Source organism: Acidovorax sp. FW305-C-20-28 (genome assembly GCF_058783375.1).
This window is the reverse complement of record NZ_JBYSYM010000008.1, coordinates 1-54,707: the sequence shown is the minus strand read 5'-3', so window position 1 is coordinate 54,707 and position 54,707 is coordinate 1. Positions and strand designations below refer to the sequence as shown.

Genomic DNA, 54,707 nt, shown 5'->3' with positions numbered 1-54,707 from the left:
TCCTGCGGCACCTTGGAATAGGGGCTAAAGATGCGTGCCGTCTCGTTGGGGTTGTCGGCCACGAAGTCCGAGGCCTCAATGATGGCGCGCGTGAGCGCGGCTGCCGTACCCTTGTCATTGCGCACCAGCGCGCCGCTCACGCCCAGCACGCAGCAGGTCTTGGCCGCGTACTCGCCCGAGAGGTTGGAGGCCAGGTCCACCAGGCCCTTGGTGCGGCGCTGGATCAACAGCAGGTTGGGGTCGCCGTCGGCAATGGCCTGGGCCTCGCCCTTTTCCACCGCCAGGCCCAGCATGTCGCCGGGGAACTGGCGCCAGGTGATGTCCTTCTCGGGGTTCAGGCCAGCCTTGGTCAGCAGCACCGAGAAGAAGTTCTTGCCCGGGCTGTTGAGGTCCGACACCGCGATGGTCTTGCCCTTGAGTTTTTGCAGGCTGGTCACGCCCGCGGCCTCGTAGCCCACCAGGCGCGAGCAGCCGCCGTGCGAGCTGCCCACCAGCTTCACATCGAAGCCCGACTCCAGCGGCTTGATCCAGCGGTGCACCATGCCCAGGCCGGCATCGGCCTTGGAGGTGGCGATGGTTTCGAGCAACTGGTCGGTGGAGCCCGCGAAGTTGACCAGCTCGACCTTGAGGCCGTGCTTTTCGAAGATGCCGCGCTCAATGGCCACTGGGGCGGCCGACAGGCAGATGGCATTGGCGTTCCAGGCCAGCTTGACCTCGCGCAGTTTGCCGGCGGCCAACACCTGGCTGCCCACCACGCCCGATGCGCCCACCACCGTGGCCGCGCCGGTGGCGCGCAGCAACTGCCGGCGCGACCAACGCGCTTCTCCCCCACCCAGAATCTGGCCCTTGTTGTTCATGCCCGGCACCTCGTGTGTAATGAAAAAGAAAGAGACAGCGGTGGCAAGCACCGCACCAGCCGCATTGCACAGGGCAGCCCCCCAAAAGAGAACGAAGAAAAACGGAGATGGATATGCAAAACTTTCCACACACCCCAGCGCCCAAGGCTGGTGCAATGCAGGGCATGCATGCCCTCGCCCCCGACGTTCTCGAACAAGCATCCCCTTCATCACCCTCATCCCCCAATACCGCCCGCCTGCGCAGCTTTGTGCAGCAACTGGCCGCCCTGGTGGAAAGCGCCCCGCCCGAGCCCGAACTGCTCACGCGCGGCGGCGCCCTGCTCGGCGCCCTGGTGGCCCATGACGACTGGCTGCCCGCCGCCTATGCCCAGGAGAGCTCCGAGCGCTACCAGCAGTACCTGCTGCATGCCGACGCGCTGGGCCGCTTCTCGGTGGTGAGCTTTGTCTGGGGGCCGGGCCAGGCCACGCCCATCCACGACCACACGGTGTGGGGGCTGATAGGCATGCTGCGCGGCGCCGAAGACTCGCAGGCCTATGCCCGCACGGCGGATGGCCGTTGGGCCCCCCAGGGCGCGCCGCACCGACTGCAGCCAGGCCAGGTGGAGGCTGTTTCCCCCACCATCGGCGACGTGCATCGCGTGAGCAATGCGGTGCCTGGCCAGACTTCCATCAGCGTCCACGTCTACGGTGCCAACATCGGCGCCGTGCAGCGCAGCGTGTACCTGGAAGACGGCACGCGCAAACCTTTCATCTCGGGCTACAGCAACAGCACCCTGCCCAACATCTGGGACCTCTCGAAGAACCCGGCGCCTTCGGCCTGACCCCCTTTATCCAAAGACCCGTACCATTCCCCCAATGACCGCTCCTGCCATTCCCCACACTTCTGTTCTCCAGGTCCGTGAGGCCCTGCTCGCCCGCGAGGAAATCGCCCTGCTCGACGTGCGCGAGGAAGACCCTTACGCCCAGGGCCACCCGCTGTTCGCCGCCAACCTGCCCGCGGGCAAGATCGAGCTCGATGCATGGACGCGCATCCCCCGCCGCGACACCTTGATCGTGGTCTACGACGCTGGCGAGGGCCTGGCCGAGCCCGCAGCGCGCACCCTGCAGCGCCTGGGCTACACCCAGGTGACTCTGCTCGCAGGCGGCCTGCAAGGCTGGCGCGATGCGGGGGGCGAGCTGTTCATCGACGTGAACGTGCCCAGCAAATCGTTTGGCGAACTGGTGGAGGCCGAGCGCCACACCCCTTCGCTCGCGGCCGAGGAGGTGCAGGCCCTGATCGACGCCAAGGCCGACCTGGTGGTGCTGGACGCACGCCGCTACGACGAATACCACACCATGAACATCCCCACCGGCGTGAGCGTGCCCGGCGCCGAGCTGGTGCTGCGCGCCCAGGCGCTGGCGCCCAACCCGGCCACACAGATCATCGTGAACTGCGCGGGGCGCACGCGCAGCATCATCGGCACGCAGTCGCTGGTCAATGCGGGCATCCCCAACCCCGTGGCCGCGCTGCGCAACGGCACCATCGGCTGGCTGCTGGCCGGGCAGACGCTGGAGCGCGGCGCCAGCCGCCGCTTCGACCCCGCCGTGCACATCGACCGCGCCCAGGCACCAGCGCAGGCACGCAACGTGGCCGACCGCGCCCGGGTGCAGCGTGCCCAGGACGGCGACCTGGCCCGCTTTGCGGCCGAGACCACCCGCACCACCTATTTGCTGGACGTGCGCACGCCCGAGGAGTTCGCGGCCGGCCACCTGCCCGGCTTTCGCAACACGCCGGGCGGGCAATTGGTGCAGGAGACCGACCACACGGCGGCCGTGCGCGGCGCGCGCCTGGTGCTGGTGGACGACGACGGCGTGCGCGCCAACATGAGCGCATCCTGGCTGGCCCAGATGGGCTGGGAGGCCTGGGTGCTCGATGGCGCGCAGGCTTCGGACTTCAGCGAGACCGGCGCCGTGGCCAACACCGTGCCCGAACCCGAAGGCCCCATCGCCTGGACCACGCCTGCGCAGCTGGCCGCCTGGCTGAAAGAGGATGCGCCCGGCCACACCGCCGTGCTGGACCTGACCACCAGCGCCAACTACACCCAGCGCCACATCCCCGGCGCCTGGTTCGTGATCCGCGCACAGCTGGCGCAGGCCGTGGCGGCCATTCCACGCGCCGAGCGCTATGTGCTCACCTGCGGCAGCAGCCTGCTCGCCCGCTACGCCGCGCAAGACCTGGCGCGCCTCACAGGCGCCGAGGTGCATGTGCTCGAAGGCGGCACCCTGGCCTGGATCGCCGCCAGCCTGCCGCTGGAGCATGGCGAGACGCGCCTGGCCTCGCCGCGCACCGACCGCTACCGCCGCCCCTACGAGGGCACCGAGAGCCCGCGCGAAGCGATGCAGGCCTACCTGGACTGGGAGTTCGGGCTGGTGGAGCAGCTCGGGCGCGACGGCACACACGGCTTTCGGGTCATCTGAAGCGGGGGGCGCGCGGGCCTGGCGCCCGGCCAGGCCGTCAACAATTGTCAAAACGGGCCGATTGCCCCCACAACGGCAGGCAAGTCCGGCCATTTCCACAAGGCGTCCCGGCATAGTCGCTGCATCTGCTCCTGCAACTGCCCGCAGGAGCGCGCCAGCGAGAGCCCTTGATGATGCCCAGATCCCTGGCGGGGTTGCCCTGTGCAACCTTCGCACTGTTTGCCCTGTTGAGCCTGTGGCTGTCCCGGCCCGCCCACGCCAGCCCAGTGTGCCCGCCGTCCGGCGAGCGCACGGTGCTGCGGCTGCAGCTCGCGACCCAGACGGTGCTGCCCTGCGCCATGCAGGCGCTGGAGAAGCTGCCTAGCCGCGAGATCGTCACCAGCTTGCCGCAGGCCCTGGGCATGCCGGGCCAGTCCCGGTGGCGCGGCGTGTCCCTGCGCCACCTCGTGGAGCTGCTGGGAGGCAACGAACCCCAGCAGATCGAGCTGACGGCCCTGAACGACTACGCTGTTCGCATCCCCTGGAGCGATCTGGTCCAGTACGACCCCATCCTGGCCTACCGCCGCAACAACCAGCCGATCAGCATCCGGGACAAGGGCCCTCTGATCCTGATCTACCCCTTTGACCAGAACCCCCGGCTGCACCGGCAGGACTACATCAACCGCACCATCTGGCAGGTCCATGTCATCTCCGTCCGATAAGCCCTTGCCGGCTGCGGCCGGGGCCGGCCGGCTGCTGCGCCACCGCAGCGGCACCTACTGGCTGCTGGTGCTGGTGGTGGCCATGGTGCTGGCCACGTCCATGGCCCTGTGGTGGACGCTGCGCCAGGTGCGCTCGCTGGCGCAGCCGTTCCAGCAAAGCGAGCTCTGGCATGTGTCCAGCGTGCACAGTGAACTGGCGCGCGTGGCTCTGCTGGCGCGCAAGCTCAAGGCGCAGGAGGCACCCGATGCCGATCTGCAGGAGCGCCTGGAGGTGCTCCTGAGCACGCTCGACATGTCCGGCGCCAACCCGCGCGCCGGCATGCGCCTGCGCCAGGCCCTGCCGCAGACGGCGCTCGACCTGGAGGACCTGGCCAGGCATGCCGAGCGGTGGGCCGGCCGGTTTGCATCGGCCCCCTTCGAGCGAGCCTATGTGGCCGACGACATCCTCCTGCACTCCGATGAACTGCTGCAGCGCATCCGCAAGGCCGTTGTGGCGGTGCACCTGTTTTCCACGCAGGAGGCCGATGGCGTCCGCCAGGAACTGCACAACCAGTTCATGCTGCTCAGCGCCGTGCTCGGAGGCCTGCTGGTGGGCACGGCCCTGCTGATCCACAGGCTGCTGCACGAGGCCCGGGCGGCGCAGGCCCTGTCGCTTCAACTGGCGCAGGCCAACCGCCAGCTGGAGATGCGCGTGGCCAGCCGCACACGCGAGATCGAGGAAAGCCGCGCGCTGCTGGGCTTCATTCTGGACTCCAGCCCGAGCGATGTGGTGCTGGTGGATGTCGAAAGCGGCTTCGTGCACTTCATCAACAACCAGATGGTGGAACGCCTGGGCCTGCAGTGGCCGCCGATCAAGCTGTTCCTGCCCGAACTGCTGCACGAGCCCGGCGCCAGCCGGCAACTGATGGAGGCGCTCGACACCTACGGCCAGGTGGACGGCATGGAAGCCCTCATCGGCGCGAAGAACAATCCGCGCTGGAGTTCGCTGTCCGCGCGCCTGATCGAGGTCGACGGCAAGCTGGCCCATCTGCTCTGGGGTTTCGACATCAGCACGCACAAGCAGCTGGAGTCGCAGCTGCGCGAGCTGGCCACGCGCGACTCGCTGACCGGCATGCTCAACCGGCGTGCCTTCCTGGAGCGCGGCACGGCCCTCATCGACCATTGCCGCCGCCATGCCAAGCCCTGCACGGTGCTGATGATCGACATCGACCACTTCAAGCGCATCAACGACCGGCATGGGCACCAGACCGGCGACGACTCGCTGCGCGCCTGCGCCACGGCCATTGCCGGCGCGCTGCGCGAGGCCGATATCCTGGGGCGGCTGGGGGGCGAGGAATTCGCGGCCTTGCTGCCCCATTCGTCGACCGAGAGTGCCTGGTCCGTGGCCGAGCGCATCCGCGAGGCCATCTCGCGGCTCGAGATCGTCTCCCTCGCGAGCGATCCCTTGAAGATCACCGTGTCCATCGGCATGGCCGAGATGGCGCACCGTGATGCCTGGATCGAGACCATCCTGGCCTGGGCCGACCAGGCGCTGTACCGCGCCAAGGCCACCGGCCGCAACAAGGTACTGGCCTATGACGGCGCCGCCCCCACCCCATGACGCACCAGAAAGCACGCCCCAGCCATGAGCCTCCAACTATTGATCGTTGACGACAGCCGCATGTCCCGCCTCATCCTGCAAGGCCTGGTCCTGCAGGCCTATCCCCAATGGAGCATCCTGCATGCGAGCAGTGGCGAAGAAGCCCTGGCCATGGCCGAGCAGCACCCCGTGGACCTGGTGTCCATGGACTTCAACATGCACGGCATGAACGGCCTGGAGGCAGCCCTTGCCCTGCGCAAGATGCGACCCCAGTTGCCCATCGCCATCGTCACGGCCAATGTCCAGGGCGCAGTGCAGGAGCGCATCGAGGAGGCAGGGCTGGCGTTCATTGCCAAGCCCATCACGGCTGAAGCGGTAAAGAAGCTCGCCACACTGACAGGAGCAAAGGAATGAAGCACCCCCTGAGTCGCTTCGCGCCTCCACCCCTCTCTCATATTGCTTCGCAGTCTGGGAGGGGGACACCCCCGGCGCAAGCGCTGGATATGCCGCCTTCGCGGCGGAGCGGCCCTTGCGCGGGGGCACTGACCTTGGCCGCGCCGGTTTCATGCGTCGCAGGTGGCGCGCAACGCGATGGAGAGTGGACATGACTTCCAAGCTTGATGCGGAACAGATAGACGCACTCAGCGAGATCTTCAACATCGGCGTCGGCAAAGCCGCTGCGGCCATGGGCCGGCTGATGCATGACGAGGTGCTGCTCTCGGTGCCGCACGTGAGCATCTTCACGGTGAGCGAGGCGGCCCAGCAGCTGGGCGCGGCCGGCAGCACCATGCACGGTATTCGCCAGCCCTTTCGCGGGGTCTTCAATGGCGATGCGCTGCTGATCTTTCCGGGTGACAAGAGCCTGGAGATCGTGCGCATCGTTGCGGGCCAGAGCGTGCCGGGCGAAGACCTGAGCGCCATCGAGCAGGACGCAATGAGCGAGTTGGGCAATGTGATGCTCAGCGCCTGCCTGGCGGCCCTGGCCGACCTGCTGGGCAACGAGTTCGAGCTGAGCCCGCCGCGCGTCGATGTGGGTGACAGCCGCACCATCCTGGGCACGCGCATCCAGAACCACCTGGTGGTGTTCCTGCATATCCGCTTCGAACTGCTGAGCAGCCAGATCGAGGGCTTCGTGGTCTTCGTGCTCAACACCACCTCCCTCGCAGCCCTGCGCGCGGCCGTGGACCGCTTGCTGGGCCGCCCGGTGGCCGCGGACTGATCCCAGTGCCCCGATTTGGAAATTCGTTGAATCAATCTACCGACAATCCCCGCCATGCGGCGCAAGCAAATGCTCGCCATGCCACCCGGCATGGCGGTGCTTTGCGCCTAGCCTGGCAGCGATTTCGGCAGATTGCTTTCTTCAACGAACTTCCAACTCAGGCCACTAGGCGCTGGGGCCGAAGCGCCACTGCACGTGCAGTGCCATCGTCTCGCCCTGGGCGAGCACGCGCAGCCCCGGCTGTCCCGGCAGATGAAAGGCGTCGATGGGCTGGGTGATGGGCTCGAAGCAGAAGGCCGGGCCCTGCGGCGGGCGGTAGACCAGGCAGAAGTGCTGCGCCGCACCGCCGTCCTGCGCAAAGTCGGGCATGGCGGCCGTAAGTGCGAGGCCGCGTTCGGGCCATTCGATGCGTGCCGAGCCACCCCAGCCGGTGTAGCCGTTGTCGATCAGGCCCCCGTGGGCCGAAATGCCCTCGCCGAGGTTCCAGCCCGCGGGGAACTGGGTGGTGTGCCCGGTCGGCAGCGGGTCATCGCCGCACAGCCAGACGCCATCGACCGGCGCGCTGATGCGCGTGGCCGGCGTGCGCGGAAACCACGGGTGCACGCCGATGCCATAAGGCAGCGGCTCGGCCCCAAGGTGGCGCACCAGCACGTGCTGGTCCAGCCCGCCCGCCACCAGGCGGAAGGTCTGCACCGATTCGTAGTCGTACGGGTTGCCCTGGAAACGCTCCGAGCGCAGGCGCATTTCCAGCGTGTCGGGCGCGGGCTGTGCCAGGGTCCAGGGCTGCAGCCAACCGTCGCCATGGATGGGATACGGCTCGCCGGCCCGGTTGGGCTGCATGGGATGGAACTGGCCCGCGTGCGTGAAGCCGCCGCCGCTGATGCGGTTGGACCAGGGCACCATGGCAAAGGACGCCATCTGGTACAGGTCGGGCGTGGCGCCGTCCCAGGGGCGCCAGAGATCGAGCCGGCCACCGGGCTGCTGCGGGTCGTCGATCTGCCAGGCCGCCACGCTGCCGCCCAGAGAGGGGACCAGGCCCAGGTGCTGGCCAGCGTGGCGCAGCCAGGTGACGGGGTGGGTGGTATCGCTCATGCGCATGCTTTCCTGTGAAGAGGCTCAGCCACCAAAAAGATGGGCCGGTACGCCCGGGCTGTCGACCTGCACGGCAAACACGCTGCCGGCCAGCGGCTGCTGCGCCAGTTGCTGCGCGGTCAGGCCGACCCGTGCGGTGGTGATGAAGAGGGTGCGGAAATCGGCGCCGCCGAAGGCGCAGGTGGTCACCTGGCTCGCGGGCAGCACCACCCGGCCCAGCTCCTCGGCCGTCTCGGGGTCGTGGCAGGTCACGCAGTGGCCGCCCCAGTGGGCGATCCAGAGGCGGCCCTGGGCATCGGTGGTCATGCCGTCGGGCAGGCCGTCCTCGGCACTGAAGCGCGTCCACATCTGCTTGTTGGACACGGTGCCTGCGGCGGCATCGAAGTCGTAGCGCCAGGTGATGGAACTGAGCGTATCGTTGAAGTACAGGCGCTGGCGGCCATCCGCCATCGCCCAGGTGGGCCCGTTGGTCACCACAAAGCCTTCGTCGTGGCGCGTGCAGCGGCCATCGGGGTCGTAGCGGTAGAGCGCCCCCGTGGGCAGCTTGCAGTCGAAGTCCATGCTGCCGCCCCAGAAGCGCCCATGCTCGTCGCACTTGCCGTCGTTGAAGCGGTTGCCGGGCAGTTCGGCCACGGGTTGGTGCAGGTAGCGTGGTGCGCTGTCGGTGGCCGGGTCGAACAGGGCAAAACCGCGCCGCAATGTGATGATCAGGCCGGGCGCATCCCGGCGCTCGGCCAGGGCCGAGATCTCCTCATCAAAGCCCCACTGTGTCTGCACGCCCGTGGCCGGGTCCAGCCGGAACAGGCGGCAACCCAGGATGTCCAGCCAGTACAGCGCCTGCTCGCGCACCGACCAGACAAGCCCCTCCCCGAGCTGCGCGTCGGCTTCGACCACGCAGCGCAGGGGCCCCGTGAGGGCGGGAATGGGAAATCGCGACGCAGCGGGCGCCGCCATGGGACTCTGGTTGCTCAAAGCGTGTCTCCTGTTTGTTGTTTACCTGCCTGCCTCTTGACGCCGGGCATCTTATCAACGTCAATTGATGCATGGAATGATTATTTTTGGAATTTTTCTATATACAAATTGCAATGACAACAGAATTTCAATCCCTCTCCCAGCCCGCCACGCTCGCCCGCTTCCCCAGCCTGCAGGGCCGACCGGTCTTCGTCACCGGTGGCGGCAGCGGCATCGGTGCGGCCATCGTCACGGCGTTCGCCGAACAGGGTGCGCGTGTGGCATTCGTGGACGTGGCGCGCGAAGCCAGCGAGGCCCTGGCCCAGCAGATCGCCGACGCGGGCCATGCCCGACCCTGGTGGCAGGCGTGCGACGTGCGCAACGTCGCCGCGCTGCAAGACTCCATAGCCCGCGCAGCGGCAGCGTTGGGCGATTTCTCGGTACTGGTGAACAACGTGGCCAGCGACGACCGCCACACACTGGAATCCGTGACCCCCGACTACTACGACGAGCGCATGGCCATCAATGAGCGCCCGGCCTTCTTCGCCATCCAGGCCGTGGTGCCCGGCATGCGCCGCCTGGGCGCGGGTTCGGTGGTCAACCTCGGATCCACGGGCTGGCAGGGCAAGGGCGCAGGCTACCCCTGCTACGCCATTGCCAAATCCTCGGTCAACGGGCTCACGCGGGGCCTGGCGCGCACCCTGGGCCAGGACCGCATCCGCATCAACACCGTCTCGCCGGGCTGGGTGATGACCGAGCGCCAGATCAAGCTCTGGCTCGACGCCGAGGGTGAGAAGGAGCTGGCGCGCAACCAGTGCCTGCCCGACAAGCTGCGCCCGCACGACATCGCGCGCATGGTGCTGTTCCTGGCGTCCGACGACGCGGCGATGTGCACCGCTCAGGAATTCAAGGTGGACGCCGGCTGGGTATAGCCCTCTCCGAAGCTCAATCCCCGGCTTCCAGCCGGCGCCCATACTGCACCAGGCTGGTCTGCTTGAGCGCCTTCATCATCACCTTGGCCGCGGGCGAGAGCAGGCGGTCCGTGCGGGTGATGATGCCGAAGGCGTCCATATGGCAGGGCACGGCCAGCGGCAGGATGGCGACCATGCCGTGCGATGCGTAGTAGTGCGCCACATCGGCGCCCACCACGGCGATCATGTCGCTCTGCTGCAGCATGCGCGTCATGAACAGCAGGGCCGCGGTCTCCACCACGTTGACCGGCGGCGACAGGCCCTCCTGCTGGAACATCAGGTCGAAGCGGTGGCGCAGCACGCTGCCCGCAGGCGGCACGATCCAGCCCGCGGCCAGCACGTCGCGCAGGGCAAGGCCCGGCACGCTCAGCAAGGGGTGGCCAGGCCGGGTCATGGCGCAGACCAGTTCCTCGCTCAGCGGCTCGTAGCGCAGGTTGGTCTTGTCGTGCTCTTCGAACAGGCGCCCCACCAGGATGTCGAGCTTGCCCTGCTCCAGCCGGTCCATCAGCACCGGGCTGGTCTCGATGTCGAGCGAGATGCGCAGGCTCGGGTGCTCCTGCTTGACCATGGCCACGGCAGCCGGCAGCAGGCTCAGGCCCGGCGAGGTGATGGCGCCGATGCCCACCTGGCCGAAGTGCCCGGTCTTGAGGGCCGCCATCTCCACATGCGCCTGGTTCAGGCTGGCCAATGCCATGCGCGCGTGGCGGATCATGGTCTCGCCATACCAGGTCGGGCGCATGCCGCGCGGCAGGCGCTCGAACAGCGAGACCTCCAGCACATCCTCCAGGTCCTTGAGCAGCTTGGAGGCTGCGGGCTGCGTCATGCTCAGCACCTGGGCCGCGCGGTGGATATTGCCCTCCTCGGCCAGGGCCACCAGCAGCAGCAACTGGCGCGTCTTGAGCCGTGCGCGGATGAACCAGTGGTTGTAGGTGCTCATGGGGTTTTCCAGAATGCGTGGATGTATATCTATTTTGTCAAAAAAACTATTAGATTGATATCTAAATCGATCTTAGACTTCGCCGCAGTTCTGCACCAAGGGCTCTTCCAAGGTTTCCATGAAACTCGGCGATACACAGCAACTCACCCCCCGGCACCTCATCAATGGGCGTTGGGAGATCGGTACCACCACCGGGGTGAGCACCAATCCGTCCGACACCCGTGAGGTGGTGGCCGAGTACGCCCGGGCCGACCGCAACCAGACCGAGCGCGCCATCCGCGCCGCCGCCGACGCCCTGCCCCACTGGAGCCAGAGCAGCCCGCAGCGCCGCGCCGATGTGCTCGACCTGGTCGGCAGCGAGCTGCTGGCACGCAAGGACGCTTTGGGCACCCTGCTGGCCCGCGAGGAAGGCAAGACCCTGCCCGAGGCCGTGGCCGAGGTGGCCCGTGCGGGCCAGATCTTCAAGTTCTTTGCTGGCGAGGCGCTGCGCATTCCGGGGGAGCTCATGGCCTCGGTGCGCCAGGGCGTGCAGGTGGACGTGACCCGCGAGCCCGTGGGCGTGGTCGGCATCATCGCGCCCTGGAACTTCCCCTTCGCCATACCGGCCTGGAAGATCGCCCCCGCCCTGGCCTATGGCAACACCGTGGTGTTCAAGCCGGCCGAACTGGTGGCCGCCTGCGGCTGGGCCCTGGCCGAGATCATCAGCCGCTGCGGCCTGCCGGCCGGCGTGTTCAACCTGCTCATGGGCAGTGGCCGCGAGGTCGGCCAGACCCTGGTGGAGCACCCGCTGGTCAACGCCATCAGCTTCACGGGATCGGTCGATACCGGAGACCGCATCCTCAAGTCCGCGACTGCACGGCGCGCCAAGGTGCAACTGGAGATGGGCGGCAAGAACCCGCTGGTGGTACTGGCCGACGCCGACATGGACCAGGCCATCGACTGCGCGCTGCAGGGCTCGTATTTTTCCACTGGCCAGCGCTGCACGGCATCGAGCCGGCTGATCGTCGAATCGCGCGTGCACGATGCCTTCGTGGACCGGCTGCGCCAGCGGCTCACGGCCCTCAAGGTCGGCCATGCGCTGGAGCGCGGCACCGAGATGGGCCCGGTGGCCGACGCCGGCCAGCTGGAGCAGAACCTTGCCCACCTGGAGACGGCCCGCAGCGAGGGCGTCCAGCATGTCTGGGGCGGCGAGCGCCTGGAACGCGCCACGCCCGGCCACTACATGGCGCCGGCCCTGTACCTGGCCCGGCCCGAGCACCGCATCGCGCGCGAGGAGATCTTCGGCCCCGTGGCCTGCGTGCTGCGCGCCGACGACTACGAGCATGCGCTGGCCCTGGCCAACGACACGCCCTACGGCCTGTGCGCAGGCATCTGCACCACCTCGCTCAAGCACGCCATGCATTTCAAGCGCAATGCCGTGGTCGGCATGACCATGGTCAACCTGCCCACGGCGGGGGTGGACTTCCACGTGCCCTTTGGCGGGCGCAAGGATTCGAGCCACGGCCCGCGCGAGCAGGGCCGCTACGCCGCCGAGTTCTACACCACCGTCAAGACCGGCTACATGCTCGCCTGAAGCACCCGTTTCCTTTCCCGCAGTGCATTTCTTTCTTCCACAACAGCGTCAACAACCGACAGACAGGAGACAAATGATGAAACTGAACCGCCGGACCCTCGTATCCGCCCTCGCCTGCGCCCCCGTGGCCGGGCTGCTCCCGGGCGCCGCCTGGGCCCAGAAACCCATCGTGCTGGGCTTCAGCCAGGTGGGCGCCGAGAGCGAGTGGCGCACGGCCAACACCGAATCGATCAAGTCGGCCGCCAAGGAGGCGGGCATCGAGCTCAAGTTCTCCGATGCCCAGCAAAAGCAGGAGAACCAGATCAAGGCCATCCGCTCCTTCATCGCCCAGAAGGTGGACGTGATCGCCTTCTCGCCCGTGGTCGAGTCGGGCTGGGAAAACGTGCTGCGTGAAGCCAAGGCCGCCAAGATCCCCGTGGTGTTGACCGACCGCTCGGTCAACGTCAAGGACCAGTCGCTGTACGTGACCTTCATGGGCTCGGACTTCGTGGAAGAAGGCCGCAAGGCCGGCCGCTGGCTGGTCGACAAGATGAAGGACCAGAAGGGCGACATCAACATCGTCGAACTGCAGGGCACCGTGGGCTCGGCCCCGGCCATCGACCGAAAGAAGGGCTTCGAGGAAATCATCAAGGCCGACCCCAAGTTCAAGATCCTGCGCTCGCAGACCGGCGACTTCACCCGCGCCAAGGGCAAGGAGGTGATGGAGGCCTTCCTCAAGGCCGAGGGCAAGAAGATCAATGTGCTGTATGCGCACAACGACGACATGGCCATCGGCGCCATCCAGGCCATCGAGGAAGCCGGCATGAAGCCCGCCAAGGACATCACCATCATCTCCATCGACGCGGTCAAGGGCGCCTTCGAGGCCATGATCGCCGGCAAGCTCAACGTGAGCGTGGAATGCAGCCCCCTGCTGGGCCCGCAGCTGATGACGGCCGTCAAGGACATCAAGGCCGGCAAGGCGGTGCAAAAGCGCATCGTGACCGAGGAAGGCATCTTCCCGATGGAAGTGGCCGCCGCCGAGTTCCCGAAGCGCAAATATTGATGCCCCCTGAGCCGCTGCGCGCCTTCCCCCTCAGGGGGGCGCCGCCAGCGCGGCGGGGCGGCCCTTGCGCGGCGGCACTGGCCTGGGGCGCGCCCGTTTCATAGGCAGCGGAAATGGCACAGGCCAACACCAAAAACACAAAACTTGGAGACAGACAAATGAAGCGAGAAATTTTCAAGGCCGTTCTGGCCACCGCGGCCCTGGCTGCCATCGGCGCGGCCCCGCTGGCCCAGGCACAGGACAAGGGCCTGATCGGCATCTCCATGCCCACCAAGTCCTCGTCGCGCTGGATCGCCGACGGCGACAACATGGTCAAGGTGCTCAAGGAGCGCGGCTACCGCACCGACCTGCAGTACGCCGAGGACGACATCCCCAACCAGCTTGCCCAGATCGAGAACATGGTCACCAAGGGCGCCAAGGTGCTGGTGATCGCTTCCATCGACGGCACCACGCTCTCGCGCGTGCTGCAGAGCGCGGCGGACAAGGGCGTCAAGGTCATCGCCTACGACCGGCTGATCAAGGGCTCGAAGAACGTGGACTACTACGCCACCTTCGACAACTTCCAGGTCGGCGTGCTGCAGGCCAACTCCATCGTCGACAAGCTGGGCTTGAAGCAGGGCAAGGGTCCATTCAACATCGAGCTGTTCGGCGGTTCGCCCGACGACAACAACGCCTTCTTCTTCTACGACGGCGCCATGAGCGTGCTCAAGCCCTACATCGACAGCGGCAAGCTGGTGGTGCGCAGCAAGCAGGTGGGCATGAACAAGGTGGGCACCTTGCGCTGGGACGGCGCGGTGGCCCAGGCGCGCATGGACAATCTGCTCTCGGCCTACTACGGAAAGGACAAGGTGCATGCCGTGCTCTCGCCCTACGACGGCCTGTCCATCGGGATCCTGTCGTCGCTCAAGGGCGTGGGCTACTGCACGGCGCAACAGCCCTGCCCCGTGGTGAGCGGGCAGGACGCCGAGATCCCCTCGGTCAAGTCCATCCTCAAGGGCGAGCAGTTCTCCACCGTGTTCAAGGACACGCGCGAGCTGGCCAAGGTGGCTGCCGGCATGGTGGACGCCACGCTCTCGGGCAAACAGCCCGAGGTCAACGACACCAAGACCTACAACAATGGCGAGAAGGTCGTCCCCTCCTACCTGCTCAAGCCGGTGTCGGTCGATGCCGCCAACTGGAATGCGGTGCTGGTGGGCAGTGGCTACTACAAGGAATCGCAGGTGAAGTAAGAAAGCCAGGCCTGGCCCCGGGGAGGCAGCGCATCTCCCCGGTGCCAGGGCAGCGTGAGACAACAGAGGACGCCCCGGCGGCGCCTCCTGTACGGGCCCAGTCCATGATTCTTGAAATGCGGAACATCCGCAAGACCTTTCCCGGCGTGGTCGCACTCAACCAGGTGAACCTGAACGTGCGCGCCGGCGAGATCCACGCCATCGTCGGCGAGAACGGCGCGGGCAAGTCCACGCTGATGAAAGTGCTCTCGGGCGTCTACCCGCACGGCAGCTACAGCGGCGATATCGTCTTCGAAGGCCAGGAACGCCAGTTCGCGGGCATCCGCGACAGCGAGCACCTGGGCGTGATCATCATCCACCAGGAGCTGGCGCTGGTGCCTTTGCTCTCCATTGCCGAGAACATCTTCCTGGGCAACGAAACCGCACGCCACGGCGTGATCAACTGGATGGAGGCGCACAGCAAGGCCCAGGCCCTGCTCAAGAAGGTAGGGCTCAAGGAATCTCCCGAGACGCAGGTCACCCACCTGGGCGTGGGCAAGCAGCAGCTGGTGGAGATTGCCAAGGCGCTGTCGCGCCAGGTGCGCCTCTTGATCCTGGACGAACCCACGGCCAGCCTCAACGAGAACGACAGCCAGGCCCTGCTGGACCTGCTGCTGGAACTCAAGAAGCAGGGCATCACCTGCATCCTGATCTCGCACAAGCTCAATGAAATCTCGCGCGTGGCCGACGCCATCACCGTGCTGCGCGACGGCAGCACGGTCGAGTCGCTGGACTGCCGCACCGGCCTGGTCAGCGAAGACCGCGTGATCCGTGCCATGGTGGGCCGCGAGATGGCCGACCGCTACCCACCGCGCCAGCCCGACATCGGCGCGACCGTTTTCGAAGTGCGCAACTGGCGTGCCCACCACCCGCAACACAGTGAGCGCGAGGTGCTCAAGGGCATCGACCTCACGGTGCGGCGCGGCGAGATCGTCGGCATCGCCGGCCTGATGGGTGCGGGCCGCACGGAGCTGGCGATGAGCCTCTTCGGCCGATCCTGGGGCCAGCGCATCAGCGGCCAGGTGCTGCTGCACGGCCAGGAGATCGACGTGAGCACGGTGGAAAAGGCCGTGCGCCACGGCCTGGCCTATGTGACCGAGGACCGCAAGGGCAACGGACTGGTCCTGGGCGAAGACATCCAGTTCAACGTCTCGCTGGCCAACCTCGCTGGCATCTCCACCGCCACGGTGATGGACCCAGGCCGCGAGCACCAGGTCGCGCAGGACTACCGGCGCCAGTTGCGCATCCGCTGCTCGGGCGTGGACCAGAAGACGGTGAACCTCTCGGGCGGCAACCAGCAGAAGGTGGTGCTGGGCAAGTGGCTGTTCACCAACCCCGAGGTGCTCATCCTCGACGAGCCCACGCGCGGCATCGACGTGGGCGCCAAGTACGAGATCTACACCCTGGTCGCCCAGATGGCGGCCGAGGGCAAGTGCGTGATCGTGATCTCCTCGGAAATGCCCGAGCTGCTGGGCATCACGGACCGCATCTACGTGATGAATGAAGGCCGCTTCGTGGCCGAGATGCCCACCGCAGAAGCCTCGCAAGAACGAATCATGCGGGCCATCGTGAAAGCCAGTTGATATGAAGCACCCCCTGAGTCGCTTCGCGCCTTCCCCCTCTCTCGACTCGCTGCGCAAGTCGGGAGGGGGACGCCCCCAGCGCGGCGGGGCGGCCCTTGCGCGGGGGCACTGGCCTAGAGCGTGCCAGCTCCAACGCCTTCGGACAGTGCGCAGCGCTATGGAAAACTGAAATGAGCCAGATGACCAACTCCTCTACCGCCACGATGGCCAGCGCCCCTGCCGATTCGCCAGCCGGCAATGACAAGCCGCTGCTCGAACACCTCAAGCACAACTTCCGTGAGTACGGCATGTTCATCACGCTGGTCGCCATCATGGGCTTCTTCCAGTACATGACAGAGGGCACGCTGCTGCAGCCGCTCAACCTTACCAACCTGCTGCTGCAGAACAGCTACATCGTCATCATGGCGCTGGGCATGCTGCTGGTGATCGTGGCCGGGCACATCGATCTGTCGGTAGGTTCGGTCTGCGGCTTCATCGGCGCGCTGGCAGCGGTGCTGATGGTCGAGTACCGCTGGCACTTCCTGCCGGCCTCGCTGGTGTGCCTGCTGTGCGGCGGCCTCATCGGTGCGCTGCAGGGCTGGTTCGTGGCGTTCTCGCGCATTCCATCGTTCATCGTCACGCTGGCGGGCATGCTGGTGTTCAAGGGCCTGGCGCTGGCGCTGCTGGCGGGGCAGTCGGTGGGGCCTTTCCCGCCAGAATTCCAGATGCTGAGCTCGGGCTTCATCCCCGACCTGTTCAGCGTGGAGGGCCTCAAGCTCACCTCGCTGCTGCTGGGCGTGGCCGTGGCGGTCGCGCTGGCCGTGGCGGGCGTGCGGGCGCGCGCCAACCGCCTGCGCCATGGCGTGCAGGCCGAGCCGCTGGCCTTCTTCCTGGCACGAACGGCGGTGTTCGCAGGGCTGCTGGTGTACTTTTCCTACCTGCTCGCCTCGTACAAGGGCCTGCCCAATGTGCTGGTGGTGATGGCGCTGCTGATCGTGCTGTTCGACTTCGTCACCAGCCGCACCACCATCGGCCGGCGCATCTATGCCATGGGCGGCAACGAAAAGGCGGCCAAGCTCTCGGGCATCAAGACCGAGCGGCTGTCGTTCTACGCCTTCATCAACATGGGCGTGTTGGCCGCCCTGGCCGGCCTGGTCTTCGCCGCGCGGCTGAACACGGCCACGCCCAAGGCGGGCCTGGGCTTCGAGCTCGACGTGATCGCCGCCTGCTTCATCGGCGGGGCCTCGGCCTCGGGCGGCGTCGGCAAGGTGATGGGTGCGGTGATCGGCGCCTTCGTGATGGGGGTGATGAACAACGGCATGTCCATCCTGGGCATCGGTATCGACTACCAGCAGGTCATCAAGGGCGTGGTGCTGCTCGCCGCCGTGCTGGTCGACGTCTACAACAAAAACAAGGCCTGAAATGAAGCACCTCCTGAGTCGCTTCGCGCCTTCCCCCTCTCTCATATTGCTTCGCAATCTGGGAGGGGGACGCCCTCAGTGCGGCGGGGCGGCCCTTGCACGGGGGCACTGGCCTTGGCAGCGCCAGTTTTGCGGACTGTGCGGACAGCAACGATTGCTTCGAGCACCATGAGCAGCCCATCCCAAACTCCGGTGCTGCAGCTCACCGGCATTCACAAGCAGTTTGCCGGCATCCCGGTGCTGCGCGACGTGCAGCTGAACCTGTACCCCGGCGAGATCCATGCCCTCATGGGGCAGAACGGCGCGGGCAAGTCCACGCTGATCAAGGTGCTCACCGGTGTGCTGCCGGCCAGCAGCGGCCAGATGCGGCTGGCCGGCCAGGCCGTGTGGCCCGATTCGCCGCTGGCCGCCCAGCGCCTGGGCATCAGCACCGTGTACCAGGAGGTCAACCTCTGCCCCAACCTGTCGGTGGCCGAGAACATCTTTGCCGGCCGCTACCCGCGCTGCGGCATCGCCCAGGGCTTTCGCATCGACTGGGCCACGCTGCACCAGCGCGCACGCGCGCTGGTGGCGCGCATCGGCCTGTCCATCGACGTCACGCGCCTGCTGTCGGACTACCCGGTGGCCGTGCAGCAGCTGGTGGCCATCGCGCGGGCACTGAGCATCGAAGCCAAGGTGCTGATCCTGGACGAGCCCACCTCCAGCCTGGACGACGACGAGGTGCAAAAGCTCTTCGAGGTGCTGCGCCGCCTGCGCGGCGAAGGCCTGGCCATCGTCTTCGTGACCCACTTCCTGAACCAGGTGTATGCGGTGTCGGACCGCATCACCGTGCTGCGCAACGGCGCCTGGGTGGACGAATGGGCGGCGGCCGACCTGCCGCCCCAGGCGCTGATCAACGCCATGCTGGGGCGCGAGCTGGCCGCCCAGTCCACCGAACCGCCCGTGGCGCCCAATTTCGACGATGCTGTCCCCGCCCTGCTGCAGGCCGAGGGCCTGGGCCAGAGCGGCCAGCTGCAGCCCCTGGACCTCAAGGTGCGGGCCGGCGAGGTGGTGGGCCTGGCGGGCCTGCTGGGCTCGGGCCGCACCGAGCTGGCGCGCCTGCTCTTCGGTCTGCAGGCGCCTGACAAGGGCGTGCTGCGCGTCGATGGACGCACCGTGAGCTTCGCCAACCCCATGGATGCCATCCGCGAGGGCCTGGCCCTGTGCCCCGAGGAGCGCAAGACCGATGGCATCGTGGCCGAGCTGTCGGTGCGCGAGAACATCGCCCTGGCGCTGCAGGCGCGCATGGGCATGGGCCGCTTTCTCTCGCGCGCCGAGCAGACGGCCATTGCCGAGCGCTACGTGCAGCTGCTGGGCATCAAGACCGCCAGCGTGGACACGCCCATCGCGCTGCTCTCGGGCGGCAACCAGCAAAAGGCCATCCTGGCGCGCTGGATGGCCATCGAGCCGCGCCTCTTGATCCTGGACGAACCCACGCGCGGCATCGATGTGGCCGCCAAGCAGGAAATCATGGAACAGATCCTGCGCCTGGCCCAGGCCGGCATGGCCGTGGTCTTCATCTCCTCCGAAATGAGCGAGGTGGTGCGCGTGGCGCACCGCATCGTGGTGCTGCGCGATCGCCGCAAGGTCGGCGAACTGCCCGCCGGCAGCAGCGAAGACGCCGTGTACGAACTGATTGCTGCCGAACATGCCTGACGCCCCCTCCCCTTCCCTTCTCGCCGCCACGCTGCGCCACCGGCTCACCTGGCCGCTGGTCACGCTGGCCCTGCTGCTGGCGGTGAACACCGCGTTCAACGCCAGCTTTTTGCACATCGAGTGGCGCGATGGCCACCTCTATGGCAGCCTGATCGACATCCTCAACCGCGCGGCACCGCTGGCCCTGGTGTCGCTGGGCATGACCCTGGTGATCGCCACGCGCGGCATCGACATCTCGGTGGGCGCGGTGGTGGCCATCGCCGCCGCCGTGGGCGCCTGGATGATCGGCGGCGCGGTCTCGGGCACCGAGAGCCGCTTTCCGATGCCGCTGGCCATCCTGGGCGCCATCGCTGTGGCCCTGGCCTGCGGGCTGTGGAACGGCCTGCTGGTCGCCAAGGTGGGCATGCAGCCCATCATCGCCACGCTGATCCTCATGGTGGCGGGCCGCGGCATCGCCCAGCTGATCACCGACGGGCAGATCATCACCATCTACTACACGCCCTTCTTCTTCCTGGGCGGGGGCTACCTGCTGGGCCTGCCGTTCTCGCTGTTCGTGCTGGCCGCCGTGTTTGCCGGGCTGTACCTGGCGGTCACGCGCACGGCGCTCGGCCTGTTCATCCAGGCCGTGGGCATCAACCCGACGGCAGCGCGCGTGGCCGGCGTGCAGTCGCGCCGCCTGGTGGTCGCGGCCTACACCTTCTGCGGCGCCTGCGCCGGCATCGCGGGCCTGCTCATCAGCTCCAACGTGAAGAGTGCCGATGCCAACAACGCCGGCCAGATGCTGGAGCTCGACGCCATCCTGGCCGTCACGCTGGGCGGCACGGCACTCACCGGCGGGCGCTTCAGCCTGGTGGGCAGCGTGATCGGCGCGCTCATCATCCAGACGCTGACCTACGCCATCTATTCCATGGGCGTGCCGCCCGAGATCAACCTGGTGGTCAAGGCCGTGGTGGTGTTCATCGTGATGCTGCTGCAATCGCCCGACTTCCGCGCCCAGGTCGGCGCGCTGGTGCGCCGGCCCGCCGCCGGGGGAGCCCTGTCATGAGCCAAGGACACAGCCCGGCCCTGGGCGCTGCCCCGCCCGCCCCCCTGCCCGCCCAACGCCCTGCCACCGCCCGCATGCGCCTGAACCCCAAGTACCTGCCCCTGGCCGCCACCATCGCGCTGTTCCTGGCCATGGCCACGGCCGGCTCGGTGCTCTACACCGGCTTCTTCTCGGCCCAGGTCTTCCTCAACCTGTTGATCGACAACGCCTTCCTGATCATCGTCGCGGTGGGCATGACCTTCGTGATCCTCTCGGGCGGCATCGACCTGTCGGTGGGCTCCGTGGTGGCGCTGACCACCATGGTGCTGGCCAGCCTGGTCGAGCACCACCACTGGAGCCCCTTCACCGCCATTCCGCTGGTGCTGCTCATGGGCACGGTGTTCGGGGCCTTCATGGGCTTTCTGATCGAGCGCTTTCGGCTGCAGCCCTTCATCGTGACGCTGGCCGGCATGTTCCTGGCGCGCGGCTTGTGCTACCTCATCAGCATCGATTCGATCAGCATGGCCGACGAGGCGTACTCCGAGATGGCGCAGTGGCGCCTGGAATTGTGGGAAGGCGCGTCGCTCTCGCTGGGCGCATTGATCGCCATGGCGGCGCTGCTGGCCGCCATCTTCGTCGCGCACTGCACGCCCTTCGGCCGCAATGTGTATGCCGTGGGCGGCAACGAGCATTCGGCCGTGCTCATGGGCCTGCCGGTGCGCGCCACGGTGATCGGCGTGTACACGCTCTCGGGCCTGTGCTCGGCGCTGGCCGGCGTGGTGTTCACCTTCTACATGCTCTCGGGCTACGGGCTGCACGCCACGGGCATGGAGCTCGATGCCATTGCCGCCGTGGTCATCGGCGGCACCCTGCTCACGGGCGGCGTCGGCTATGTGGCGGGCACGCTGTTCGGTGTGCTGATGCTCGGAATCATCCAGACCCTGATCTCCTTCGACGGCACGCTCAGCTCGTGGTGGACGCGCATCGTCGTCGGCGTGCTGCTCTTCGTCTTCTGCCTGCTGCAGCGCCTGCTGACCCACCGCAGCGGCAAGCCCTCCTGACCCAACGAATCACCTCTCTCTCACAAAAGCATGACATCCTCCCCGCGCAAGCTCCGCTCCGCCGCATGGTTCGGCACCGCCGACAAGAACGGCTTCATGTACCGCAGCTGGATGAAGAACCAGGGCATCCCGGACCATGAATTCGATGGCCGCCCCATCATCGGCATCTGCAACACCTGGTCCGAACTCACGCCGTGCAACGCCCACTTCCGCAAGATCGCCGAGCATGTCAAGCGCGGCATCTACGAGGCGGGCGGCTTTCCGGTCGAGTTTCCGGTGTTCTCCAATGGCGAATCCAACCTGCGCCCCACGGCCATGCTCACGCGCAACCTGGCCAGCATGGACGTGGAGGAAGCCATCCGCGGCAACCCCATCGATGCGGTGGTGCTGCTGGTCGGCTGCGACAAGACCACCCCGGCCCTGCTGATGGGCGCGGCCAGCTGCGACGTGCCGGCCATCGTGGTCACGGGCGGGCCCATGCTCAACGGCAAGCTCGACGGCAAGGACATCGGCTCGGGCACGGCCGTGTGGCGGCTGCATGAGTCGCTGAAGGCGGGCGAGATCAACGAGCACCAGTTCTTCGCGGCCGAAGCCGGCATGTCGCGCTCGGCCGGCACCTGCAACACCATGGGCACGGCCAGCACCATGGCCTGCATGGCCGAGTCGCTGGGCACCTCGCTGCCGCACAACGCCGCCATCCCGGCCGTGGATGCGCGCCGCTATGTGCTGGCCCACATGTCGGGCCGGCGCATCGTGGAGATGGCGCACGAAGGGCTCACGCTGTCCAAGATCCTCACGCGCGAGGCCTTCGAGAACGCCATCCGCACCAATGCCGCCATCGGCGGGTCGACCAACGCGGTGATCCACCTGAAGGCCATCGCGGGCCGCATCGGCGTGCAACTGGACCTGGAGGACTGGACGCGCATCGGCCGCGGCACGCCCACGCTGGTGGATCTGCAGCCCTCGGGCCGCTTCCTGATGGAAGAGTTCTACTACGCCGGTGGCCTGCCGGCCGTGTTGCGCCGCCTGGGCGAAAACGGGCTGCTGCCCCACCCCGATGCGCTCACCGTCAACGGCAAGAGCCTGTGGGACAACGTGCGCGAAGCCCCGCAGTACAACGACGAGGTGATCCGCCCCATCGACAAGCCACTGATCGCCGACGGTGGCATCTGCATCCTGCGCGGCAACCTGTCACCGCGCGGCGCGGTGCTCAAGCCCTCGGCCGCCTCGCCCGAGCTGCTCAAGCACCGCGGCCGGGCCGTGGTGTTCGAGAACCTGGAACACTACAAGGAACGCATCGTCGACGAAGACCTGGACATCGACGCCAGCTGCGTGATGGTGATGAAGAACTGCGGACCCAAGGGCTACCCCGGCATGGCCGAGGTGGGCAACATGGGCCTGCCGCCCAAGCTGCTGCGCCAGGGCGTGAAGGACATGGTGCGCATTTCCGACGCCCGTATGAGCGGCACGGCCTACGGCACCGTGGTGCTGCACGTGGCGCCCGAGGCCGCCGCAGGCGGCCCGCTGGCCGCCGTGCGCGACGGCGACTACATCGAGCTCGACTGCGAGCAGGGTCGCCTGCACCTCGACATCAGCGACGAGGAACTGGCCGCGCGCCTGGCCGCGCTGGCAGGCACCGACAACGGCGGGCGCGGCGGCTACCAGCGCCTGTACGTGGACCATGTGCTGCAGGCCGACGATGGCTGCGACTTCGACTTCCTGGTGGGCTGCCGCGGGGCTGCCGTGCCGCGCCACTCGCACTGACCGACACCCCTCACCGCAACAACATGCCAACCACCTCTTCCTCCCCCCGTTACCGCGGCATCTTCCCCGTGGTGCCCACCACCTTCCACGAAGACGGCACCCTCGACCTGGCCAGCCAGAAGCGCTGCCTCGACTTCATGATCGATGCCGGCGTGGACGGCCTGTGCATCCTGGCCAATTTTTCCGAGCAGTTCTCGCTGTCCGACGCCGAGCGCGAAACGCTGACCCGCGTGTCGCTGGAGCATGTGGCCGGCCGCGTGCCCGTGATCGTGACCACCACCCACTACGGCACGCGTGTGTGCGCCGAGCGCAGCCGCGCCGCGCAGGACATGGGCGCCGCCATGGTGATGGTCATGCCGCCCTACCACGGCGCCACTTTCCGCGTGCCCGAGGCGCAGATCTACGAGTTCTACGCCCGCGTGTCGGATGCCATCGGCATTCCCATCATGGTGCAGGACGCGCCGGCCAGTGGCACGGTGCTGTCGGCCCCGTTTCTGGCGCGCATGGCGCAGGAGATCGAGCACCTGGCCTACTTCAAGATCGAAGTGCCGGGCGCGGCCAGCAAGCTGCGCGAGCTGATCCGCCTGGGCGGCGCGGCCATCGAGGGGCCCTGGGATGGCGAGGAAGCCATCACCCTGCTGGCCGACCTCGATGCCGGCGCCACCGGTGCCATGACGGGCGGCGGCTTCCCCGACGGCATACGCCCCATCCTCGAGGCGCACCGCCAGGGCGACGCGGACCAGGCCTTCGCGCTGTACCAGCGCTGGCTGCCGCTCATCAACCACGAGAACCGCCAGGGTGGCATCCTCACCGCCAAGGCGCTGATGAAGGAAGGCGGCGTGATCGCCTGCGAGGCCGGGCGCCACCCCTTCCCGGCCATGCACCCCGAGGTGCGCCGGGGCCTGGTCGCCATCGCGCGCCGGCTGGACCCGCTGGTGCTGCGCTGGGCACGGTGAGGACGGCCATGGCACACGATACCTCTGAAGTCGCCGCCCTGATCGGCCTGGACTGGGGCACCAGTTCGCTGCGCGCCTTCCGCTTCGACGCCACCGGCCAGGTGCAACAGATGCGCCACCGGCCCTGGGGCATCATGAACCTGCCGGCCACAGCGGAAGGCCAGCCCCACGCCACGCACGCTGCCGCCTTCGAGCATGCCTTCGACGACGTCTGCGGCGACTGGCTGCGTGCAGAGCCGCAGCTGCCCGTGCTGGCCTGCGGCATGGTGGGCAGCGCCCAGGGCTGGCGCGAGGCCGTCTACCTCGAATCGCCCGCCTCGCTGGACCACCTGGCGCGCGGGCTCACGGTGGTGGCGCACAGCGCCGGCCCGCGCGTGCACATCGTGCCCGGCCTGCTCCAGCGCGGCGAGCTGCCCAATGTGATGCGTGGCGAAGAGACCCAGGTGCTGGGCGTGATGGCGGCCTCGGCCCTGCCCGACGATGCCACCGTGCTGATCGGCCTGCCGGGCACGCACAGCAAGTGGGTGCTGGCGCGCCGGCGCTCCATCGCGCAGTTCCACACCTTCATGACCGGCGAGGTGTTCGCCGCGCTGCGCGGCCACACCATCCTGGGCCGCACCATGCTGCCGGCAGACACGCCCGACGACGCTGCGTTCGCACGCGGCCTGCAGGTGGCGCGCTCGGCCGAAGCCTCGCTGGGCCTGCTCTCGCACATCTTCAGCACGCGCACGCTGGGCCTCACGGGCACCCTGCCCGGCACGGCCCAGGCGGACTACCTGTCGGGCCTGCTCATCGGCCACGAGGTGGCCGCCCTGGCGGCCCAGCAGGCAGGCGGCAACGCCCCCACTCACATCGTGCTGTGCGGCGAGCCCGACCTGTGCCGGCGCTATGCACTGGCGCTGGCAGCCTACGGGCTGCCCGCCCCCGAACTGGCCGAAAACGCCACCGCCCTGGGGCTTTGGCAGATCGCCACGGCCGCCGGTCTGGCCGCCCCTTCCGATACCCGCAGCACGGAGGCTGCACGATGACCTCTTCCTCTTCTTCAGAACTTCTGGCCAGCGCCATGCGCCACTGCGGCCTGGTCGCCATCCTGCGCGGCGTGCAGCCCGGCGAGGTGGTGGCCATCGGCCAGGCGCTGTACGAGGCCGGCTTTCGAATCATTGAAGTGCCGCTCAACTCACCCGAGCCGTTGGCCAGCATCCGCGCACTGCGCGATGCGCTGCCGGCCGACACGCTGATCGGCGCCGGCACGGTGATCCGCCCCGAGGACTGCGCCGCCGTGGCGGGTGCTGGCGGGCAGATCGTGGTCATGCCGCACAGCGATGCGGCAGTGATCCGCGCCGCCAAGGCGGCCGGCATGGCCTGCGCACCGGGCGTGGCCACGCTGACCGAGGCCTATGCCGCGCTGGCGGCCGGGGCCGATGCGCTCAAGCTCTTTCCGGCCGAGGCGCTGGCGCCCGCCGTGCTCAAGGCCTGGCGCGCCGTGCTGCGCCCGCCGGTGGCGCTGCTGCCCGTGGGCGGCATCACGCCCGAGGGCATCGCCGCCTATGCCCGGGCCGGGGCCAGCGGCTTCGGCCTGGGCTCGGCCCTGTACAAGCCCGGCGACAGCGCTGCCGACGTGGCGCGCCATGCGGCTGCGTTCATGCAGGCCTGGCGTGCGTCCTACCCCGCCCCCTGACCCATTCGATTGCCCTCTCTCCCTTTTCCGACGAGCCGCTTCCCATGAAGATCACCCGACTGACCACATTCATCGTGCCACCGCGCTGGTGCTTTCTGAAGATCGAGACCGACGAGGGCATCGTCGGCTGGGGCGAGCCCGTGCTCGAAGGCCGGGCCCACACGGTGGCCGCCGCCATCGAGGAGCTGGGCGACTACCTCATCGGCAAAGACCCGCGCCACATCGAGGACCACTGGACGGTGCTGTACCGCGGCGGCTTCTACCGCGGCGGCGGCATCCACATGAGCGCGCTGGCCGGCATCGACCAGGCGCTGTGGGACATCAAGGGCAAGGCGCTGGGCGTGCCCGTCTCGGAACTGCTGGGCGGCTGCGTGCGCGACCGCATCAAGGTCTACAGCTGGATCGGCGGCGACCGGCCCAGCGAGACCGCCGCAGCGGCCAAGGCCGCCGTGGACCGCGGCTTCACGGCCGTGAAGATGAACGGCACCGAGGAGCTGCAGTATGTGGACAGCTTCGACAAGGTGGAGCGCTGCCTGAACAATGTCGCCGCCGTGCGCGAGGCCGTAGGGCCCAATGTGGGCATCGGCGTGGACTTCCACGGCCGGGTGCACAAGCCCATGGCCAAGGTGCTGTTCAAGGAGCTCGAGCCCTACCGGCTGATGTTCATCGAGGAGCCGGTGCTCAGCGAGCATTACGAGGCCCTGAAAGAACTGGCGCACCTGTCGTCCACCCCCATCGCGCTGGGCGAGCGGCTGTACTCGCGCTGGGACTTCAAGCGCGTGCTGTCCGAGGGCTATGTGGACATCATCCAGCCCGACCCCTCGCATTCCGGCGGCATCACCGAAACCCGCAAGATCGCCGCCATGGCCGAGGCCTACGACGTGGCCCTGGCCCTGCACTGCCCGCTGGGCCCGATCGCGCTGGCGGCCAACCTGCAGCTCGATGGTGTCTGCTACAACGCCTTCATCCAGGAGCAGAGCCTGGGCATCCACTACAACGCCAGCAACGACCTGCTGGACTACGTGTCCAACGGCGAGGTGTTTGCGTACCAGGACGGCATGGTCGCCATCCCCCAGGGCCCAGGTCTGGGCATCGAGGTCAACGAGGCGTATGTGCGCGAGCGTGCCGCCGAGGGCCACCGCTGGCGCAACCCGGTATGGCGCCACAAGGACGGGAGCTTCGCCGAGTGGTGAAACCCCGGGGATGACCGCGCCGTGCGCAGGGTGGAAAATACTGTATTTACAATCAGTATTTCAACCACCCCACGGCTTCCATGACGGCGCTGACCATCACCCGCTTCCACCGCACCCGCCTGATGCAGATCTGGCGCTCGGCCGGCTGGCCCTGCAAGGATGCGCTGGAGATCGATCTGCTGGCCGCCGAGCTCGTGGCCCTGCACACCTCGGCCGAGGGTTTCGAGACCCTGAGGCTCACCGAGGGCGGCATCCGCCTGCTGGCCGAGGCGCGCCAGCGTGGCGTGCGGGCCCTGAGCCCGCATGACCGCATGGGCCAGCGCTTCGCAGCGCAACTGCTGGCCTCGGGCCGCATCGTCTGGCGCGAGCTGTCGCTGCGCGCAGTGATCGAGGGCGCGGCCCCGGAAACGGTGCTACAGCCCCCTGCGGCCAGCAACCCGCTGTGGAGCGAAGACACGCCCGCCAGCCGCAAGGCCGCCAATGTCTGGCGCATGGCGCGGCCGGACCTGTTCTCGGTGCGCAACACCACCGTGCCGGCCTACCTGCAGCCCATGGTGCACGAGATCAAGCACAGCCGTGCCGACCTGCTGTCGGACCTGCGCCACGACGCCAAGCGCCAGGCCTACCAGTGGCTGTGCGAGGAGTGCTATTACGTGTTCCCGGCGGGCATCGCCGAGCCCGAAGAAATCCCCGAGCATTTCGGCATCTGGGTGCTGCATGGCGGGGTGGACGATGGCCGCTTCGAACTGCTGCGCCCGGCGCGCCATGCAAGCTGTGCCCTGCCCTTTGCGGTGTGGATGGCCCTGTGCAAGGCCACGCCGCTGCGCAGCGAAGACGAACTGGCACAAGCCCACCTCGGTGAGCCCGTCGGTGGCGACGCCCCATGAGCTACACCGTGGCGGTGCGCGAGCTTTGCGAGTTCACCGCCAAGCAGGGTGACCTGGACCTGCGCTTCACGCCCGCCCCCACGGCCCTGGAGGGCATGGCAGGCCATGCCGTGGCTGCCGCGCGCCGGGGCGAGGGCTACCGCGCCGAGGTGGCCCTGGCGGGCGACTACAAGACCTTGCGCGTGCGCGGCCGGGCCGACGGCTTCGACCCCGAGCATGCGCGCCTCGACGAGGTCAAGACCTTCAAGGGCCGGCTCGACCGCCAGCCCGCATCGCACCGCGCGCTGCACTGGGCCCAGGCACGCATCTACGGCTGGCTGCTGTGCGCACAGGAGGGCCTGGACCAGATCGACCTGGCCCTGGTGTACTTCGACATAGCCAGCCAGAAGGAGACCGTGTTCACCGAACGCCGCACGGCCGAGGAGCTGCGGCAGCATTTCGAGGCGCAGTGCGAGCGCTTTCTCGCCTGGGCCGAGGCGCAGGTGGCGCACCGCGCGGCGCGCGATGCGGCGCTCGGCACGCTGGCCTTTCCCTTCGGCGGCTTTCGCACCGGGCAGCGTCCGCTGGCCGAGGCCGTTTACAAGGCCGCCAGCGCCGGCCGCTGCCTCATGGCCCAGGCACCCACGGGCATCGGCAAGACCATGGGCACGCTGTTCCCGCTGCTCAAGGCCGCGCCCACGCAGCGGCTGGACAAGGTGTTCTTCCTCGCGGCCAAGACCTCGGGCCGGCAGATGGCGCTGGACGCCCTCACTCGCCTGGCCGACAGCGCGCCCGCGCTGCCGCTGCGTGTGCTGGAGATGGTGGCACGCGACAAGTCCTGCGAGCACCCTGACAAGGCCTGCCACGGCGAATCCTGCCCGCTGGCCCAGGGCTTCTACGACCGCCTGCCCGCCGCGCGCACGGACGCGCTGCAGCCCCAGGCCGGCAGCGCGCGCATCACCCTGCACCAGGCCCAGGTGCGCAGCGCCGCGCTGGCGCACCAGGTCTGCCCCTACTACCTGAGCCAGGAGCTGGCGCGCTGGGCCGACGTGGTGGTGGGCGACTACAACTACTACTTCGACATGGGTGGCCTGCTGCACGGCCTGGCCCAGGCCAACGGCTGGCGCACGGCGCTGCTGGTGGACGAGGCGCACAACCTCGTGGACCGGGGGCGCAAGATGTACACCGCCGAGCTGCGTCCCGACGGCCTGGCCCAGGCGCGCCAGTCCGCCAGCGCCAGCCGCTACCCCACAGTGAAGAAAGCGCTGGACAAGGTGCGCCGCGCCTGGGTGGCGCTGGACAAGCAGCAGACCAGCGCCTACGCCGTGCACGAGGTCTTCCCCGAAGACCTGCTGGCCGCCCTGCAGCTGTGCGGCAACACCCTCACCGACCACCTGGCCGAGCACCCGGCCGAGCCCGATGCGGCCCTGCAGGCCTTCTACTTCGACGCCCTGCACCTGGTGCGCATGGCCGGGCTGCTCGATGCGCATTCACTGGTGGACGTGACCCAGCCCACGGCCCCGGGCCTGCCCCGGGCGGCGCGCGCGCCCGGCAGCTCCACCCTGTGCATCCGCAACCTGGTGCCCGCCCCCTTCCTCGCACCGCGCTGGGAGGCAGCGCACACCAGCACCCTGTTCTCGGCCACGCTGCAGCCGCAGCGCTACTACACCGACCTATTGGGCCTGCCCGAGGACCACCTGGCCATCGAGGTGGAATCGCCCTTCCAGGCGGCGCAGCTCAGCGTGCAGGTGGCGCGCCACATCTCCACCCGCTACCCGGACCGCAAGGCCTCGCTCGCGCCCATCGTGGCGCTGATGGCGCGGCAGTTCGGGGAGCGGCCGGGCAACTACCTGGCCTTCTTCAGCAGCTACGAATACCTGCAGCAGGCCGCCGCCCTGCTGGCCGAACAGCACCCCGCACTGCCGCACTGGAGCCAGTCACGCCGCATGCTCGAATCGGAGCAGCGCCAGTTCCTCGACCGTTTCACCGAGACCAGCGCGGGCATCGGCTTCGCGGTGCTGGGCGGCGCCTTTGCCGAAGGCATCGACCTGCCGGGCCGGCGCCTGATCGGCGCCTTCCTGGCTACCCTGGGCCTGCCGCAGGTCAACCCCGTCAACGAGCAGGTCAAGGAGCGCATGCAGGCGCTGTTCGGCGAGGGCTATGACTACACCTACCTCTACCCCGGCCTGCAGAAGGTGGTGCAGGCCGCGGGCCGCGTGATCCGCACACCGAGCGACGAAGGCGTGGTGCACCTCATGGACGACCGTTTCGGCCGCCCTGAGGTGCGCGCGCTGCTGCCCACCTGGTGGGCGCATTCACACCGCTGACCAGCGGGCCACCTGCTCTGCGACCCGCTCGGCAACCCAGGTCGGATCGTCCAGCGGCAGGTCATGTCCGGCCCAGGGGTGCAGCACCAGTGGGCAGGCCCAGGCGCTGGCGATGGACTGCGAGCAACGGCTGCTCACCAGGCCGTCCTGGGCGCTGGACAGCAGCAGCATGCGGCCCAGGGGGGGGGTGCGCGGTGCCCGGTAGCGCGCGGCCGCCACCAATTGGCGCAGGGCGTTCGACGGGGACACCGGCCGCTCTGCGCGCGCGCCCACCCAGCCGGCCACCAAGCCGGCATGCTCCGGCGCCCGGTTGCTGGTGAGCCGCAGCACCGTCGACTCGGCCTCGCGCGGGCCGCGGGCCAGCAGCACTCCGCGCACCAGGGCGTCCCAGTTGCGCGGCCGCAGCCGCCGGTAGAAGGGGCTGAAATTGCCGAAGCTGGTGTTGATGAGCACGCAGCCCTGCACCTCGGCCGGGGCGCTGCGCGCCCATTCGGTGGCCACCATGGCCCCCAGCGACATGGCCAGCAGGTGGTACGGCCCGGTGATGCCGCGCTGCGCCAGTTCTGCCCGGCACTGCGTCACCATGGCCGCAACCGACCACGGACTCTGGCGCGCATGCCCCTGGCCATTGCCCGGCAGGTCCAGCATCAGCACCCGGGCACCTGGCAGGGCGGCCTGGAACACCTCGCCAAAACCTCCCCAGTGCACGGCCTCGCGCGTCAGGCCGCGCAGGAAGATCCAGCGGGCAGGTACCTTCGTCATCGTACTGGCCCCCCAGTGGACGCAGGCACCGCCCCCAGCGGCTGATACCGGCAGACCCCAAGCCAGTGCTCCCGTGCAAGGGCCGCCAAGCCGCGTAGGCGGCGCTTTGCTTGCGTGCACTGGGAGCGTCCCCCTCCCGACTTGCGCAGCAAGTCGAGAGAGGGGCTGAGGGCCGCGGCTCCAAGCCTGCCAGCGCAGGCTTGGACGTGCCCGAAGAGCCACTGCCTCTGGTAGGGGCACCGAGGCGCGAAGCGACTCAGGGGGTGCTTCATTTCAGTACCAGAATGAGAGCGCGTCGGCCCGGCGCTGCACACGCGCCTCGGGTGCGGGCACCCAGCGCTCGTGGCTTTCGGCGGCGCGCGACAGGAAATCGAGCAGCGGCATGTGCCGGCGCAGAACGCGCTGCAGGCGGTGGTTGATCAGCGGGTTGAAGATGCCCTTGCGCGAGAACAGCTGGCGCGGGTTCTTCTTGATCCAGCGCCAGGAGCCCATCTCCAGCGTCAGCGGCAAAAAGGTGCGCGTGGGCTCATTGCATGCCTGCATGTACAAATGGTCCCACAGGTCGCCGTGCGTGAGGTACTGCGCGCTCTGCGGCTCGATGATGTAGGGGTGGTAGGCATGGGCCTGCAGAAAGATCTCGTGCAGCGCATGCAGCTCGGGCAGGTGGGCGATGGGCTTCCTCGTGTGCGCAAACGGAAACCACAGCCGGTCGCTGATGCCAAAGCCCGAGTGGCAGTCCAGCGCAATGCTGAAGGGGCGCGACAGCAGCTCCTGGTGCACCACCTCGCACAGGGCCCGGCTCTCGGCCTCCATGGGCGCACCCGGCTTGCCACGGTACCAGGGCAGGCCCGCGCTGAGGCGCTGGCCGCCGATGAGAAAGGGCACGCGGTCCAGCGCATCCACCGGGGCATTGCGCATCAGGTCCACCCCGTTCGGGTTGGCGCGCGTGGCCGCCCACATGCCGCCCGGGTTCACGATGGGCATGAACACCAGGCGCACCTGTTCGAGCTGCTGGTTCAGCGCCAGGTCCCAGGGCAGGCGCATCACCACGTTCTGCAGGTAGGCGATCACCACCTCGGCACCAATGCCTTCGAGCCCGTGGATGCCGCCGAAGAACCCCATGGCGGGCACGCCCGGGTCCGGGTTGCCCAGGCTGATGGCATGGATGGGAAAACGCTCGCCCGACAGCATCTCCACCGTGCGCACCACGCGCGCATCCAGGCGCTGGCCACCCTGGTCGATGATCTTTTCCAGTGCCGCAAGCTCGGGCAGGACGGTGTCGGGCACGGTGGTGGCTTCAGGCGGTGGTGACAAGGCGATACAGATGCAACGCCAGCATAGCGCCCCACCCGGTGCACGCGAAAGCCCTTGCTTCAGGCCCGTTGCAATTTGCGCATCTGACGCAAAACCGTCACACGGCCAGGCTATCTTGGCGGGGCACCACAACCACCAAAGGGGGGCCCATGCTCTGGAAACTACTCGGCCTGCAACGGCTGATCGACGAGCTGCTGGACGAAAGCTGGTTCTCGTTCGACCTTCCCGACAACGACCACTTCTTCCATGAAGAACTGCTCCCGCTCCCGGCGCAGGATTGAGCCGCTGCGCACCGTCGCGCTGTTCGGGCTCATGGGCTGCGCCGTGGCCTTTGGCCTGGTGGAGCTGTTTGCGCTGCAGCGCTCGCGCTACCAGGCCTGGCGCGGGCGCCACAACCACCACCCCGCCCTGCCCCGCTGACGGCTGGCCGCACCGCCCGCGCCATGGCCTGCCGTGACCAGAGCCCGGGTGAAGAACTCGCCAACAGCGCGAGCCACGGCGTGGCGCTGCTGGCCGCCGTGATGGCTGCTCCCTTCATCGTGGCGTCGGCCCGGCCCCAGGGAGCTGCCAGCGTGGCGGGCGCCCTGGTCTTTGCCGCCACCATGGTGCTGCTGTACCTGGCCTCCACCGTGTACCACGCGCTGCCCGAGGGGCGCCTCAAGCAGCTGGCGCTCAAGCTCGACCACGGCGCAATCTACCTTTTCATTGCGGGCAGCTACACACCCTTTGCGCTGCTCCGGCCCGGCGGCGACTGGAACCTGGCGGTGCTCGCGCTGGTGTGGGCCATCGCCACCTTGGGCCTGGTGCTCAAGGCGGTCAACCGGCTGCGAACCGCCTGGCTGTCCACGGGCATGTACGTGCTGCTGGGCTGGCTGGCCCTGGCGGGCGCCCTGCCCCTCATCGACCACCTCCCACACGGCGGCACGCACTGGCTCGTGGCAGGCGGCGTGGCCTACACGGTCGGTGTGGCGTTCTTCATGCTCGATTCGCGCCTGCGCTACGCGCATGCCGTGTGGCACGGCTTCGTGGCCGCAGGCACGGGCTGCCACGCGGTGGCCGTGGCGGGCTGGGGAAGCTGACGCTCCGCCCATGCTCAGGCCGCAACGGCTTCTTGCGGTGGAGCAGCCTCGGCTGCAACCAGCGCATGCCGGTTCACGGGCACCGGCAGCTCGAAATGGCTGCGCAGGGTCTCTCCCGCGTATGCCCTGCGCAACAGGCCGCGCGCCTGCAGCACCGGCACGGCCAGCTCCACAAAGGCCTTGAGGGAGGTATTGGGCAGGGCCTCGAAGAAGTTGAAGCCATCGGCCGCGCCGCCCTCGAACCAGCGCTCCATCTCGTCGGCCACCTGCTCGGCCGTGCCGACGAAGGTGCGGCGTGGCCGGGCGTGCCACAGGGCCACCTCGCGCAGCGTCAAACCGTGTTCGCGCGCATGCTGCTTGATGCGGTCGCTGGCGCTCTGCTGGCTGTTGCGGCCCAGGTCGCCCAGGTCCGGGAAAGGCTCGTCCAGCGGGTACTGCGAGAAGTCATGGTCGTTGAATGGACGGGCCAGCGCGGCGATGGCGTTCTCGATGGGCACGAGCGCGGCCAGTTCCTCATAGCGGCGCTCGGCCTCCTCTGCGGTGCGTCCCACGATCGGGCGAAAGCCCGGCAGCAGAAACACCTCGTCGGGGTTGCGGCCTTCGGCGCGCACGCGCGCCTTCACGTCGCGGTAGTAGGCCTGCGCTTCCTCGAAGGTGTCGGCGTGGAAGAAAATGGCGTCGGCGCGCTCGGCGGCAAAGGCCCGGCCGTCGGGCGAGGCACCGGCCTGGAAGATCACGGGCTGGCCCTGGCGCGAACGTGCGATGTTGAGCGGCCCTTCCACCGCGAAGAACTCGCCCTGGTGATCCAGCCGGTGCAGCTTGGCGGGGTCGAAGAAGCGGCCGGTGGCCTTGTCACGCACCAGGGCGTCGTCTTCCCACGAGTCCCACAGGCCCTGGACCACGTCCAGGTGCTCGCCCGCCAGGCGGTAGCGCACATCGTGCGCATAGTGCTCCTGGCGCCCGTAATTGCGCGCGCTGCCGTCGAGCCACGAGGTGACCACGTTCCAGCCCGCACGCCCGCCGCTGATGTGGTCGAGCGAGGCGAACTGCCGCGCCACGGTGAAGGGCTCGCTGTAGCTGGCCGTAACGGTGGCCACCAACCCGATGTGGGAAGTTACTGCCGCCAGGGCAGACAGGATCGTCAGCGGCTCGAAGCGATTCAGGTAATGCGGGCTGGAGCGCGGCGTGATGTGCACGCTGTCGGCCACGAAGAGAAAAGTGAACCGCGCCTGCTCGGCCAGTTGCGCCTGCTGCGCATAGAAGCGGAAGTTCACGCTGGCATCCGTCACGGCATTCTCGTGCCGCCAGTCGCCCCAGCCGGCGCCCACGCCGTGCAGCACCAGGCCGAGTTGAAGGGTGCGTTGCTTCGCTGCGTTGCCTGCGGTCATGCCATGGGTCCTCAAGAGAAACCCGCAGCGTAGGCCTGCGCAACACACCAGCCAACGAAGAAAAACAGATATCGCTACTTGCCCCCACCTCAACGACAAAGGCCCTGCAATGCAGGGCCTGGCATCGGTGGGCCCGGGGCCCGCCGCATCACAGCTTGGCGATGGACACTTCGGTCGACTTGACCAGCGCGACCACGTCGGAGCCCACAACCAGGCCGAGGTCGTCCACCGAACGCGTGGTGATGACGGAAGTGACGATGCCCCAGGGGGTTTCGACATCGACCTCGGAGACGACGTCGCCGCGGATGATCTCGCGCACCTTGCCCTTGAACTGGTTGCGCACGTTGATAGCTTGGATGGACATGGTTTTCTCCTTGAAAAGTCCGGAAACGGAATGAAGGGGTGGGTAAAAAGAAGGGAAGACTGTCAGACGGCCCAGCGCAGGCCATGCGCTGGCACGCCGGGCCACTGCGCGTCGTTGGCGCTGGGCTCGGCATCGGGTTTTTGCAAGACCCGGTCGAGGATGCGCTTTTCGATGGCGGCAAAGGCCGCGTCGCCATGCGAGCGCGGGCGCGGCAGGTCGATCAGCTGGTCGAGCGCGATCTGGCCGTCCTCGATCAGGATCACGCGGTCGGCCAGGGCCACGGCCTCCTGCACGTCATGGGTCACCAGCAACGCGGTGAAGCCGCTGGCGCGCCACAGGCCCTCGATGAGGCGGTGCATCTCGATGCGGGTGAGCGCATCGAGCGCGCCCAGGGGTTCGTCCAGCAGCAGGAGGCGCGGGTTGTGCACCAGGGCGCGCGCCAGGGCCACGCGCTGGCGCTGGCCGCCCGACAGGCGCGCCGGCCACTCGCCCAGCCGGTCGCCCAGGCCCACGCGCGCCAGCACGTCGGCCGCGGCGCCGCGCCGCTCGGCCGGCAGGCCCAGGGCCACGTTCTCGGCCACGCGCTTCCAGGGCAAGAGGCGCGAGTCCTGGAACATGATGCGCGTGTCCTGGCTCAGGCCGTCCACGGCCTGGCCATCGATGCGGATGGCGCCGCCCGAGACGGATTCGAGCCCCGCCACCAGGCGCAGCAAGGTGCTCTTGCCGCAGCCGCTGCGGCCCACGATGGCCACGAACTGGCCGGGCTCGATCACGAGCTCGGTCTTCTTGAGCACCTCGCGTGCGCCGTAGCGCTTGTCCACGCTGCGCACTTCCAGGCGCACGCCGCTGGCACCCTGGGCGGTTGAAGGAGGATTCTGTGCCATGGCGTCAGGCTCCGGGCTTGAACAGGGCCACGTCCAGCGTGTTCACGCGCCGGGGCAGCAGTTTCTCGGACAGGAAGGCATCGGCGATGCGCTGCTGCTCGGCGAGCGAGCCCGGCACCACCGCACGCACCTCGTAGCTGCGCCGGCTGTTGGCCTGCTCCACGGTGGCGGCATCGAGCCCCCACACAGGTGCCAGCAGCGCAGCCGCATCCTTGGGCTGGGCCTTGACCCAGGCGCCGGCCTTCTGCAGCTCGGCGAAGAGCACGCGCAGCACGTCGGCACGGGCCTGGGCATAGGGCGTGGCGGCCAGGTAGTAACGCTGGTACGAGGCCACATCGCGGCCATCGGCCAGTACGCGCACGCTGGACTGGCGCTGCACGGCGGCGAGGAAGGGGTCCCACACCACCCAGGCGTCGATGGCGCCGCGCTCGAAGGCAGCGCGGCCGTCGGCCGGGCTCAGGTAGGCGGGCTCGATGTCCTTGAACGACAGGCCGGCCTTCTCCAGCGCGGCGATCAAGAGGTAGTGGGCGCCAGCGGCCTTGGCAAAGCCGATCTTCTTGCCCTTGAGGTCGGCCACGGTCTTGAGCGGCGAATCGGCGCGCACTACGATGGCCTGGGCCGAGGGCGACGGCGCCTCCTGCGCCACAAAGGTCAGGTTGGCACCGGCCGCCTGGGCGAACACGGGTACGGTGTCGGCCACGTCGGCGCTCACGTCCACATTGCCCAGGTTCAGGGCTTCGAGCAGCGGCAGGCCGCTGGTGAATTCGTGCCAGGTGACCTTGGTGCCCAGCGGGGCGAGCAGCTTTTCGAGCGTGCCCTGGGTCTTGAGCACCACGATGAGGGTGGACGACTTCTGGTAGCCGATGCGCACGGTATCGGGCTTGCCGCCGCTTTGCGCGCCGGCCAGGCCGCTGGCCGTGGCGGCCAGCAGCGCCAGCGCGGTGCGCCGGGAAAGAATGGTGGGAGATGCAGGCATGCGGGGTCCTTGGAATCTTGGAATACGGTCGGTGGGGTTCACGCGCTTTGGTAGCCTGGATGCCAGCGCAGCCAGTAGCGCTCCAGCGTCTTGGCGAACACGTCGGCCAGCTTGCCCAGCAGCGCGTACAGCAAGATGCCCACGAGCACGATGTCGGTCTGCAGGAATTCGCGCGCATTCATGGTCAGGTAGCCAATGCCCGCCTGCGCCGAGATGGTCTCGGCCACGATCAGGATCACCCACATCAGGCCCAGCGAGAAGCGCAGGCCCACCAGGATGCTCGACAGCGCGCCTGGCAGGATGATCTGGCGGTACAGCTGCCAGCGCGACAGGCCGTAGGTGCGCCCCATCTCGATCAGCCCGGGGTCCACGTTGCGGATGCCGTGGAAGGTGTTCAGGTAGATCGGGAAGAACACCGACACGCTGATCAGGAACAGCTTGGCCGACTCGTCGATGCCGAACCACAGGATCACCAGCGGAATCAGCGCCAGCGCCGGGATGTTGCGCACCATCTGGATGGTGGAATCGAGCAGGGTCTCGAACACGCGCACCGAGCCGGTGAGCAGCCCCAGCACCAGGCCCAGGCCGCCGCCGATGGCCAGGCCCGCGAGGGCCCGGCCGGCGCTGACCTTGACGTGGGTCCAGAGTTCGCCCGACGCTGTCAACGTCCACGCGGCCTTGACCACCTCCAGCGGCGCGGGCAGCACGCGGGTGGACAGCCAGCCGAGCGAGGAGGCGATCTGCCACACCACGATCAGCGTGACGGGCACGGCCCAGGGAACGAGGCGCAGCAGCACGCCCTTGGCAAAGCGCAGCGCGGGCGAGGAGGCCAGCGGCGCGAGGCTGGCCGCGTCGATGGAATCGGCCACAGGCGACGCCTGCAGCTCTCGGGTGGTGGTGTTCATGCGAACTCCTGTCGTTCGGTATCGGGTTCCAGAAATTCCAGCTGGTTGCCCGCCGGGTCCTTCACGTAAAAGCGCAGGTAGCCGGGCAGCGCCCGGTTCTCCACCAGCGGCAGCTGCGCCTGCAGCAGGCGCCCGCGCAGTGCGGGCAGGTCCTGCACCTCCAGCGCCAGGTGCGATACCGAGGGCGCGCCCTGCCAATGGTCGGTGGGCACCAGGTCGATGCGCTGCGCGCCTGCGGCGAAGTGCAGTGCATTGCCGGCGGCCACGCGCACCTCGGGCAGGCCCAGCAGGCTGCTGTAGAAGTTGCGGATGGGTTCCTCGGCCCCGGCCGGAAAGGCCAGTTGCACGTGGTTGATGGAATGGATGGCCATGGCGTGTCCTCTGTGTTCAGCTCTGCGAGGCACGCGGGGGCAGCTCGTTGGCCACGGCCTCGCCGAAGGGGCCGAGCGGATTGCCGCCCGAGAGCTTTTCGCGCACACCGAGCGGCAGCAACGGGAAGACGAGTTCGGCAAAGCGGTAGGACTCCTCCAGGTGCGGGTAGCCCGAGAGCACGAAGGTATCGAGCCCCAGGGCCGCGTATTCGGTGATGCGCGCAGCCACGGTCTCGGGGTCGCCCACCAATGCCGTGCCCGCGCCGCCGCGCACCAGGCCCACGCCGGCCCACAGGTTGGGGCTGATCTCCAGGTCAGCGCGCGAACGCTTGGCACCGCCGGCATGCAGGCGCGCCATGCGCCGCTGGCCTTCGGAGTCCATGCGCGCGAACACCGCCTGGGCGCGCACCACGGTGGCATCGTCCACGTGGCTGATGAGTTCCTCGGCCGCAGCCCAGGCCTGTGCATCGGTCTCGCGCACGATGACGTGCAGACGGATGCCGAATTTCACCGTGCGGCCCTGCTTGGCCGCCCGTGCCCGCACGTCAGCCACCTTCTTGGCCACCTCGGCCGGGGGTTCGCCCCAGGTCAGGTAGGTCTCCACCTGCTCGGCCGCCAGGTCGTGCGCGGCTTCGGACGAGCCGCCGAAGTACACCGGCGGATGCGGCTGCTGCACGGGCGGGAACAGCAGCTTGGCGCCCTTCACCGTGAGGTGCCGGCCCTCGAAGTCATAGGTCTCTCCCGTGTGGCTGCGCGCCATGATCTCGCGCCAGATGCGGATGAACTCGGCCGACTGCTCATAGCGCGTGGCGTGGTCCAGGAACACGCCGTCCCCCTCCAACTCGCTCTGGTCGCCGCCGGTCACCAGGTTGATGAGCAGACGCCCGCCCGACAACCGGTCGAAGGTGGCTGCCATGCGCGCCGCCAGTGCGGGCTGGTGCAGGCCGGGGCGCACGGCGACCAGGAACTTGAGCTTTTTGGTCACAGCGATCAGGCTCGACGCGATGACCCAAGGGTCCTCGCAGGAGCGGCCCGTGGGGATGAGCACGCCTTCGTAGCCCAGGCTGTCGGCCGCCACGGCCACCTGCTGCAGGTAGTCGTGCGTGAGCTGGCGCGCGCCCTTGGAGGTGCCCAGGTAACGGCTGTCGCCGTGGGTCGGGATGAACCAGAAGATCTGCATGGGAAACCTCTTTGTTATTGCTTCAGTAGGAGATGGCGAAGCCGAACCGGGGAGCGCCCACACCCGCGCAGCGCGGCCGGGTGGGCAGGCCCCAGGCGCCGGCCGTCACGCACAGCACGCGGCGCAGTTGCGCGTGCAGGGGGAAAGGCATGGGGGTGTGCATACAGGCTCCCGGGGATCAGGATGCGCTGAGGTCCACGGGCGCGGCGTGCAGCAGGTTGAGCTTCTTGGGGATGAGCTTGAGCTCGAAGAAGGTGTCGGCAATCGACTGCTGCTCGGCGATGATCTCGCGCGTCACCGGGGCCGTGCCGAACTTCGCACGGCTCAGGTACAGCTCGGTGATGCTGCGGTCCAGGCCCAGCACCGTGGTCAGCTCGGCCGCTGCCGCCGACTGGTTCTTCGACGCCCAGGTGTCGATGGCGTTGACTTCTTCGATGGCGATGCGCAGCACATCGGCATTGCGCGTGGCGTAGTCGCGCGAGGTGAAGTAGTAGGCGCGGTTGTTGACGATGCCCGTGGCATCGACCAGCAGGCGCGCATCCAGCGTCTTCTGCGCGGCGGCGAGGAAGGGGTCCCAGATGATCCAGGCATCGACCGCCCCCTTCTCGAAGGCGGCGCGCGCGTCCGCGGGCGCCAGGAAGATGGACTGCACGTCGCCGTACTTCAGGCCGTTCTTCTCCAGCAGCTTGACCAGGAAATACTGCACGTTGGAGCCCTTGTTGTAGGCCACACGCTTGCCCTTGAGGTCCGCCACGCTGCGGATGGCGGAATCCTTGGGCACGATCACCGCCTCCAGCGCCGGGCGCGGCACCGTGGCGCCGGCATACACCAGCGGGGCGCCGGCAGCCTGGGCAAAGATGGGTGGGGCCTCGCCCACATCACCGAAGTCGATGGAGCCTACGTTCAGGGCTTCGAGCTGCACCGGACCAGCGTTGAACTCGGTCCAGCTGACCTTCACGCCCAGCGGGGCCAGGCGTTTTTCGAGCGTGCCCCGGCCCTTGAGGATGGAGAGCCAGCCCTTTTGGTGGCCGATGCGCAGCACGCGGCCCGAAGACTGGGCCAGGGCCTGGCCGCCCGCGGCGGCAAAAGCGGCGGCTGCCAGGCTGGAGAGGACCACCTGGCGGCGGCGCGAAGAAAGGATGGAAGCTTGTGTCATGGCGATGTGTCTTTCAGCAATGTCTGGGCATGCAGCGGCCCGGCCTGCCCGCAATGGCGGTCAGCGGCCCGAAAACAGGAAGGAAACGGAGAGGAAGGAGGCGGACGCCACCAGTCACCTGAAAGGCGCTGGCAGCCCCTTTTGCGTCAGACGCTACATCGCACCTGCGAGAAGTGCACCGGCGCGAAGCGGCCGGCCTGGGCCGCAGGGGGGCGCAGGTTCTCGGTGATGAGCACGTTCACGGCATCGTCCAGGCGCGCGGCGATGTCGGCATGCAGGTCGTAGGCGCCTTCGGGCGTGAGGGCCACCTGGGCGTCGGTGGCATAGATGCCGGGCAGGATGCTCTTGGCGCCGAGCGACTGCAGCACGGGCCGCAGCGCATAGTCCAGCGCCAGCATGTGGTGCGGGCTGCCGCCGGTGGCCAGGGGCAGCACGGTCTTGCCCTTGAGCGCGGTCTGCGGCAGCAGGTCCAGAAAGACCTTGAGCACGCCGCTGTAGGCGGCCTTGTAGACCGGGGTGGCCACTACCAGCACCCGGGCCTGGGCCACCTGATCGATGGCGCCCACCACCGTGGGGTGGGCAAAGTCGGCCAGCAGCAGGGCCTCTGGCGACAGGTCGCGGATGTGGATGCGGTCCACCAGCGCGCCACGGCCCGACAGGCGCTGGGCCACGGCGTCCAGCAACGCTGCGGAGCGTGAGCGTTCCGACGGACTGCCGGCAATGAGAAGGGCGGACATAGGGTCAGGCAATTCGTAAGGGCGTAGCTCTGCAAGCGCCACCGTGGATCCGGCTTTGCCGGGCCACGGGTGGCGCCCCTTGAGGGGGAGGCGGTGAGGCGACCCGGGGGCCGCCTCGGGGTGAAGTTACTTTTTGGTGTAGATCTGGTCGAAGCTGGCGTTGTCGGCGAAGTGGTCCTTGGCCGCCTTGTCCCAGCCGCCAAAGGCGTCGTTGATGGTGAACAGGTTCAGCTTGGGAAACTGCTTGGCGTACTTGGCCTTGGCCTTCTCGGACACGGCGGGGCGGTAGAAGTGCTTGCCGGCGATGTCCTGGCCCTCTTCGGTGTACAGGTACTTGAGGTATTCCTCGGCGATGGCACGGGTGCCCTTCTTGTCCACGTTCTTGTCCACCACGGTCACGGCGGGCTCGGCCAGGATGGAGAGCGACGGCGCGATCACGTCGAACTTGGTGCCGAATTCCTTTTCCAGCAGGTAGGCCTCGTTCTCCCAGGCGATCAGCACGTCACCCTGGTTGCGCTGGGCGAAGGTGATGGTGGAGCCGCGCGCACCGGTGTCCAGCACGGGCACGTTGCCATAGAGCTTGGCCACGAAGTCCTTGGCCTTGGCATCGCCGCCCAGCTTGCGCTTGGCGAACTCCCAGGCGGCCAGGTAGTTCCAGCGTGCGCCGCCCGAGGTCTTGGGGTTGGGCGTGATCACGCTGATACCGGGCTTGATGAGGTCGTCCCAGTCCTTGATGCCCTTGGGGTTGCCCTGGCGCACCACCAGCACGATGGTCGATGTGTAGGGCGAGCTGTTGTGCGGCAGGCGCTTTTGCCAGTCCTTGGGGATCCAGCCGCCATTGGCGTTCAGCGCGTCGGTGTCGCCGGCCAGGGCCAGGGTGGCCACATCGGCATCGAGCCCGTCGATGATGGAGCGTGCCTGCTTGCCCGAGCCGCCATGCGACTGCTTGATCGTCACGTCCTGGCCGGTCTTGCCTTTCCAGTACTTGGCAAAGGCCTGGTTGAAGTCCACATACAGCTCGCGGGTGGGGTCGTACGAGACGTTGAGCAGGGTCACGGACTGGGCAAACGACGGCAATGCCGTCAGGGCCAAGCTGCCCACCAGAGCGGCGGCGGCAGGAAACTTGATAAAGTCGCGGCGAAAATTCATGGAGAGCCTCTTTGATGGGATGCGGATGGGTGCCAAGCACCGATGGACCGCATTCTGGAAGGCCTCCATCAAAACTGAAACAACTAAGATTTCAGTTCTTTATACCGAAACTATCTGAGCACAAGGAAATCCCCCATGGCACGTACCGTTCAATGCATCAAGCTCGGCAAGGAAGCCGAAGGCCTGGATTTCCCCCCCTATCCAGGCGAGTTGGGCAAGCGCATCTGGGAAAGCGTGAGCAAGGAGGCCTGGGCCGGCTGGCTCAAGCACCAGACCATGCTGGTCAATGAGAACCGCCTGAACCTGGCAGACGCCCGCGCCCGCCAGTACCTGGCACGCCAGATGGAAAACCACTTCTTCGGCGGCGGCGCCGATGCGGCTGCGGGCTACGTGCCCCCCAGCCCATAAACAGCGCCCCCGTCCTTCATGTCCGAGCCTGTCGAATGGCTGCCGGACGGCACCCCCTACAGCCCCCGCTTCGGCGACCGCTACCACAGTGAAAACGGCGGCCTCACGCAGGCCCGCCAGGTCTTCCTGCACGGCTGCGGTCTGCCTGCGGCATGGGCCGGGCAAACGCAATGGCGCATCCTGGAAACCGGGTTCGGCTTCGGCCTGAACTTCCTGGTGACCTGGGCCTCCTGGCGTGCCGATCCCGCGCGCTGCACGCTGCTGCACTTCGTCTCCACCGAGGCCTGGCCCGTGGGGGCCGGGGACCTGCTGCGCGCCACCACCGTCCACCCCGATCTGGCGCCGCTGGCGCGGGAACTGCATGCCCAGTGGTGGGGCCTGCTGCCCGGTGTCCATCGGCTCAGCTTCGAGGGCGGGCGGGTGCTGCTCACCCTGTATGTGGGCGACACCCAGGCCATGCTGCGCCAGCAGCTGCCCACGGCGGATTCCATCTACCTCGATGGTTTCAGTCCCCAGCGCAACCCCGGGATCTGGGACAGCCACACCCTGAAAGCCGTGGCGCGCTGCTGCCGGCGCGGCACGCGCCTGGCCACCTGGACCATTGCGCGCGCCGTGCGCGATGCGCTGGCCCAGTGCGGCTTCGAGGTCACGCGTGCGCCCGGTGTGCCGCCCAAGCGCGACAACCTGCACGCCACCTACAACCCGCACTGGGAGCCACGCACCGCGGCGCAGGCGCATGCGGAGCCGCCACCCCGGCTTCCCGGGGACTGCATCGTGATCGGCGGTGGCGTGGCCGGCGCGGCCACGGCCGCCAGCCTGGCGCGGCGCGGCTGGCGCGTACAGCTGCTGGACCACGCCGAAGTGCCGGCCGCTGGCGCATCGGGCCTGCCCGCCGGCGTGTTCGCGCCCCATGTCTCGCCCGACGACAGCCTGCTCTCGCGCCTGTCGCGCAGCGGCGTGCGTGCCACCCTGGCCCAGGCCCGCGCGTTGCTGCGCGAGGGGCTGGATTTCGGCCAGACCGGCGTGCTGGAACGGCATGCCGCCGACAAGGCGCGCAACAAGGCCCTGCCGGCAAGCTGGGCCGAGGGCGCGGGCGCCGACTGGAGCCAGCCGGCCAGCGACGCCACCCTGGCACAGGCGCAACTGCCCGCGGGCACCCCTGCCAACTGGCACCCCCATGCGGGCTGGCTGCGCCCCGCGCGCCTGGTGGGCCAATTGCTGGCCCAGCCCGGCATCACCTGGCAAGGAGGCAGCCACGTGTCCCGCCTGCAGCGCAAGGAGGGAGCCGACGGCCCCTGGCAGGCGCTGGATGCCACCTGCCGGGTGCTGGCCGAGGCCCCGGTGGTGGTGATCGCCGCAGGGGCCGACAGCCGCACACTGCTGGACAACCACTGGCCGCTGCAGGCCCTGCGCGGGCAGGTCTCGGTGGGCACCTATGCCGCGGGCGAAGCCCCGCTGGCCCCCTTCCCACTCAACGGAAATGGCAACCTGGTGCCCGACTTTCCTCTGTCCGGCGACGGCGACACCCCGCGCGCCTGGATCATGGGGTCGACCTTCGAGCGCGGCCTGACCGCCCTGCCCCCGACGCCCGCCGAGCAGCAGGAGGCCCACACCGCCAACTTCGCCAAGATGCAGGGCCTGCTGCCGCCTGCTGCTGAACGCCTGCAGGCAGCCTTTGCGGCCCCGGCCGGCCACCTGCGCACCTGGGCCGCCGTGCGCTGCACCCTGCACGACCGGCTGCCCGTGGTGGGCCCAGTCGATGCGGCGGCCCTGCCCGGCCTGTGGGCCTGCACGGCCATGGGCGCGCGCGGGCTGACCCTGTCGGTGCTGTGCGGCGAGTTGCTCGCGGCACGGCTGCAGGGGGAGCCTCTGCCACTCGATGCCAAGCTCGCCAGGGCCCTGGGGGCCGAGCGCCTTGCCAAGGTGTAAGCAACTTGCAACATTCGCGGAACCCCCATCAAGCCCAGAGAAAACCCGCGCCCACATTGGCGCATAAGCTTATCCGCATAAGGGCAGGACAAAACAATAGTTTGCTTTCATAAGGAGCACTCTTACATTCCCTGCCATGCACGATCTGGCGTTTGTCTTTGCGGGGTTTGCGGTCGGCCTCATCGTCGGCCTGACCGGTGTGGGTGGCGGCTCGCTGATGACGCCGGTGCTGATCTTCTTCTTCGGCATCAAGCCGCACCTGGCCATCGGCACCGACCTGCTGTTCGCCGCCTTCACCAAGATGGGCGGCACCGTGAGCATGGCACGCCAGCGCCTGGTGCCCTGGCGCGTGGTGGGCCAGCTGTGCGCGGGCAGCATCCCGGCGGCCATCCTGGCACTGTGGGCGCTCAAGGAACTGGGGCCGGCCAGCGCCCAGGCCCAGCGCATCATGACCACCACGCTGGGCTTTGCCCTGCTGCTCACGGCGGCTGCCACGCTGTACAAGGTGATTGCCTTTTCGCGCCAGCGCCAGGCCGCCGAGCAGGCCCTGCGCCAGGCCAATGCCGAGCAGGCCACGCGCCCGCGCCACTGGAGTCTGCCCGTGCTGCTGGGCGCCGTCATCGGCACCCTGGTCACCTTCACCTCGGTCGGCGCCGGCGCCATCGGCGTCACCGTGCTGCTGCTGGTCTACCCCCTGCTGCCGCTGCCGCGCATCATCGGCGCCGATATCGCCTACGCCGTGCCGCTCACCCTGGTGGCGGGCCTGGGCCATGCCTCTCTTGGCTCCGTGGATTGGGGTTTGCTTGCACAATTGCTGGCTGGCTCGCTGCCGGGCATCTGGCTGGGCTCCCGCCTGGTCACCCGCACGCCCGAGCGCCTGATCCGCTCTGCCCTGTCCGTCCTGCTGGCCTGGGCGGGCGCCAAACTCATATTGATCTAAGCCCACGACGATGTACCAATACACAGAATTCGACAAGCAGTTCGTCCACCAGCGCTCGCACCAGTTCCGCGACCAGCTCGAGCGCTGGCAGGCCGGCAAGCTGACCGAGGACGATTTCCGCCCGCTGCGCCTGCAGAACGGCTGGTACGTGCAGCGCTATGCGCCCATGCTGCGCGTGGCCGTGCCCTACGGCGAGATCGCCAGCCGCCAACTGCGCGTGCTGGCCACCATCGCACGGGACTACGACGAGCCCGAAGCGGCGGTGTTCAAGGCCGCCATGGAGGGCCAGGGCCTGCTGGGCACCACCTTCCTGCCCAAGAACTGCGCGCACTTCACCACGCGCACCAATGTGCAGTTCAACTGGATCCCGCTGTCGAAAAGTGCCGACGTGATGGACCTGCTGGCCAGCGTGGACATGCACGGCATCCAGACCAGCGGAAACTGCATCCGCAACACCACCACCGATGCCCTGGCCGGCATCGCCGTGGACGAGCTGATCGACCCGCGCCCCTACGCCGAGATCCTGCGCCAGTGGACCACGCTGCACCCCGAGTTCGCCTTCCTGCCGCGCAAGTTCAAGATCGCCATCAGCGGCGCCGCCGATGACCGGGCCGCCACTGGCTGGCACGACGTGGGCCTGCACATGGCCCGCAATGAAGCCGGCGAAATCGGCTTCAAGGTCTTCGTGGGCGGCGGCATGGGCCGCACCCCGGTGGTGGGCACCGTGATCCGCGAGTTCCTGCCCTGGAACCAGATCATGAACTACATCGAGGCCATCGTGCGCGTGTACAACGAGCACGGCCGCCGCGACAACAAGTACAAGGCACGCATCAAGATCCTGGTCAAGTCCGAAGGCCAGCAGTACATCGATGATGTGGAAGAAGAGTACCGCCAGATCATGGAGATCGACGGTGGCCCCCACACCGTGCCCCAGGCCGAGTTCGACCGCGTGGCCGCCTGCTTCGTGCCCCCCGTTCTGGCCGACATCGCCGACGCGGAACCGGCCGCACTCGACACCGCGCTCAAGGCCCAGGCCACCGAGCACGTGGCCTTCGGCCGCTGGCTGCAGCGCAACGTGCACGCGCACAAGAATGCGCAGCTGCGCGCCGTGACCCTGTCGTTCAAGCGCCCCGGCCAGTCGCCCGGCGATGCCACCAGCGAACAGCTCGTGGCCCTGGCCGATCTGGTGGACAAGTACTCCGCCGGCGAAGCCCGCGTGACGCACGACCAGAACGTGCTGCTGCCCTGGGTGCACGCCAGCCGCCTGTTCGAGCTGTGGCAGGAAGCCAAGGCCCTGGGCCTGGCCAGCGCCAACGTGCAACTGCTCACCGACATGATCGCCTGCCCCGGCGGCGACTTCTGCGCGCTGGCGAACGCCCGCTCGCTGCCCATCGCTGAAGCCATCACCCAGCGCTACCAGGACCTCGACGAACTCGACGACCTGGGCGAGATCGACCTGCACATCAGCGGCTGCATCAACAGCTGCGGCCACCACCACAGCGGCCACATCGGCATCCTGGGCGTGGACAAGGACGGCAAGGAGTGGTACCAGGTCACGCTGGGCGGCTCGGACGGCTCCGAGCTCTCAGGCCCGGCCGTGGCCGGCAAAGTGATCGGCCCCTCGTTCTCGGCAGCCGAAGTGCCCGACGTGATCGAGGCGGTGCTCGGCACCTACCGCGACCTGCGCGAAAGCGGCGAGACCTTCCAGAGCACCGTGCGCCGCACCGGCCTGGACCCGTTCAAGGAAGCCGCCAAAACCGCCCGCCACAAGGAAGACGCGGCCGTGGCTGCCGCCTGACAAGAAGAGATAAATATCCCCATGAAGATTCTTGCATCCCAAGACCACCAGGCACCGGCCGAAGGCGACCCACGCACCGTCGCGCTGGCCAACGATGCCGATGCGCTCAAGCTCGCCCTCGACGGTGTGGAGCGTGTGGACCTGCACTTCCCCAGCTTCACCGATGGCCGCGCCTTCAGCCAGGCCTTTCTGCTGCGCCGCCGCCGCGGCTTTGCGGGCGACATCCGCGCCACGGGCGACGTGCTGATCGACCAACTGGTGCAGATGCAGCGCACGGGCTTCTCGTCGGCCGTGCTGCGCGATGGCGTGGACCCGGCCGACGCCCAGCGCCAGTTCGAGAGATTCTCCGGCTTCTACCAGGGTGACGCGGTCCACCCCCAGCCGATCTTTGCCGACAAGGCCGCAGCGTAAGCCAGGCCCGGGCCCAGCCACACCCCACACACCATGAGCCAATTCGATCTCGCATCCGTCAACGCCGAACTCGGCCGCAACGCCGAAGGCCTCGTCACCTGGGCCCTGGGCCTGGGCCAAAGCCCCATCGTCACCACCAACTTCCGCCCCTTCGAGGCCGTGATCCTGCACATGGTCAGCCGCGTGCAGCCCGATGTGCCGGTGGTGTGGATGGACAACGGCTATAACACCGAGGCCACCTACCGCTTTGCCGACGAGGTGACGAAGCAGCTGGGCCTGAACCTCAAGATCTACCTGCCACGCCGCTCGCGCGCGCACCGCGAAGCCGTGGAAGGTGCCACGCCGGGGCTGGACGATCCGCGCCACGCGGCCTTCACCGAGGAAGTGAAGCTCGAACCCTTTGCCCGCGCCCTGCGCGAGACGGCCCCCAAGGTCTGGTTCACCGCGCTGCGCGCCAGCGACACCGCCGTGCGCGCGCAGATGGACCCGGTGAGCATCAACCCCGATGGCCTCATCAAGGTGGCGCCGCTGCTGCACTGGTCGTCCAAGGAGCTGTACGAGTACTGCCAGAAGCACGGCCTGCCCAACAACTTCGACTACGTGGACCCCACCAAGGGCGAAGAGAACCGCGAGTGCGGCCTGCACATCGCGCATTGAAACCACCGCAGAACCGACCATGAACGCCCGCACCGACGACGCGCTGCTGCAGAACAAGAACATGAGCTACCACCTGAACAATTCGCACCTCGACGCCCTGGAAGAGGAAACCATCTTCATCCTGCGCGAGGTGGCCGCTGCCTTCGAGCGCCCCACCCTGCTGTTTTCGGGCGGCAAGGATTCGCTGGTGATGCTCAAGTGCGCGGAGAAGGCCTTCGGCGCGGGCCGCATTCCCTACCCGCTGCTCATGATCGACACGGGCCACAACTTCCCCGAGGTCACAGACTTCCGTGATTCCCGCGCCAAGGAGCTGGGCGCCGAGCTCATCGTGCGCAGCGTGGAAGATTCCATGGCGCGCGGCACGGTGCGCCTGGCCCACCCGGGCGAGAGCCGCAACGTGCACCAGTCGGTCACGCTGCTCGAAGCCATCGAGGAGTTCCGCTTCGACGCGCTGATCGGTGGCGCCCGCCGCGACGAAGAGAAGGCCCGCGCCAAGGAGCGCATCTTCTCGCACCGCGACAGCTTCGGCCAATGGCAACCCAAGGCCCAGCGCCCCGAGCTGTGGACCCTGTTCAACACCCGGCTGCAGCCCGGCGAGCACTTTCGCGTGTTCCCCATCAGCAACTGGACCGAACTCGATGTGTGGCAGTACATCGACCGCGAGCAGATCGGCCTGCCCAGCATCTACTACACGCACAAGCGCGAGGTGGTGGACCGCAAGGGCCTCTTGATGCCCGTGACCGAGCTGACCCCACCGCGCGAAGGCGAGACGGTGCAGACGCGCGACGTGCGTTTTCGCACCGTGGGCGACATCACCTGCACCGCACCGGTGGAAAGCACGGCGGCCACGCCGGGCGAGATCGTCATCGAGACCCTGGCCGCCGATGTGAGCGAGCGCGGTGCGACCCGCATGGACGACAAGACGAGCGATGCCTCGATGGAAAAGCGCAAGAAGGACGGGTATTTCTGATGACCACCGCACAAGCAAGCACACCGGCCGCCGGCACCCAGGGCAACAACCACGCATCGGCCCTCAAGTTCATCACCTGCGGCAGCGTCGATGACGGCAAGAGCACGCTGATCGGCCGCCTGCTGGTGGACAGCAAGGCCGTGCTGCAGGACCACCTGGCCGGCGTGCAGCGCCAGGGCGAGACCGACCTGGCCCTGCTGACCGACGGCCTCTCGGCCGAGCGCGAGCAGGGCATCACCATCGACGTGGCCTACCGCTATTTCGCCACCGAAGAGCGCAAGTTCATCATCGGCGACGCGCCCGGTCATGAGCAGTACACGCGCAACATGGTCACCGCCGCGAGCAGCGCCGACGCCGCCGTGGTGCTGGTCGATGCGACCAAGCTCGACTGGCAGAACCCCGCCCTCGCGCTGCTGCCGCAGACCCGCCGCCACTCGCTGCTGGCCCATCTGCTGCGCGTGCACTCGCTGGTGTTCGCCGTGAACAAGCTCGACGCCGTGGCCGACCCGGCCCTGGCCTTCGCCCACATCAGCGCGGCCCTCGCCAAATTCGCCGAGGCCGCGGGCATCGCTGTGCGCGCCACGGTGCCGGTATCGGCCCTGAGGGGCTGGAACGTGGTGGATGCCCACGCCGGTTGGTGCGGCTACAACGGCCCCACCTTGCTCGCCGTGCTGGAGCAGTTGCCCAACACGCCGGCCGACACGGGCCTGGCGCTGGCCTTCCCGGTGCAGTGGGTCGAAAAATTCTCGTCCTCGTCAGACACCTCGCAGGGCCGCCGCGTGTTCTGGGGCCGCGTGGCCGCAGGCAGCGTGGCACCCGGCACGGCCGTGCAGATCTTCCCGAGCGGGCAGATCGCCACCGTGGCCCAGGTGCTGGACCATGCGCGCCGCCCCACGGGCGTGGACGCAGGCCAGAGCGCCGGCATCATCCTCGACCGCGAGGTGGACGTCTCGCGCGGTGACTGGATCCTGGCCGCCCCCGCGGCCGCGGCAGCCGCCGACGACGATTTCGACACGCCCGCCGCCGTGCCCGCCTGGCCCGCCAGCCGCGAGCTGCTGACCACCGTCGCCTGGATGGACGACGAACCCCTGGTCGCCGGCCGCGTGTACTGGGCCCTGCACGGCCACCGCTGGGTCAAGGCCAAGGTCAAGCGCGTGGTGCACCGCCTGGACATCAATACCCTGGCCGAGGAGGCTGCCACGCAGCTCGACCCCAACGCCATCGGCCATGTGGAGCTGCTGCTGCAGGAGCCCCTGCCCGCCGCCTCCTTCGCCCAGGCGCGCGTGCTCGGTTCGCTGATCCTGGTGGACACAGCGAGCCACAAAACGGCCGGTGCCGTGCTGGTTAATTGATCCGCATTCGCAACCAGAGCGCATTTGCCTCTCCAAAAACCATGGGTCACCCCTGAAGACCCCTGGTCCTCGCAACCCAAGGCCGGTGAAAGCTTCTAAAATCGAGGGTTTTCACCGACCCACACACGCCCCGTCATGACCCACGTCGTTTCCGAAAACTGCATCAAGTGCAAGTACACCGATTGTGTGGACGTCTGCCCCGTCGACTGCTTCCGTGAAGGCCCGAACATGCTCGTCATCGATCCCGATGAGTGCATCGACTGCGCCGTCTGCATCCCCGAGTGCCCGGCCAACGCCATCTTTGCCGAAGAAGACCTGCCGGCCGACCAGATCGCCTTCATCAAGATCAACGCCGATCTGGCCTTTGCCGACGGCTGGAAGAGCATCACCAAGCGCAAGCCCGCCCTGCCCGACGCCGACGAGTGGAACGGCAAGCCTGGCAAGGTCAACGAGCTGGCCCGCTGAGCGACATCGCACCTTCGCCCCCGGTGTCCACGCCCACGCAGCCCTCCTCTCCCATCGCCACGGATGCCGTGGTCATCGGCGCAGGCCCCGTGGGCCTGTTCCAGGTCTTCCAGCTCGGCCTGCAGGGCATCACCGCCCATGTGATCGACGCACTGCCCCATGCCGGCGGCCAGTGCGTGGAGCTGTACGGCGACAAGCCCATCTACGACATCCCTGGCGTGCCCGTGTGCAGCGGGCGCGAGCTGGCAGCCTTGCTGCTGCAGCAGATCGCACCGTTCAAGCCACACTGGCACCTAGGCACCCTGGTGGCCTCCGTGGCGCTGCAGGACGATGGCCGCATCCTCGTGACCACCAGCCAGGGCCGGGCGCTTTTGGCGCGCACGGTCTTCATTGCCGCCGGTGTGGGCGCCTTTGTGCCGCGCACGCTCAAGGTCGAGGGCATCGAACCCTGGGTGGGCACGCAGGTGCACTACCAGCACCTGCCTGCCGGCACCCCGGTGGCCGGCCAGCGCGTGGTGGTGCACGGCGGCGACGATGCCGCCGTGGCGCATGCCATCGCGCTCGCAGCCCTGCCCGCGGCCGAGGCGCCGGCCAGCATCCGCCTGCTGTACCGGCGTGATGCTTTCCAGGCACCGGCCGACCAACTGCAGCAGTTGCAGGCCCTGCGCGATGCGGGCCGCATCGAGGTCATCGTGGGCCAGATCACCGGTGTGGTGGCCGAGGCCGGGCGCCTGGCCGCGTTGCAGGTGGTGGACACCGAAGGCCAGACCGCCAACGAGCCGCTCGACTGCCTGATCGCCGCGCTGGGCATCTCCCCGCGCCTGGGCCCGATTGCCGACTGGGGCATCGCCATCGAGCGCAAGCAACTGGTGGTGGACACCGCCAGCTTCCGCACCAGCGTGCCCGGCATCTACGCCGTGGGCGACATCAACACCTACCCGGGCAAGCGCAAGCTCATCCTGTGCGGCTTCCACGAAGCCACGCTGGCCGCCTTTGCCGCAGCCGAGGCCCTCACCGGCGACAAGGTGGCGCTGCAGTACACGACCACCAGCCCGCGCCTGCATGCGCTGCTGGGGGTGGCCACGCCCCAGGCGGCATCCTGAATCCGACGGGGCTGTTGTGCTAACTTCAGCCCCTCCACTGCCAAAGACCTCCGCATGACCCGCTGCCTGCTGGTGGATGACGATCCCGCCATCCGCACCCTGCTGCTCGACTACCTGGGCAACTTCGGCTTTTCCACCGAGGCCGTGGGCGATGGCCGGGGCATGCGCGCCGCGCTGGCGCGCCAAGGCTTCGACGTGGTGCTGCTCGATTTGATGCTGCCCGACGAGGACGGCCTGTCCCTGTGCCAGTGGGTGCGGCGCGACCATGGCCAGTTGCCGGTGATCGTGCTCACCGCCCAGGGCGACCCCATGTCACGCGTGCTGGGGCTGGAGCTCGGGGCCGACGACTACCTGGCCAAGCCCTTCGAGCCGCGCGAGCTGGTGGCGCGCATCAAGGCCGTGCTGCGGCGCGGTGCCGCCCCTGCGCCGCAGGCCGATGCACCCCAGGTGCGCTTCGAGGGCTGGACCTTCGACCGGCTGCGGCGCGAACTGGTCTCGCCCGACGGCACCATGGTGGCCCTCTCCAGCGCCGAGTTCCGCTTGCTCGAAGCCTTCACCGCCCACGCCGGCAAGGTGCTCAGCCGCGACCGGCTGCTGGACCTCTCGCGTGCCCCGGGCGTGGTGGTGAGCGACCGCAGCATCGACCTGGCCGTCTCGCGGCTGCGTGGCAAGCTCGGCGATGGCCAGCGCGACCGACCGCTGATACGCACCATGCGCGGAGAGGGCTATCTGTTCGACGTCGAGGTGCAGCGGTGAAACCTGCGCACCCAGGCCGACGCTGGAACTGGCGCCGCCTGGACACGCTGTTCCTGCGCCTGTTCATCCTGATGTGGGTGGCGCTGGCGGGCAGCCACCTGGTGGCCTACCTCACGGTCACCAAGCTGCGCCACCAGCAGGACCTGTCCACCACGCTGTCGCGCCTGCCGCCCCTGGCCACGCTGCCGCCCGGCAACCCGATCACCGGGGCCGGCGTGCCGGGCGGACCGCCCAGGCCAGGGCCAGGGATGGGCCCAGGCGGTCCGCCGCCCATGGGCGGTGAACGCATGGCCCCACCGCCGCCCCTGCAGCCGCCAGGCGGTACGGCTGCGGGCAGCGAAGGCCGGGGCCCCAATCCCTTCACGGCGGGCAACCCGCCGCGCGTGGGCGGCCCCATGCCCATGAATTCGCTGTGGATGGACTATGGCATCCGCTTCGTGCTGATCGGCGTGGCAGCCTTCCTGGGCGCGCGCTGGCTGTCGCGCCCCATGCTGCGTCTGTCCCATGCGGCCAGCGCGCTGTCGCAGAACATCGACAAGGGCGGCAAGCCGCCCGTGATCGACGAGACCCTGGGCACTGCGGAAGTGCGCAACGCCGCCCAGGTGTTCAACCAGATGTCGCAGCGCCTCAAGGAGCAGTTCGACGCGCGCGGCCTGCACATGGCCGCCGTGTCGCACGACCTGCGCACCCCCCTCACGCGGCTGCGCATGCGTGTGGCCCAGTGGCCCGAGGGACCTGCCCAGCAGGCCGCGATCAACGACATCCGCGAGATGGACGAGATGATCGGCGACACCCTGGCGGTGCTGCGCGAGCAGCACGAGGGCAGCGAGGCCCGCTCCATCGACCTGGTGGCTTTGCTCCAGGCCCTGGTGGACGATCTGGCCGACCAGGGCCAGCCGGTGGAGCTGCTGCCACCTGGCAGCGACATGCCCGTGCGCGTGCGCGCCCGCACGGCCGCGCTGCGCCGCGTGATCGGCAACCTGGTGGGCAATGCCGTGCGCCATGGCGGCGGCGCCACCCTCACCGTGCACGCCCTGCCCGAGGGCGTGGTGCTGCACATCGACGATTCGGGGCCCGGTATTCCCGAGGCGCAGCTGGAGCAGGCCCTGGAGCCCTGGGTGCGGCTATCGCAGGATTCGCAGGCGCCCGCATCCCCCCATGCCATGGCGGGCGAGCTGCCGGCGCGCACTGCCGGTTATGGGCTGGGGCTGGCCATTGCGCGTGATCTGGCGGAGCGTGACGGCTGTCGGCTGAGTCTGCACAACCGGCCTGAAGGTGGGTTGCGGGCGCAGTTGGTGATGCCGCTGGCGGGTTGACTGCTGTTTGTGGTGAAAGATCTGCGGTGCATCTGCCACTGCTTTTAGCGGTGTGCTTTGATTGAAGGCGGAGGCCGGGATGTGCGCCCGGCGGCGCACCTACTTTCTTTTTGCGCAAAAAGAAAGTAGGCAAAGAAACAGCG

The 54,707-nt window shown here is 68.3% G+C and carries 53 protein-coding genes and 2 pseudogenes (1 of these 55 running past the window's edge); 38 read left to right on the top strand and 17 right to left on the bottom strand.

From position 1 onward, the window contains the following. Positions 1–857: the 5' portion of an ABC transporter substrate-binding protein gene (locus tag AC3WOH_RS11565; RefSeq protein ID WP_007857998.1), read on the bottom strand. It extends 172 nt beyond the left edge of the window; 857 of the gene's 1,029 nt are visible here — the first part of the coding sequence; it begins with the start codon at positions 855–857; its stop codon lies off the left edge, out of view. A gap of 164 nt (positions 858–1,021) precedes the next feature. Between AC3WOH_RS11565 and AC3WOH_RS11560 the strand changes: the two genes are divergently transcribed. The 6 genes from AC3WOH_RS11560 to AC3WOH_RS11535 all read left to right on the top strand — a co-directional run bounded on the left by AC3WOH_RS11560 (position 1,022) and on the right by AC3WOH_RS11535 (position 6,813). Then, entirely contained in the window at positions 1,022–1,678 is a 657-nt protein-coding gene (locus tag AC3WOH_RS11560) for a cysteine dioxygenase family protein (protein ID WP_492229476.1), read from the top strand. Between the two features lie 34 nt (positions 1,679–1,712). Next, positions 1,713–3,314 carry a rhodanese-related sulfurtransferase gene (locus AC3WOH_RS11555; protein ID WP_492229475.1) on the top strand — a complete coding sequence of 534 codons (1,602 nt, stop codon included), beginning with the start codon at positions 1,713–1,715 and terminating at the stop codon, positions 3,312–3,314. Between the two features lie 170 nt (positions 3,315–3,484). After that, a complete protein-coding gene (locus tag AC3WOH_RS11550) occupies positions 3,485–4,015 on the top strand; it encodes a putative pterin-binding protein (RefSeq protein WP_492229474.1) in 531 nt (176 codons plus the stop codon). Beyond that, positions 3,996–5,615, top strand: a complete 1,620-nt coding sequence (locus AC3WOH_RS11545) for a GGDEF domain-containing protein (protein ID WP_492229473.1) — start codon at positions 3,996–3,998, stop codon at positions 5,613–5,615. Before AC3WOH_RS11550 ends, AC3WOH_RS11545 begins: the two co-directional genes overlap by 20 nt. A 24-nt stretch (positions 5,616–5,639) precedes the next feature. Then, positions 5,640–6,008, top strand: coding sequence for a response regulator (locus AC3WOH_RS11540; protein ID WP_492229472.1), 369 nt, complete (start codon positions 5,640–5,642; stop codon positions 6,006–6,008). A 190-nt stretch (positions 6,009–6,198) separates the two neighbouring features. After that, a complete protein-coding gene (locus AC3WOH_RS11535) occupies positions 6,199–6,813 on the top strand; it encodes a chemotaxis protein CheC (RefSeq protein ID WP_492229471.1) in 615 nt (204 codons plus the stop codon). Between the two features lie 165 nt (positions 6,814–6,978). On the opposite strand, the gene AC3WOH_RS11530 is transcribed toward AC3WOH_RS11535, so the two are convergent. Together AC3WOH_RS11530 and AC3WOH_RS11525 are read right to left on the bottom strand one after the other, a co-directional pair. After that, positions 6,979–7,911: an aldose 1-epimerase gene (locus tag AC3WOH_RS11530; protein WP_492229470.1), complete on the bottom strand. Its 933-nt coding sequence runs from the start codon at positions 7,909–7,911 to the stop codon at positions 6,979–6,981. Positions 7,912–7,929: 18 nt separating this feature from the next. Then, the gene (locus AC3WOH_RS11525) at positions 7,930–8,859 is read right to left on the bottom strand and encodes an SMP-30/gluconolactonase/LRE family protein (RefSeq protein ID WP_492229611.1); all 930 of its coding nucleotides are present in this window, start codon (positions 8,857–8,859) and stop codon (positions 7,930–7,932) included. Positions 8,860–8,990: 131 nt separating this feature from the next. Between AC3WOH_RS11525 and AC3WOH_RS11520 the strand changes: the two genes are divergently transcribed. Then, entirely contained in the window at positions 8,991–9,788 is a 798-nt protein-coding gene (locus AC3WOH_RS11520) for an SDR family NAD(P)-dependent oxidoreductase (protein ID WP_492229469.1), read from the top strand. Between the two features lie 13 nt (positions 9,789–9,801). Here AC3WOH_RS11520 and AC3WOH_RS11515 read toward each other — a convergent pair whose 3' ends face one another. Next, positions 9,802–10,764, bottom strand: a complete 963-nt coding sequence (locus AC3WOH_RS11515; protein WP_184860729.1) for a LysR substrate-binding domain-containing protein — start codon at positions 10,762–10,764, stop codon at positions 9,802–9,804. 118 nt (positions 10,765–10,882) lie between these two features. Here AC3WOH_RS11515 and AC3WOH_RS11510 point away from each other — a divergent pair, with 118 nt between their 5' ends. The 15 genes from AC3WOH_RS11510 to AC3WOH_RS11440 all read left to right on the top strand — a co-directional run bounded on the left by AC3WOH_RS11510 (position 10,883) and on the right by AC3WOH_RS11440 (position 30,194). Beyond that, entirely contained in the window at positions 10,883–12,337 is a 1,455-nt protein-coding gene (locus tag AC3WOH_RS11510; RefSeq protein ID WP_492229468.1) for an aldehyde dehydrogenase family protein, read from the top strand. 76 nt (positions 12,338–12,413) lie between these two features. Next, complete coding sequence (locus tag AC3WOH_RS11505) at positions 12,414–13,379, top strand: ABC transporter substrate-binding protein (protein WP_492229467.1); 966 nt, start codon at positions 12,414–12,416, stop codon at positions 13,377–13,379. Between the two features lie 158 nt (positions 13,380–13,537). Beyond that, positions 13,538–14,608, top strand: coding sequence for a multiple monosaccharide ABC transporter substrate-binding protein (gene chvE, locus AC3WOH_RS11500; RefSeq protein WP_492229466.1), 1,071 nt, complete (start codon positions 13,538–13,540; stop codon positions 14,606–14,608). A gap of 104 nt (positions 14,609–14,712) precedes the next feature. Then, positions 14,713–16,230, top strand: coding sequence for a multiple monosaccharide ABC transporter ATP-binding protein (gene mmsA / locus AC3WOH_RS11495; RefSeq protein WP_492229465.1), 1,518 nt, complete (start codon positions 14,713–14,715; stop codon positions 16,228–16,230). 170 nt (positions 16,231–16,400) lie between these two features. After that, positions 16,401–17,630, top strand: a complete 1,230-nt coding sequence (mmsB, locus tag AC3WOH_RS11490; RefSeq protein WP_492229464.1) for a multiple monosaccharide ABC transporter permease — start codon at positions 16,401–16,403, stop codon at positions 17,628–17,630. A 168-nt stretch (positions 17,631–17,798) separates the two neighbouring features. Next, positions 17,799–19,325, top strand: a complete 1,527-nt coding sequence (locus AC3WOH_RS11485; RefSeq protein ID WP_492229463.1) for a sugar ABC transporter ATP-binding protein — start codon at positions 17,799–17,801, stop codon at positions 19,323–19,325. Further along, a complete protein-coding gene (locus AC3WOH_RS11480; RefSeq protein ID WP_492229462.1) occupies positions 19,318–20,370 on the top strand; it encodes an ABC transporter permease in 1,053 nt (350 codons plus the stop codon). Before AC3WOH_RS11485 ends, AC3WOH_RS11480 begins: the two co-directional genes overlap by 8 nt. Further along, entirely contained in the window at positions 20,367–21,410 is a 1,044-nt protein-coding gene (gene yjfF, locus AC3WOH_RS11475) for a galactofuranose ABC transporter, permease protein YjfF (protein ID WP_492229461.1), read from the top strand. Before AC3WOH_RS11480 ends, yjfF begins: the two co-directional genes overlap by 4 nt. A gap of 30 nt (positions 21,411–21,440) precedes the next feature. Then, a complete protein-coding gene (locus AC3WOH_RS11470) occupies positions 21,441–23,174 on the top strand; it encodes an IlvD/Edd family dehydratase (RefSeq protein WP_492229460.1) in 1,734 nt (577 codons plus the stop codon). A 23-nt stretch (positions 23,175–23,197) separates the two neighbouring features. Beyond that, a complete protein-coding gene (locus AC3WOH_RS11465) occupies positions 23,198–24,130 on the top strand; it encodes a dihydrodipicolinate synthase family protein (protein ID WP_492229459.1) in 933 nt (310 codons plus the stop codon). An 8-nt stretch (positions 24,131–24,138) separates the two neighbouring features. Next, the gene (locus AC3WOH_RS11460) at positions 24,139–25,158 is read left to right on the top strand and encodes a 2-dehydro-3-deoxygalactonokinase (protein WP_492229458.1); all 1,020 of its coding nucleotides are present in this window, start codon (positions 24,139–24,141) and stop codon (positions 25,156–25,158) included. Next, positions 25,155–25,808, top strand: coding sequence for a 2-dehydro-3-deoxy-6-phosphogalactonate aldolase (locus AC3WOH_RS11455; protein ID WP_492229457.1), 654 nt, complete (start codon positions 25,155–25,157; stop codon positions 25,806–25,808). Before AC3WOH_RS11460 ends, AC3WOH_RS11455 begins: the two co-directional genes overlap by 4 nt. 44 nt (positions 25,809–25,852) lie before the next feature. Further along, positions 25,853–27,001 carry a galactonate dehydratase gene (dgoD, locus tag AC3WOH_RS11450; protein ID WP_492229456.1) on the top strand — a complete coding sequence of 383 codons (1,149 nt, stop codon included), beginning with the start codon at positions 25,853–25,855 and terminating at the stop codon, positions 26,999–27,001. 80 nt (positions 27,002–27,081) lie between these two features. Continuing rightward, entirely contained in the window at positions 27,082–27,888 is an 807-nt protein-coding gene (locus AC3WOH_RS11445) for a hypothetical protein (protein ID WP_492229455.1), read from the top strand. Next, positions 27,885–30,194 carry a helicase C-terminal domain-containing protein gene (locus AC3WOH_RS11440; protein WP_492229454.1) on the top strand — a complete coding sequence of 770 codons (2,310 nt, stop codon included), beginning with the start codon at positions 27,885–27,887 and terminating at the stop codon, positions 30,192–30,194. The genes AC3WOH_RS11445 and AC3WOH_RS11440 overlap by 4 nt, the downstream gene beginning before the upstream one ends. Here AC3WOH_RS11440 and AC3WOH_RS11435 read toward each other — a convergent pair. Together AC3WOH_RS11435 and AC3WOH_RS11430 are read right to left on the bottom strand one after the other, a co-directional pair. Then, positions 30,183–30,956, bottom strand: coding sequence for an alpha/beta fold hydrolase (locus AC3WOH_RS11435; RefSeq protein WP_492229453.1), 774 nt, complete (start codon positions 30,954–30,956; stop codon positions 30,183–30,185). The two genes, AC3WOH_RS11440 and AC3WOH_RS11435, sit on opposite strands and share 12 nt — an antisense overlap. 273 nt (positions 30,957–31,229) lie before the next feature. Beyond that, a complete protein-coding gene (locus tag AC3WOH_RS11430) occupies positions 31,230–32,243 on the bottom strand; it encodes a M14 family zinc carboxypeptidase (protein WP_492229452.1) in 1,014 nt (337 codons plus the stop codon). A 176-nt stretch (positions 32,244–32,419) separates the two neighbouring features. Here AC3WOH_RS11430 and AC3WOH_RS11425 point away from each other — a divergent pair, with 176 nt between their 5' ends. From AC3WOH_RS11425 to trhA, 3 genes are read left to right on the top strand one after another with little or no spacing between them, the layout of a single operon-like run. Then, entirely contained in the window at positions 32,420–32,551 is a 132-nt protein-coding gene (locus AC3WOH_RS11425; protein ID WP_260420320.1) for a hypothetical protein, read from the top strand. Then, complete coding sequence (locus AC3WOH_RS11420; RefSeq protein ID WP_492229451.1) at positions 32,517–32,690, top strand: hypothetical protein; 174 nt, start codon at positions 32,517–32,519, stop codon at positions 32,688–32,690. Before AC3WOH_RS11425 ends, AC3WOH_RS11420 begins: the two co-directional genes overlap by 35 nt. A gap of 23 nt (positions 32,691–32,713) precedes the next feature. Continuing rightward, entirely contained in the window at positions 32,714–33,349 is a 636-nt protein-coding gene (gene trhA / locus AC3WOH_RS11415) for a PAQR family membrane homeostasis protein TrhA (protein WP_492229450.1), read from the top strand. A 14-nt stretch (positions 33,350–33,363) separates the two neighbouring features. Here trhA and AC3WOH_RS11410 read toward each other — a convergent pair whose 3' ends face one another. After that, the gene (locus AC3WOH_RS11410; protein ID WP_492229449.1) at positions 33,364–34,737 is read right to left on the bottom strand and encodes an LLM class flavin-dependent oxidoreductase; all 1,374 of its coding nucleotides are present in this window, start codon (positions 34,735–34,737) and stop codon (positions 33,364–33,366) included. A gap of 148 nt (positions 34,738–34,885) precedes the next feature. Next, positions 34,886–35,101, bottom strand: coding sequence for a TOBE domain-containing protein (locus tag AC3WOH_RS11405; protein ID WP_015013774.1), 216 nt, complete (start codon positions 35,099–35,101; stop codon positions 34,886–34,888). Between the two features lie 83 nt (positions 35,102–35,184). On the opposite strand from AC3WOH_RS11405, the pseudogene AC3WOH_RS11400 reads away from it, so the two are divergent. After that, a pseudogene (locus tag AC3WOH_RS11400) lies at positions 35,185–35,514 on the top strand (hypothetical protein); the annotation flags it as partial. Here AC3WOH_RS11400 and AC3WOH_RS11395 read toward each other — a convergent pair. The 9 genes and pseudogenes from AC3WOH_RS11395 to AC3WOH_RS11355 all read right to left on the bottom strand — a co-directional run. Continuing rightward, a pseudogene (locus AC3WOH_RS11395) lies at positions 35,503–35,985 on the bottom strand (ABC transporter ATP-binding protein); the annotation flags it as partial. The pseudogenes AC3WOH_RS11400 and AC3WOH_RS11395 overlap by 12 nt on opposite strands. A 4-nt stretch (positions 35,986–35,989) precedes the next feature. Beyond that, positions 35,990–36,961, bottom strand: coding sequence for an aliphatic sulfonate ABC transporter substrate-binding protein (locus AC3WOH_RS11390; protein ID WP_492229448.1), 972 nt, complete (start codon positions 36,959–36,961; stop codon positions 35,990–35,992). A gap of 38 nt (positions 36,962–36,999) precedes the next feature. Beyond that, on the bottom strand, positions 37,000–37,866 hold the full coding sequence (ssuC, locus tag AC3WOH_RS11385; RefSeq protein ID WP_492229447.1) for an aliphatic sulfonate ABC transporter permease SsuC: 867 nt from the start codon (positions 37,864–37,866) through the stop codon (positions 37,000–37,002). Then, a complete protein-coding gene (locus AC3WOH_RS11380; protein ID WP_492229446.1) occupies positions 37,863–38,237 on the bottom strand; it encodes a VOC family protein in 375 nt (124 codons plus the stop codon). Before AC3WOH_RS11380 ends, ssuC begins: the two co-directional genes overlap by 4 nt. A 16-nt stretch (positions 38,238–38,253) precedes the next feature. Continuing rightward, a complete protein-coding gene (gene ssuD, locus AC3WOH_RS11375; RefSeq protein WP_492229445.1) occupies positions 38,254–39,417 on the bottom strand; it encodes an FMNH2-dependent alkanesulfonate monooxygenase in 1,164 nt (387 codons plus the stop codon). A 22-nt stretch (positions 39,418–39,439) separates the two neighbouring features. Further along, entirely contained in the window at positions 39,440–39,568 is a 129-nt protein-coding gene (locus AC3WOH_RS11370; protein WP_260420321.1) for a hypothetical protein, read from the bottom strand. A 27-nt stretch (positions 39,569–39,595) separates the two neighbouring features. Beyond that, a complete protein-coding gene (locus tag AC3WOH_RS11365) occupies positions 39,596–40,573 on the bottom strand; it encodes a sulfonate ABC transporter substrate-binding protein (RefSeq protein ID WP_492229444.1) in 978 nt (325 codons plus the stop codon). 146 nt (positions 40,574–40,719) lie between these two features. Further along, positions 40,720–41,310 carry an NADPH-dependent FMN reductase gene (gene ssuE / locus AC3WOH_RS11360; RefSeq protein WP_492229443.1) on the bottom strand — a complete coding sequence of 197 codons (591 nt, stop codon included), beginning with the start codon at positions 41,308–41,310 and terminating at the stop codon, positions 40,720–40,722. Between the two features lie 126 nt (positions 41,311–41,436). After that, positions 41,437–42,459, bottom strand: a complete 1,023-nt coding sequence (locus tag AC3WOH_RS11355) for a sulfate ABC transporter substrate-binding protein (RefSeq protein WP_492229442.1) — start codon at positions 42,457–42,459, stop codon at positions 41,437–41,439. 135 nt (positions 42,460–42,594) lie between these two features. Between AC3WOH_RS11355 and AC3WOH_RS11350 the strand changes: the two genes are divergently transcribed. From AC3WOH_RS11350 to AC3WOH_RS11295, 12 genes are all read left to right on the top strand, one after another. Beyond that, positions 42,595–42,867 carry an oxidative damage protection protein gene (locus AC3WOH_RS11350; protein WP_007857110.1) on the top strand — a complete coding sequence of 91 codons (273 nt, stop codon included), beginning with the start codon at positions 42,595–42,597 and terminating at the stop codon, positions 42,865–42,867. 18 nt (positions 42,868–42,885) lie between these two features. Then, a complete protein-coding gene (gene mnmC, locus AC3WOH_RS11345) occupies positions 42,886–44,796 on the top strand; it encodes a bifunctional tRNA (5-methylaminomethyl-2-thiouridine)(34)-methyltransferase MnmC2/FAD-dependent 5-carboxymethylaminomethyl-2-thiouridine(34) oxidoreductase MnmC1 (protein WP_492229441.1) in 1,911 nt (636 codons plus the stop codon). A 136-nt stretch (positions 44,797–44,932) separates the two neighbouring features. Continuing rightward, complete coding sequence (locus AC3WOH_RS11340) at positions 44,933–45,736, top strand: sulfite exporter TauE/SafE family protein (protein ID WP_492229440.1); 804 nt, start codon at positions 44,933–44,935, stop codon at positions 45,734–45,736. 10 nt (positions 45,737–45,746) lie between these two features. Further along, the gene (locus AC3WOH_RS11335) at positions 45,747–47,534 is read left to right on the top strand and encodes a nitrite/sulfite reductase (protein WP_492229439.1); all 1,788 of its coding nucleotides are present in this window, start codon (positions 45,747–45,749) and stop codon (positions 47,532–47,534) included. A gap of 21 nt (positions 47,535–47,555) precedes the next feature. Further along, the gene (locus AC3WOH_RS11330) at positions 47,556–47,945 is read left to right on the top strand and encodes a DUF934 domain-containing protein (protein WP_492229438.1); all 390 of its coding nucleotides are present in this window, start codon (positions 47,556–47,558) and stop codon (positions 47,943–47,945) included. A 33-nt stretch (positions 47,946–47,978) separates the two neighbouring features. Then, positions 47,979–48,602, top strand: coding sequence for a phosphoadenosine phosphosulfate reductase domain-containing protein (locus tag AC3WOH_RS11325; protein WP_492229437.1), 624 nt, complete (start codon positions 47,979–47,981; stop codon positions 48,600–48,602). 19 nt (positions 48,603–48,621) lie between these two features. Then, positions 48,622–49,572, top strand: a complete 951-nt coding sequence (cysD, locus tag AC3WOH_RS11320) for a sulfate adenylyltransferase subunit CysD (RefSeq protein WP_492229436.1) — start codon at positions 48,622–48,624, stop codon at positions 49,570–49,572. Further along, positions 49,572–50,924, top strand: a complete 1,353-nt coding sequence (locus AC3WOH_RS11315; RefSeq protein WP_492229435.1) for a sulfate adenylyltransferase subunit 1 — start codon at positions 49,572–49,574, stop codon at positions 50,922–50,924. The genes cysD and AC3WOH_RS11315 overlap by 1 nt, the downstream gene beginning before the upstream one ends. 135 nt (positions 50,925–51,059) lie before the next feature. After that, positions 51,060–51,389 (top strand): ferredoxin FdxA, encoded by a 330-nt coding sequence (gene fdxA, locus AC3WOH_RS11310; protein ID WP_184860800.1) that lies wholly within the window; start codon positions 51,060–51,062, stop codon positions 51,387–51,389. Between the two features lie 23 nt (positions 51,390–51,412). Then, complete coding sequence (locus AC3WOH_RS11305; protein ID WP_492229434.1) at positions 51,413–52,492, top strand: NAD(P)/FAD-dependent oxidoreductase; 1,080 nt, start codon at positions 51,413–51,415, stop codon at positions 52,490–52,492. Between the two features lie 54 nt (positions 52,493–52,546). Then, the gene (locus AC3WOH_RS11300; protein WP_492229433.1) at positions 52,547–53,248 is read left to right on the top strand and encodes a response regulator transcription factor; all 702 of its coding nucleotides are present in this window, start codon (positions 52,547–52,549) and stop codon (positions 53,246–53,248) included. Then, positions 53,245–54,564 (top strand): ATP-binding protein, encoded by a 1,320-nt coding sequence (locus AC3WOH_RS11295; RefSeq protein ID WP_492229432.1) that lies wholly within the window; start codon positions 53,245–53,247, stop codon positions 54,562–54,564. The genes AC3WOH_RS11300 and AC3WOH_RS11295 overlap by 4 nt, the downstream gene beginning before the upstream one ends. The last annotated feature ends 143 nt before the right edge of the window (positions 54,565–54,707 follow it).

Excerpts from the sequence above, each read along its gene's own strand:
- AC3WOH_RS11560 (WP_492229476.1), top strand. The coding sequence starts at position 1,022 with ATGCATGCCCTCGCCCCCGACGTTCTCGAACAAGCATCCCCTTCATCA.
- AC3WOH_RS11555 (WP_492229475.1), top strand. The coding sequence starts at position 1,713 with ATGACCGCTCCTGCCATTCCCCACACTTCTGTTCTCCAGGTCCGTGAG.
- AC3WOH_RS11550 (WP_492229474.1), top strand. The coding sequence starts at position 3,485 with ATGATGCCCAGATCCCTGGCGGGGTTGCCCTGTGCAACCTTCGCACTG.
- AC3WOH_RS11545 (WP_492229473.1), top strand. The coding sequence starts at position 3,996 with ATGTCATCTCCGTCCGATAAGCCCTTGCCGGCTGCGGCCGGGGCCGGC.
- AC3WOH_RS11540 (WP_492229472.1), top strand. The coding sequence starts at position 5,640 with ATGAGCCTCCAACTATTGATCGTTGACGACAGCCGCATGTCCCGCCTC.
- AC3WOH_RS11535 (WP_492229471.1), top strand. The coding sequence starts at position 6,199 with ATGACTTCCAAGCTTGATGCGGAACAGATAGACGCACTCAGCGAGATC.
- AC3WOH_RS11530 (WP_492229470.1), bottom strand. The coding sequence starts at position 7,911 with ATGCGCATGAGCGATACCACCCACCCCGTCACCTGGCTGCGCCACGCT.
- AC3WOH_RS11525 (WP_492229611.1), bottom strand. The coding sequence starts at position 8,859 with ATGGCGGCGCCCGCTGCGTCGCGATTTCCCATTCCCGCCCTCACGGGG.
- AC3WOH_RS11520 (WP_492229469.1), top strand. The coding sequence starts at position 8,991 with ATGACAACAGAATTTCAATCCCTCTCCCAGCCCGCCACGCTCGCCCGC.
- AC3WOH_RS11515 (WP_184860729.1), bottom strand. The coding sequence starts at position 10,764 with ATGAGCACCTACAACCACTGGTTCATCCGCGCACGGCTCAAGACGCGC.
- AC3WOH_RS11510 (WP_492229468.1), top strand. The coding sequence starts at position 10,883 with ATGAAACTCGGCGATACACAGCAACTCACCCCCCGGCACCTCATCAAT.
- AC3WOH_RS11505 (WP_492229467.1), top strand. The coding sequence starts at position 12,414 with ATGAAACTGAACCGCCGGACCCTCGTATCCGCCCTCGCCTGCGCCCCC.
- chvE (WP_492229466.1), top strand. The coding sequence starts at position 13,538 with ATGAAGCGAGAAATTTTCAAGGCCGTTCTGGCCACCGCGGCCCTGGCT.
- mmsA (WP_492229465.1), top strand. The coding sequence starts at position 14,713 with ATGATTCTTGAAATGCGGAACATCCGCAAGACCTTTCCCGGCGTGGTC.
- mmsB (WP_492229464.1), top strand. The coding sequence starts at position 16,401 with ATGAGCCAGATGACCAACTCCTCTACCGCCACGATGGCCAGCGCCCCT.
- AC3WOH_RS11485 (WP_492229463.1), top strand. The coding sequence starts at position 17,799 with ATGAGCAGCCCATCCCAAACTCCGGTGCTGCAGCTCACCGGCATTCAC.
- AC3WOH_RS11480 (WP_492229462.1), top strand. The coding sequence starts at position 19,318 with ATGCCTGACGCCCCCTCCCCTTCCCTTCTCGCCGCCACGCTGCGCCAC.
- yjfF (WP_492229461.1), top strand. The coding sequence starts at position 20,367 with ATGAGCCAAGGACACAGCCCGGCCCTGGGCGCTGCCCCGCCCGCCCCC.
- AC3WOH_RS11470 (WP_492229460.1), top strand. The coding sequence starts at position 21,441 with ATGACATCCTCCCCGCGCAAGCTCCGCTCCGCCGCATGGTTCGGCACC.
- AC3WOH_RS11465 (WP_492229459.1), top strand. The coding sequence starts at position 23,198 with ATGCCAACCACCTCTTCCTCCCCCCGTTACCGCGGCATCTTCCCCGTG.
- AC3WOH_RS11460 (WP_492229458.1), top strand. The coding sequence starts at position 24,139 with ATGGCACACGATACCTCTGAAGTCGCCGCCCTGATCGGCCTGGACTGG.
- AC3WOH_RS11455 (WP_492229457.1), top strand. The coding sequence starts at position 25,155 with ATGACCTCTTCCTCTTCTTCAGAACTTCTGGCCAGCGCCATGCGCCAC.
- dgoD (WP_492229456.1), top strand. The coding sequence starts at position 25,853 with ATGAAGATCACCCGACTGACCACATTCATCGTGCCACCGCGCTGGTGC.
- AC3WOH_RS11445 (WP_492229455.1), top strand. The coding sequence starts at position 27,082 with ATGACGGCGCTGACCATCACCCGCTTCCACCGCACCCGCCTGATGCAG.
- AC3WOH_RS11440 (WP_492229454.1), top strand. The coding sequence starts at position 27,885 with ATGAGCTACACCGTGGCGGTGCGCGAGCTTTGCGAGTTCACCGCCAAG.
- AC3WOH_RS11435 (WP_492229453.1), bottom strand. The coding sequence starts at position 30,956 with ATGACGAAGGTACCTGCCCGCTGGATCTTCCTGCGCGGCCTGACGCGC.
- AC3WOH_RS11425 (WP_260420320.1), top strand. The coding sequence starts at position 32,420 with ATGCTCTGGAAACTACTCGGCCTGCAACGGCTGATCGACGAGCTGCTG.
- AC3WOH_RS11420 (WP_492229451.1), top strand. The coding sequence starts at position 32,517 with ATGAAGAACTGCTCCCGCTCCCGGCGCAGGATTGAGCCGCTGCGCACC.
- trhA (WP_492229450.1), top strand. The coding sequence starts at position 32,714 with ATGGCCTGCCGTGACCAGAGCCCGGGTGAAGAACTCGCCAACAGCGCG.
- AC3WOH_RS11410 (WP_492229449.1), bottom strand. The coding sequence starts at position 34,737 with ATGACCGCAGGCAACGCAGCGAAGCAACGCACCCTTCAACTCGGCCTG.
- AC3WOH_RS11405 (WP_015013774.1), bottom strand. The coding sequence starts at position 35,101 with ATGTCCATCCAAGCTATCAACGTGCGCAACCAGTTCAAGGGCAAGGTG.
- AC3WOH_RS11390 (WP_492229448.1), bottom strand. The coding sequence starts at position 36,961 with ATGCCTGCATCTCCCACCATTCTTTCCCGGCGCACCGCGCTGGCGCTG.
- ssuC (WP_492229447.1), bottom strand. The coding sequence starts at position 37,866 with ATGAACACCACCACCCGAGAGCTGCAGGCGTCGCCTGTGGCCGATTCC.
- AC3WOH_RS11380 (WP_492229446.1), bottom strand. The coding sequence starts at position 38,237 with ATGGCCATCCATTCCATCAACCACGTGCAACTGGCCTTTCCGGCCGGG.
- ssuD (WP_492229445.1), bottom strand. The coding sequence starts at position 39,417 with ATGCAGATCTTCTGGTTCATCCCGACCCACGGCGACAGCCGTTACCTG.
- AC3WOH_RS11370 (WP_260420321.1), bottom strand. The coding sequence starts at position 39,568 with ATGCCTTTCCCCCTGCACGCGCAACTGCGCCGCGTGCTGTGCGTGACG.
- AC3WOH_RS11365 (WP_492229444.1), bottom strand. The coding sequence starts at position 40,573 with ATGACACAAGCTTCCATCCTTTCTTCGCGCCGCCGCCAGGTGGTCCTC.
- ssuE (WP_492229443.1), bottom strand. The coding sequence starts at position 41,310 with ATGTCCGCCCTTCTCATTGCCGGCAGTCCGTCGGAACGCTCACGCTCC.
- AC3WOH_RS11355 (WP_492229442.1), bottom strand. The coding sequence starts at position 42,459 with ATGAATTTTCGCCGCGACTTTATCAAGTTTCCTGCCGCCGCCGCTCTG.
- AC3WOH_RS11350 (WP_007857110.1), top strand. The coding sequence starts at position 42,595 with ATGGCACGTACCGTTCAATGCATCAAGCTCGGCAAGGAAGCCGAAGGC.
- mnmC (WP_492229441.1), top strand. The coding sequence starts at position 42,886 with ATGTCCGAGCCTGTCGAATGGCTGCCGGACGGCACCCCCTACAGCCCC.
- AC3WOH_RS11340 (WP_492229440.1), top strand. The coding sequence starts at position 44,933 with ATGCACGATCTGGCGTTTGTCTTTGCGGGGTTTGCGGTCGGCCTCATC.
- AC3WOH_RS11335 (WP_492229439.1), top strand. The coding sequence starts at position 45,747 with ATGTACCAATACACAGAATTCGACAAGCAGTTCGTCCACCAGCGCTCG.
- AC3WOH_RS11330 (WP_492229438.1), top strand. The coding sequence starts at position 47,556 with ATGAAGATTCTTGCATCCCAAGACCACCAGGCACCGGCCGAAGGCGAC.
- AC3WOH_RS11325 (WP_492229437.1), top strand. The coding sequence starts at position 47,979 with ATGAGCCAATTCGATCTCGCATCCGTCAACGCCGAACTCGGCCGCAAC.
- cysD (WP_492229436.1), top strand. The coding sequence starts at position 48,622 with ATGAACGCCCGCACCGACGACGCGCTGCTGCAGAACAAGAACATGAGC.
- AC3WOH_RS11315 (WP_492229435.1), top strand. The coding sequence starts at position 49,572 with ATGACCACCGCACAAGCAAGCACACCGGCCGCCGGCACCCAGGGCAAC.
- fdxA (WP_184860800.1), top strand. The coding sequence starts at position 51,060 with ATGACCCACGTCGTTTCCGAAAACTGCATCAAGTGCAAGTACACCGAT.
- AC3WOH_RS11300 (WP_492229433.1), top strand. The coding sequence starts at position 52,547 with ATGACCCGCTGCCTGCTGGTGGATGACGATCCCGCCATCCGCACCCTG.